Genomic DNA, 56,490 nt, shown 5'->3' with positions numbered 1-56,490 from the left:
CGCTCCGCCGAGCCGGAGCTGATCGAGGTGCAGACCTGGAACGCGCAGGCCAACGAGGCGATGTTGAAGGTCAACGCGGAGCTGGGCTACCGGCCCGACCGGGACTGGTGCGAATACAGCGTCGACGTCGCTGAGCTGGTGCACCGCCTCGACCCGCCGCGCTGAGGAATTCACGAAACTGTCCATTAGGGGATGGACGGTGGACAGTCGCGCGCCTTAACGTGCGTTGACCTCATCCACCCATCGTGGAGGCCCTATGCGCCCGCGCCGCTCAATCGCCGCGCTCGCGACCGCCACCGCCGCCGTGACCGTCACGGCGCTCGGCGTCGCACCCACAGCGGCCAGCGCCGCGCCCACCGACCTGTTCATCTCGGAGTACGTCGAGGGTTCGTCGAACAACAAGGCGATCGAGTTGTTCAACGGCACCGGTGCCGCCGTGGATCTGACGGCCGGCGGCTACCAGTTGCAGCTCTACTTCAACGGCTCCACCACGGCCACCACGATCGCCCTGACCGGCAGCGTGGCGGCCGGCGACGCGTTCGTGTTCGCCAGCGCCTCGGCCGGCGCCGCCATCCTCGCCCAGGCCGACCAGACCACCGGGGCGAGCCTCTTCAACGGTGACGACGCGATCGTGTTGCGCCGGGGCACCACAGTGCTCGACTCGATCGGCCAGGTGGGCGTCGACCCGGGCACCGAGTGGGGTGCCGGCGTCACCAGCACCGCTGACAACACCCTGCGCCGACTGCCGAGCGTGGTCGCCGGTGACACCGACCCGTCGGACGCGTTCGACCCTGCCACGCAGTGGGCCGGCTTCCCCGTCGACACGTTCGACGGGCTGGGCGCGCACACCGTGGACGGTGGCGGCCCGGTCGACGTGCCGGCCACGCTGACCTGTGGTGGGCCGCTGGTCACCGCCGCCGGCACGGCCGCGAGCCGCGAGGTGACCGCCGCCGACCCCGACGACACGATCGTCGACCTGGCGGTGAGCGCGATCAGCCCGAGCCCGACCGCCGGCTCGATCACCCGTACCGCGTTCACCCCGGCCGACGGGGTGGGCGGCACCGCCCGCGCCACGGTCGGCGTGAGCGCCGATCTCGCCGCCGGGGCGTACACCGTCACCCTCACCGCCACCGACGCGGGCGGCGGCACCGCCAGCTGCGCGCTGGCCGTGCAGGTGACCCGGGAGCTGACCGTCGGCGAGGTGCAGGGCCCGACCACCGACACCGAGTCCGGTCCGTCCGACCGGTCACCGCTCGCGCCGGCGAGCGGCAACGGCACGAGCAGCACGCTGTACGACGTACGCGGCGTGATCACCCAGTTGACCCTGGCCCGCACCTCGGCCGGGGCGGATCAGCACGGGTTCTTCCTGCAGAGCCGCGTTGGCGACACCGACGGCGACCCGACCAGTTCCGACGGGATCTTCGTGTTCATGGGCACGTTCACCTCGCTGATCGGCGGTTACGTGCCGACGGTCGGCGATGAGGTCGTGCTGCGGGCCCGGGTGTCGGAGTACTACAACTTCACCCAGCTCTCCGGCGCGTCGCTGGTCCGCCGGATCGGTGGCGGCCTGGACGTGGACACCGCGGTCGCGGTGACCGACGCGGTCCCGCCGGCCGTGCTGACCGACGCGCAGCGCTTCTGGGAGCGGCACGAGGGCTCCCGGATGCGGGTTCGCGCAGGCAGCGGCGCGGTGAGCGGCCGGGACGTCTTCTCCTCCACCGCCGACGCGGAGCTGTGGGTGGTCGACCGCGACGACCCGCTGCTGGACCGTGCCGACCCGTACTCGCGGCGGGTCTTCCGTGACTCGCACCCGCTGGACAACGACCCGACTCGCCGCTTCGACGACGGCAACGGCCAGCGGACGCTGCTCGGCAGCATGGGCGTGAAGGCCACCGCCGGGGACAGCGCCGCGCTGCTCCCGCCGGCGCACACCTTCGACACGCTGCGGGCGGACGCGGTGGGCGGGGTCTACTACTCGTTCGAGAAGTACGGCGTCCAGGTCGAGCAGGCGCAGTTCGCCGCCGGGGCGGACCCGTCGAAGAACAACCCGCCCAAGCCGGCGGACCGGTCGCAGGAGGTGGCCGTGGCCACCTACAACGTGGAGAACCTGTACGACTACCGCGACGACCCGTTCGACGGCTGCGACTTCGCCGGTAACTCCGGTTGCACCGGGGTCAGCCCGCCGTTCGACTACGTGCCGGCCAGCGAGGCCGAATACCGCGAGCAGCTGGCGGCGCTCGCCGACCAGATCGTCAAGGACCTGCACGCACCGGACCTGATCCTGGTGCAGGAGGCGGAGGACCAGGACATCTGCACGGTCTCCGGGGCTGCACTGAGCTGCGGCGACACCAACAACGCCGATGGCGCTCCGGACAGCATCCAGGAGTTGGCGCTCGCGGTGGCGGCTGCGGGCGGGCCCGCGTACGCCGCTGCTTATGACCGCACCGGCGCGGACGCCCGCGGTATCACCGCCGCCTTCCTGTACCGCACGGACCGGGTGTCGCTGGCGGCCGCGACGGCGAACGACCCGCTGCTGGGCTCGGCACCGACCGTCCAGTACCGGGCTGCGGGCCTGCCGTCCAACGCCGACGTGCAGAACCCGAAGGCTCTCAACGCGGTGTTGCCGGCGGATGTGGACACGTCGACCGGCAAGGACGGCAACAACGTCTTCACCCGTGCTCCGCAACTGGGCAAGTTCAACGTGGCCGCGGCACCCGGCTCGACCGAGCGGTTCACCCTGTACGCGCTCAGCAACCACTACTCCTCCGGCCCGGACGGCCGGGTCGGGCAGCGGCGGGAGCAGGCCCGCTACGGTGCGGCGATCGTCACCGCGATCGAGGCGGCCGACCAGTCCGCCCGGGTGGTCTACGGCGGGGACCTGAACGTCTTCCCCCGCCCGGACGATCCCATCGCGACGGGCAGTCAGCCCACACCGTCGGATCAGCTCGCCCCGCTCTACGAGGCAGGTCTGCACAACCTGTGGGACAACCTGGTCGCGGACGTGCCGGCGTCGGCCTACTCGTACAGTTTCGAGGGGCAGGCGCAGACGCTGGACCACCTGTTCGTCAACGACGCGTTCTACGGCGACCTGGTGCAGGTGCGGGCCGCGCACATCAACGCCGACTGGCCGGCGGAGTTCGCGGGTGACGGGTCACGGGGTTCCAGTGACCACGACCCGCAGGTGGCCCGGTTCCGGTCCCGCGCGTCGTTGACCGTGGCCGACGCGACGGTGGCGGAGGGCAACCAGGGCACCCGGCAGCTCACCTTCAGCGCCACCGTGTCCCGGCCGCTGTCCCAGTCGGTGCTGCTCTGCGCCGCCACGGTCGGCCTCACTGCGCAGGCGGGTTCGGACTTCGACCCGTACGCCGGATGCAAGGTGTTGGCGGCCGGGCAGACGTCGGTGGCGTTCCCGGTGACGGTGCGCGGTGACCGCAAACGGGAGGCGGACGAGAAGCTGACGCTGCTGGTGGCCGGCGTGCCCGGCCTGCGGCTGGCCGACCCGCTCGCGACCGGAACGATCACCAACGACGACTGAGGTTCGCCTCAACCGCGCTCGATCAAGGATGTAGTGGCCTCCTGCGAACAGGAGGCCACTACATCGTTGTTACAGCATGATCTTGCGCCTCTGATCGGGCGTGGTCAGAGCTCGCATAGACGGCTCACGTCCGGCACGCGCCGGACGTGAGCGGGGCCGCTCAGTAGCGCTGGCGGAGCAAGCCTGCGGCCTCGACGGCCCAGTAGGTGAGGATGACCTGCGCGCCGGCCCGCTTGATCGAGGTGAGCGTCTCCAGCATCACCCGCTCCCGGTCGATCCAGCCGTTCGCGGCGGCCGCCTCGACCATGGCGTACTCGCCGGAGACCTGGTAGGCGGCGACCGGGACGTCCACCGCGGCCCGCACCGCCGACACCACGTCGAGGTAGGGCAGCGCCGGCTTGACCATCACCAGGTCGGCACCCTCGGCGACGTCGAGCGCGACCTCGCGCAGCGACTCACGCAGATTGGCCGGGTCCTGCTGGTAGGTGCGCCGGTCGCCCTCCAGCGCCGACTCCACCGCCTCACGGAACGGGCCGTAGAAAGCGGAGGCGTACTTCACGGCGTACGCCAGCACGGAAACGTCCTGATACCCGGCAGCGTCGAGCGCCCGGCGTACCACGCCGACCTGGCCGTCCATCATCCCGGACGGCCCGACCATGCCGACCCCCGCGGCGGCCTGGGCCACCGCCATCTCGGCGTACGCCGCCAGGGTGCTGTCGTTGTCGACCTCGCCGTCGGGGGTGAGCAGCCCACAGTGCCCGTGCGAGGTGAACTCGTCGAGGCACAGGTCGCTCATCACGACCGTGGCATCGCCCACCTCGGCCACCACGTCCCGGATGGCGACGTTGAGGATGCCGTTCGGGTCGATGCCGCCGGAGCCGGTCGGGTCCCGCTGTTCCGGTACGCCGAAGAGCATGATCCCGCCGACACCGGCCTGGACCGCCTCGACCGCCGCCTTGCGCAGCGAGTCCCGGGAGTGCTGGAGCACCCCCGGGAGCGACGAGATGGCCCGGGGCTCGGTGAGCCCTTCCTTGACGAACATCGGCACGACCAGCTCGGCCGGGTCGACCCGGGTCTCGGACACCAGCCGGCGGACCGCCGGGGTGCGGCGCAGCCGGCGGGGCCGGATCTCGGGGTACGACATGGAAGGGCCTCCTCGAACGACTACCGGAAGCGCAGAGCGGTCGGGCCCTGCACCTTCGAGCCACGGCGCTGCTTCGCCGGCATGGCGGCCAGCTTCTCGCGCAGCTCGACGGCGTAGGCGGCGAGCGCCTCCACCAGGTCGGGCACCGAGGCGTGCGGCGGCTGGACGTCGACGCGCAGGCCGAACTCCGTCGCGGTCTCCGCCGTCTTGGGCCCAATGACGGCAACAACGGTCCGGGCGTGCGGCTTCCCGGCGATGCCGACCAGGTTGCGCACGGTGGACGACGAGGTGAAGAGCACCGCGTCGAACCCGCCCGACTTGATCGCGTCGCGGATCTCGGCGGGCGGCGGCGCGGCCCGCACCGTCCGGTACGCGGTCACGTCGTCGACCTCCCAGCCGCGCTCGGTGAGCCCGGCGGCGAGCGTCTCGGTGGCGATGTCGGCGCGCGGCAGCAGCACCCGGCCCACCGGGTCGAGGATCTCGTCGTGCGGCGAGAACTCGGCCAGCAGACCATCGGAGGACTGGTCCCCGGCGGGGATCAGCTCCGGCTGGATGCCGAACGCGCGGACCGCGTCCGCCGTGGCCTCACCGATGCAGGCGATCTTGACGCCGCCGAAGTGCCGGGCGTCGAGGCCGTGCTCGGCGAACTTCTCCCAGACCGCGCGGACCGCGTTCACCGACGTGAAGATCACCCAGGCGTACCGGCCGTCGACCAGGCCCTTGACCGCCCGCTCCATCTGCGCCGGGGTGCGCGGCGGCTCGACCGCGATGGTCGGCACCTCGCACGGGATCGCCCCGTACGCGCGCAGCCGGGCGCTCATCGCGCCGGCCTGCTCCTTGGTGCGGGGTACGAGCACCTTCCAGCCGTACAGCGGGCGGTTCTCCCACCAGCTCAGCTTGTCGCGCTGCCCCACCCCGACTCCGACGGTGAGCACCACCCGGCCGGTGAAGCCGAGCGCGGCGGCCACGAAGCTGTCCACGGTCGACGTGGTCGTGTACTGGGTCTCGCCGGTGCCGTCGCCGGTCACCCCGACGCCGGTGGTGCCGTCGACCCCGGCGGCGAGCAGCCCGTCCCGGACGGCAGCGAGGTCACCGGCGTCCACCGCGAGCGCGAGCGAGCCCCGACCGACCGCCGTGGCCAGCGCCTCGAAGTCCAGTGCGCTGACGTCCTCGACGTCGGCGGCCGTACGCACCCCCGGCAGCGGGACCCCGGCGTAGGTGGCCACACCCTCGGCCTGGCCGACGCCGGGCACCACCTCGAAGTGGGCGGCGGTGCGGGCCACCGCCTGCACCTCCTTGACCACCGAGTCGTGCCCGAACGGGTCGCCGGCGACCAAGTGCACCGCGTTCAGCCCGGAGCGGGCCGCGGAGATCAGCACCTTCGCCACGTCCCCCGGCGCGCCCTCGGCCGGGGTGAACTCGGCATCGTCGGAGGCCTCGGCGCGAACGACGGCGAGCAACGACTCCGGGACTCCCCGGTCGTAGATCACCTGGTCGGCGTCGACCAGGGCGTCGTGGGCCCGACGGGTCAGCAGGCCCGGGTCACCGGGGCCAGCCCCGACGAACGCGATACGGCCGACGGGCTTACGGGTGCGGGTCATTCTGTGCTCCCAAATTGCTGGGTCCCCGGGCCGGTGTGTCCTTCGTGGCCGAGGATCGAGTCGGCGCCGAGGTCGAGGAGTTCGGCGGCGAGTGCCTTACCGATCTCCGCCGCGTCGGCGGGCGTTCCGGTGCGGGACAGCCGGAGGTCACGAGTGCCGTCCGGGCTGATCACCGCCCCGCGCAGGTAGATCTCATCGCCGGTCTCGCCTTCGGCGAGTTCGGCATAGGCGGCGACGGGTGCGCTGCACCCGGCCTCCAGGGTTGCCAGAAACGCGCGTTCCGCGGTGACCGCGGCACGCGACGGTGCGTGGTCGAGCACCGCGAGCAGCTCGACCAGGTCCTGGTCGTCGACCCGGCACTCCACAGCCAGCGCACCCTGAGCGGGGGCGGGCAGCATCAGCATCGGGTCCAACGTCTCGGTGATCGCGTCGGTCCGGCCGATGCGGGCCAACCCCGCACGGGCCAGGACGATCGCGTCGAGGTTGGCGTCCGGACCGAGCACCCGCCCCAGGCGGGTGTCGATGTTGCCCCGGATCGGGGTGACCTCCAGTTGCAGGCCGAGGGCGTGCAGCTGGGCGATCCGGCGCAGCGCTCCGGTGCCCACGGTGGCCCCGGGCGGCAGCTCGGCGAGCGTCCGGCCGTCGCGGGCCACCAACGCGTCGCGCGGGTCCTGCCGGGCCGGCACCGCCGCGATGTGCAGACCGCCGGCGGCAGCCGTGGGCAGATCCTTGTACGAGTGCACCGCGAAGTCGATCGTTCCGGCGGTCAGCGCGTCGCGCAGGGCGGAGACGAACACGCCGACGCCCAGCCGGTGCACCGGCGCGCTGGAGCGGTCGCCTGCGGTGACCACCTCGACCAGCTCGACCGGGCGGCCGGTGGCGGCGGTCAGCGCCTCGGCGACCTGGCCGGACTGGGCCATCGCCAGGGCGCTGCCCCGGGTGCCGAGGCGCAGGGGGGCGGTCATCGCGCACCTCCGGTTGGTGGGGTCGGTTCGGCGGCGTCGGCTCCGGACACCGGGTCCGTGCCGGGGAACGCCATGCCGAGGTCGGGGGTCAGCACGTCCGGAACGGTGTCGACCGGCGAGGTCTGCGGCACCTCGAGGTCGAACAGTTCGCGCAGCAGTGCCGCGTACTGGTCGCCGCCGGGCTCCGCGGCCAACTGGCGGACCTTGACGGTGGGCTGGTGCAGCAGCCGCTGCACGACCCGGTGCACCGTGCGGGCCACCTCGGCCCGCAGGTCGTCGCCGAGGTCGGGGCGACGCTGGGCCAGCCGGCGCAGCTCGGCGCTGACCACGTCGTCGGCCCGGCCGCGCAGCGCGGCCACGGTGGGAGCCACGTCGGCACCGCGCAACCAGGTGAGGAAGCCCTCCACCTCGCCGAGCACGATGCGTTCGACGGCTGCGGCGTCGGCAGCCGCTGGACCGTCGGCGAGCAATGCCGCCATCCGGTCGATGTCGATCACCTCGACACCGGGCAGCTCGGCGACGCCCTCCTCGACGTCGCGCGGAACGGCCAGGTCGAGCAGGACCAGCGGGCCCCGGGCCGGGTCGCGTTCGGCCAGCGCCGCGGTGACCACCGCCCGGGTGAGGACCGGTTCGGTGGACGCGGTGGCGGCCACTACGATGTCCACTGTGGCGACGGTGTCGGCCAGTTCGGTCATCGGCGCGGCAGTCGCCCCGTACGACTCGGCGAGGCGGACGGCCCGGTCGGCACCCCGGTTGCTGACGGTGAGCGGCCCGGCGCCCAGCCGGGACAGCGTGGCCACCCCGAGCGAACCCATCGCGCCTGCCCCGACCACGAGGGCCGGGTGGCCGGCGAGGTCGCCGTCGAGGTGCCCGGCGGCCAGCTCCAGTGCGGCGGTGACGACGCTCTGGCCGGCCCGGTCGATGCCGGTCTCGGCGTGCGCCCGCTTGCCGACCCGCAGCGCCTGCTGCATGAGCTCGTGCAGCAGCCGGCCGGCCGAGTCGGCGCCGGTGGCCCAGTGGTAGGCGTCGCGCAGCTGGCCGAGGATCTGCGCCTCGCCCACCACCATCGAGTCCAGACCGGTGGCGACCCGGAAGACGTGGTCCACGGCAGCGGTGTCGTAGTGCACGTAGAGGTGGCTGGCGAGCGCCGTCGGCGAGCTGTCGGCCTGCTCGGCCAGTACGGCGCAGACGTCGCCGAGCCCACCGTGGAAACCGGACACGGCGGCGTAGACCTCCACCCGGTTGCAGGTGGAGACGATCACCGCCTCGGCCACGTACGGCTGGGCGACCAGGCGGTCGAGGGTGCGGGTCAGGTCGGCGGGGGGCACAGCCAGCTGCTCCAGCGTGGCGACCGGGGCGGTCCGGTAGGACGCGCCGACGACGAGCAGTTTCACGTGCCGATCGCCTCCTGGGTGTCGGTGGCCGCGAACCCGCCCGGCAGGGCGGTGAGAGCGGACCCGCCGGTGGCGGGCAACGCGGTCAGCGACGCCTTGCGGTGCTCGTGGAAGGACAAAATCTGCAGCTCGATGGCGAGGTCGACCTTGCGCACGTCGACCCCCTCCGGAACCGAGAGTACGCACGGCGCGAAGTTGAGGATGCTCGTCACGCCGACGGCGACCAGTTGGTCGGCGACCTGCTGGGCGGCGGCGGCCGGGGTGGCGATCACGCCGATCGCGAGGGATTCTTCCGCAGCGACCGTGGGCAGGTCGTCGACATGCCGGACCACCAGGCCGTTGATCTCCTCACCGACCCGGGAGGGATCGGCGTCGAGCAGTGCGGCGATCCGGAAGCCTCGGCTGGCGAAGCCGTCGTAGCCGGCCAGAGCGTGACCGAGATTACCCACGCCGACCAGGGCGACCGCCCGGCGTTGGGTGAGCCCGAGCACATACTCGATCTGCTCGATCAGCAGCGCGACGTCGTAGCCGACGCCCCGGGTGCCGTACGAGCCGAGGTGCGAGAGGTCCTTGCGAAGCTTGGCGGAGTTGACGCCGGCGGCGGCGGAGAGACCCTCGCTGGAGACCGTCTCGTGCCCGGTGTCGGCGAGGTTGTGCAGCGCGCGCAGGTACTCCGGGAGCCGAGCGACGGTCGCCTCGGGCAGATCCGGGAGCGCCGGTACGGCACCGGCGCGGCCGGGCGCGCCTGGGTGACGGTGCTGACTCATGAGACTCCGTGCGGTGCGATCCTCGGCCAACTCCGCTGGTCGGCCGTTTGTGGACTCCCGCTGGCGACCGAGATTGCCGGCTGTGCTAGCAGGGCGCGTCGGAGTCACAGCGTAGGCGCTTGTGAAGACGTGCACAAATCGCGATCTTGCCGCTGCGTGGCGCGACCTCACCAGCACCTCCATCCCACAAGATCGATTAAACGGCCTGGTCCACTGACCGCCCGGGCGATTATTGCTCAATCCCGACTTCTCTGACCAATCCCGCGCCGGCCCCGTCCCGGGGCCCTCCCGGCGGTGGTAGGGGCAGCACTACGCAGGAGAGGCGGGGCTTCTGGATGGGGACAACGAGCCCAGCTGCCTAGCCTTTGGGTATGACCGCCATTGCCGCCACCGGCGACCGACCGACGCTGGCACCGAGCATCCCCCGCCAGCTCTTCGTCGACTCCGGGTACGTGGTGCTCGGCCTGCCCCTGGCGCTGGCCAGCTTCGTCCTCCTCGTCGTCGGCCTCGCGGTCGGCATCGGCCTGGTGGTCACCGTGATCGGCCTACCGATCCTCAGCGGCACCCTGTACGCCGCCCGAGGGCTGGCCGACATCGAACGGCTGCGACTGCCCGCGGTGCTCCACCAGCCCCGGATCCGGCCGCACTACCGGCTGCCCGAGCCGGGCGCGAACGCCTGGCGGCGGATCTTCGTGCCGATCCGGGACGCCCAGTCCTGGCTCGACCTGGCGCACGGCATCCTGCGGCTGATCGCGGCGGTGGGCACCTTCGTGGTGACGCTGGCCTGGTGGGCCGCGGCGATCACCGGCTCGCTCTACTGGGCCTACGACTGGGCCCTGCCCCGGGCCGACGGCGAGGGTGACCAGGACCTGGCGCAACTGCTCGGCCTGGGCGACTCCACCACCGCCCGGATCGGCCTGTACACCGCGCTCGGAGTGTTCTTCCTGATCACCCTGCCGATCGTGGTGCGGGGCTGCGCACTGCTGCAGGCCAGCTTCGCCAAGGCCATGCTGACCGGGGTGGCCGAGATGCGCGACCGGATCACCGTGCTGGAGGAGCAGAAGCGGGCCGCCGTGTCCGCCGAGGCCTCCGCGCTACGCCGGTTGGAACGTGACATCCACGACGGCCCCCAGCAGCGCCTGGTCCGGCTGGCGATGGACCTCAGCCGAGCCCGGATGCAGCTCGTCTCGGATCCGGGCGCGGCCGGCCGGACCATCGACGAGGCGGTCGCCCAGACCCGGGACACGCTGGCCGAGCTGCGAGCCCTGTCCCGGGGCATCGCGCCGCCGATCCTGGTCGACCGGGGTCTGCCCAGCGCCTTGGCGGCGATCGCCGGCCGCGGGCTGATCCCGATCGAGCTCCAGGTGGACCCGCAGCTCGGCACCCCCGCCGGGCGGCTCGACCCGGCGGTGGAGAACACCGCGTACTTCGTGGTGTCCGAGGCGCTGACCAACGTCGCCAAGCACAGCCGGGCCACCGAGGCCACGGTGACCGTGGCCCGTCAGGGCACCCGCCTGCAGGTACAGGTCGGCGACGACGGGCAGGGCGGCGCGCACCTGGCGAAGGGGCACGGGCTGGCCGGCATCGCCGACCGGGTTCGGGCCGCCGGTGGCGAACTGATGGTGGTCAGCCCGACCGGCGGCCCCACCGAGATCCGCGCCGAGCTGCCCCTGTGAGCGCGAGATGCGGCGAGGGTCGGCCACCGCGCCGAGCCCGCACGACGGGCGGGACGTGGTAGACAACACAGCCATGCGCATCGTGATCGCCGACGACGCCGTCCTGCTCCGGGAGGGGCTGGTCCGGCTGCTGACCGAGAGCGGGCACCAGGTGGTGGCCGCTGTCGGGGACGGTGACGCCCTGGTCGAGGCGGTGGTCGAGCACCGGCCCGACGTGTCGATCGTCGACGTCCGGATGCCGCCGTCGCACACCGACGAGGGGCTGCGGGCTGCGGTGGAGGCACGCCGACTGGTTCCGCGTACCCCGATCCTGGTGCTCTCCCAGTACGTCGAGGTCTCGTACGCCGATGATCTGCTCGCCACCACCGGCGGCGCCGGCGGCGGCGGGATCGGTTACCTGCTCAAGGACCGGGTGGCCGCGATCGACGAGTTCCTGGACGCGTTGCGCCGGGTGGCGGGCGGCGGCACGGTGCTCGACCCGGAGGTGGTCGGTCAGCTCTTCGCAAGGCGTCGCCGCGACGACCCGCTGCGCGAGCTGACCCCCCGTGAGCGCGAGGTGCTCGCCCTGATGGCTGAGGGGCGCTCCAACACCGCCATCGCGCGCGCCCTCGTGGTCAGCGACGGCGCGGTCGAGAAGCACGTTCGCAACATCTTCACCAAGCTGACCCTGCCGCCGGACACCGAACAGCACCGGCGGGTGCTGGCCGTCCTCACCTACCTGCGGAACTGACCTCCCGGGCCAGGGCCACCGCGTCGGTGAGGGTGTCGGCCACCGGGTGACCGGAGGCCCGCAGCCGGGCCGGGTCGGTGAACCCGCCGGTGTAGAGCACGGCCCGACCGCCCACCGCGAGCGCCGCGTCCGCGTCGTCGATGGAGTCGCCGATCAGCACCACTGCGGTGCCGTCCACGCCCAGCTCGGTCAGGTGCAGCTTGAGCGACTCCGCCTTGCGGTCGCCGCCGACCGTGGCCCGCAGCCCGTCGACGCGGGTGAAGTGGCCGGTCAACCCGTACGTGTGCACGGTCGGGACCAGCTCCTCGTGGAACCACATGGACAGCAGGCTCTGGTTGCCCGGCCAGGCTGCCATCGCGGCGCGCGCGTCGGCGGCCAGCTCACAGGTGGTCAACCCGGTCCGGTACGCGTCGTGGAAGATCTTGTCCAGTCGGCCGAACTCGTCGTCGTCCACGGCCTGCCCGAGCACCTCGGCGTAGTACTCGGCGATCGGCCTGCGGAACCGCACCCGGTGCTCGTCCGGCGTGATCGTGGGCCCACCCAGGCTCGCGAACACGACGTTGGTGGCGGACACCACCAGGCTGAGGTCGTTGAGCAGGGTGCCGTTCCAGTCCCAGACGAGGTGCGGGGGCGCAGGGGTCATCAGAGCACCCTAGGCACCCGTCAGAGCTGCGGCGTGGTCAGGTCCCGCAGCAGCCGGTCCTCCTCGACCCGCCAGTAACCGTGCTCCTTGCCGTCGAGCATCACCACCGGCAGCCGGTCCCCGTACTCCCGCTCCAGCCCTTCGTCGCCGGTGACGTCCCACTCCACCCACTTGTCGCCGGTGACCGCGACCACCCGGTCGAGCGCCGCCTTGGCGTCGTCGCACAGGTGGCAACCGGGTCGGGTGATCAGCGCGAGTCGGGCGTCAGTGGCCATCGGTTACCTCCGTGCTGTCGGTCGGCGTCGCCGACCGGAGTTGGGTCTTGCGTACCTTGCCGATCGCCGAGTGCGGCAGGGCGTCGACGAACTCGACGGCGGTCGGGCACTTGAACCGGGCCAGGTTCCGCGCGCAGTGGGCGAGCAGCTCCTCGCCGGTCACCGGGCGGCCCTGCGCCGGCACCACGTACGCCCGCACAGTCTCGCCGGTCCGCGGGTGCGGCACACCCAGTACCGCCGACTCGGCCACCCCGGGGTGCCCGGCGAGCACCAGCTCGACCTCGTGCGGATAGACGTTGAACCCGTTGACGAGGATCAACTCGCCGAGCCGGTCGACCAGGAAGAGGTCGCCGTCCTCGTCGGCGTACGCGATGTCGCCGGTGCCCCACCAACCGTCGGCGTCCGGGCCGCCCCGACCATCGGGCCAGTACCCGGTGAAGAGGTTGGGGCCGCACACCACGATCTGCCCCGGGTCGGTGCCCAGCGCCACGTCGGAGATGTCCAGCTCATCCGGGTCGTCGTCGGGGACGGCCAGCCCGTCGCGCCACAGGTCCACCCCGTCCGCGTCGACCAGTCGTAGCCGCACCCCGGGCAGCGGCCGGCCGATCGAACCCGGCTTGGCCGCGCCGCCGACCAGGGTGGAGGTGAGCACCGGCGCGGTCTCGGTGAGGCCGTACCCGATGTGCACCTGATGCCCGGTGACCTCGGTGAAGCGCGCCGCGACCGCGGGTTCGAGCGGCGCCGCGCCACAGACCGCCACCCGCACCGACGCGGTCGCCGCGCGGGCCTCGGCCATACCGGCCCAGGTCAGGAACATCGACGGTACGCCGACCAGCACGCTGACCCGGTGCCGCGCGATCTCGTCCAGCCCCGCCGTCGGGCCCGGCTCGTCGAGCAGCACGCCGGTCGCGCCGTGGTGCACGACCGCGCCGAGCCCCGAGTTGAGCCCGTACGCGTGGAACAGCGGCAACGCGAGCAGAACGGTGTCCGTCGGCCCGACCACCGGCGGCTCGATCTCCGCGACCTGTTCGTGGTTGGCGAGCAGTGCCTGGTGCGAGAGCATCGCTCCCTTGGGTCGCCCCTCGGTGCCGGAGGTGTAGAGCAGTACGGCCAGATCGGCGCCGCCTCGTCGAGGGCGGGGTACCGGTCCGGGTGCCTCGGCGGTCGGGGGCGTGCCGTGCACGGAGGTGAGCGCGGGCAGTTCGGCGGCCACGTCGGCGACCAGGTCCCGAACACGGTCGGTGGCGACGAGCACCGACGCGCCGGAGTCGGCCAGCACGTGCCGGAGCTCCGGGGCGGTGAAGCCGGGGTTGACCGGCACGGTGACCAGCCCGGCGCGGAGGGCGCCGAGCCAGGCGATCACGAAGTCCGGTGTGTTGGGCAGTGCGATGGCAATGCGTGGGGGCGTGGCACCGGGGTCGGTGGACGGCGCGGCGGCGGACAGGCCGCGGGCGGCGGCGTCCACCGCGGCGTCCAGTTCGGACCAGCTGAGGGTGTGCCCATGCCAGTGCAGCGCGGGCCGGTCGGCGCGGTCGAGAGCCGCCCGGTGGACCCGGTCGGCGAGGTTCGGCGCGGGGATTTCCGAGACGTCCTGCACGGTGATCGAGTCTGGCACAGCGCACGGCGACGGGCCACGCCCGACGGTCGGGGCGGGCCCGGAGGCCGATCCACGCGACAGTCCCATGTACGGGACTGTCCGGTGTGCCATCGGCGATCCGATCAGGTCCTGTCGATGGGACGTGCGGCGGCGCTCGTGGGCAGTTCGGCCGACCCCGCCCGACCGGCCGGCGCGCCGGGTCAGCCGAACGGGCGGCATACCTCCGACCTGGGCATCCATCCTGGATCACCGTGCCGACGGAAAGTCAATCGCACACGACGGACAACCGGTCCGCCGCCGGTACGACGGAGCGGGAAATACTTCCGCCTTGTGTAACGGACTTGCCACGCGCGGGTGACGTTGGCCCTATCATCACTCGGGTCGGGTCACCCCATTTGCCGTGAGTCGACACCCCTCAGCCCGAGGAGGCCCCCGTGCCTGTGAGCGCATTGGACCAGCACCTCCAGGGGATTTGCCGCCTGTCGGCAATTCCCGCGATCGTCCTGCCCGACCGGTCACCCGGCCGGTCCGCCCCGACGAGACCCAGACCGGCCCGCCCGGCAACCGACGGGACGGGGGCAACACGGTGACCACCTTCGGTTACGCGGAACGCCCGGTCGGCCTGACCGGTCAGCCGGCCCGCTCCCACGTCAACGAGCGGCCAGCAGCTCGCGCCCCACTGGACGAGCAGCCCGGAGGCGTCGTGCGGGGTGACAGCGCGGCGCATCGGATCCGCAGCCGGCCACACCACAACGAGCCACCGCCGCGACCAGCGGTGCCCGGTGGAAACGCGAAGCCGGCCGGCGGCCGGGTGGCCGTACCGCCCCGACCCACCATGCCCGTGCAGGGTCGTCGGATAAGCGACACACCGGCGGTCATCACCGACCCGGCGGCGGGTGAGACAGCGGTGATCCCGGCGGTGCCGGCCACCACCGCCACCACCCCGACCGGTTTTCCGAGCCGCCCGGACCCGTCCGACCCGGCAACCGAGGTCTGGACCCTGATCGAGCGGGCCCAGGCCGGCGAGTCCGAGGCGTTCGGTCTGATCTACGACCGGTATGTGGACACCGTCTTCCGGTTCGTCTACTTCCGGGTCGGCAACCGGCAACTCGCCGAGGATCTCACCTCGGACACCTTCCTGCGCGCGCTCAAGCGGATCGGCAGCTTCACCTGGCAGGGCCGCGACCTCGGCGCCTGGCTGGTGACGATCGCCCGCAACCTGGTGGCCGACCACTTCAAGTCGGGCCGGTACCGGCTGGAGGTCACCACCGGCGACGTGCTCGACGCCGACCGGGAGGACCGGGGCCCGGAGGGCAGCCCGGAGGCCGCGGTGGTGGAGCACATCACCAATGTCGCGCTCCTCACCGCCGTGAAGCAGCTCAACCCGGAGCAGCAGGAGTGCATCGTGCTGCGCTTCCTCCAGGGCTTCTCGGTCGCCGAGACGGCCCGCGCGATGGGCAAGAACGAGGGAGCCATCAAGGCCCTCCAGTACCGCGCCGTCCGCGCCCTGGCCCGACTGCTGCCCGACGGCTTCCAGCCGTAGTTTGTTACGGCGGGGCCGACGGGCGTCGATCAACGTCCGCGCAGCTCAGAGTCGGTCCCGCCCGGTGATGACCATCACTTTCTGTAATTTCCGCTCCGCCCGGCCCGTAACCCGTGCCCGGCCCGCCGCGTTTCTCCGGGTGCGACCGGTGGATGTCCCGGCAGGCCCGGGTCACCGAGGTCCGACCGGCACGCCGGCGGCACCTCACCTCCGTGGTGTCACACTGCCGCCCGGTCGCTGGCAACGACGGCGGCCGACCGGCCGTGACCAGCGAGAGGAGGTGCCTGCGGTGGACAACACCCTCTTCTCCCGCCGGCGCGCGGAGCGCTTCGCGCAGCTTCTCGACGAGGCCAACGGCGCTCGGCGACACCACGTGCGATCCCGGGTGGACGGTCAACTCGCGTCGCTCGTCGCAGTGGGTCAGCGGCTCAGCGTCGACCCCCCGGCTGTCGAGGTGGACCAGGACTTCCGCACCGGTCTGCGGGCGATGCTGCTCGCGACGGCCGAGCGGGAAGGGCTGGGCAGCGCACCGGCGGCGGCCAGCGAACCGACCGCGACGACTACCCGTGGGCGGCTGCTGCCGGCGGTCACCGCCCGGCGGGCCCGAGCCCGGGGCGCGATCCTGGTCGGCATCGCCGCCGGGGCGATCGCCGTCTCCGGGATCTCCGCCGCCAGCGAGAACGCGGTGCCCGGTGACGCGCTGTACGGCATGAAGCGCTCCACCGAACGGGCACAGCTCGCCCTGGCCAGCTCGGACATCAGCCGAGGCCAGCTCTTCCTGGACTTCGCCCGGACCAGAGTTGGCGAAGCCGCCAAGCTGCGCGGCGACCGGATCGGCTACAGCGCGGTCCTCGACGACATGGACGCCGACAGCCGGCAGGGAGTTCGCCTGCTCACCTCGGCCGCTGTGCAACGGGCCGAGCCGGGCAGCCTGGACACCCTCAACACCTTCGTGTCGAGCCAGCGCCGGGCGGTAGGCGGCCTCCTCGACGGGAGCACCCGTGTCGATCGGGAACGGACCCACCGGTCGCTGCTGCTGCTGGACAGCATCCGGGAACGCTCGGACGAGCTGCGCGCGGCGATCGGCTGCGGCCTCCCGGCACCGACCGCCAGCGACGCCCTCGGCCCGGCCCCGAGCGCCTGCCCCGGCGCCCGCTGACCCGCGCCTCTATACCGCACGCCCGACCGGTCGCGCCACAGTTCGCTGTGTGCCCGGCCGGTCGACCGTCTGCGGCGGATACCCTCGCCAGGGAGCATCTGTCGTACCGGCGAGGAAGGGAATCGCGTGGCGCGTAGCCGTAAGGTGACGGTCAGCACCGACGCCGAGGGGCACACTGCGGGCTGGGCGGAGACCGACCTGGCCCCGGTCAGCGCACCCGACCCGACCGCCGCGGCGTTCTTCGACGTGGACAACACGATGATGCAGGGCGCGTCGATCTACTGGTTCGCCCGTGGGCTCGCCTCCCGGAACTACGTGACCACCAGCGACCTGGCCCGATTCGCGTGGCAGCAGCTCCGCTTCCGGGTGCTGGCCCGCGAGCACGCCGGTGACATGTCCCTGGCCAAGGAGGCGGCGCTGGCCTTCGTGCAGGGCTGGCGGGTCGACGAGGTCGAGCACCTCGCCGAGGAGATCTTCGACGAGTTGATGGCCCCCCGGATCTGGGCCGGCACCCACCAGCTCGCTCAGCGTCACCTGGACGCCGGTCAGCGGGTCTGGCTGGTCAGCGCCGCCCCGGTCGAGATCGGCCGGGTGATCGCCGCCCGGCTCGGCCTGACCGGCGCCATCGGCACGGTGGCCGAGGTGGCCGACGGGGCGTACACCGGGCGATTGGTGGGTGACCTGATGCACGGGCCGGCCAAGGCCGAGGCGGTCACCCAGCTCGCCGCGGTGGAAGGGCTCGACCTGACCCGCTGCGCGGCCTACAGCGACTCAGCGAACGACCTGCCGCTGCTCTGCGCGGTGGGCCGGGCGGTGGCCGTCAACCCGGACGGTCCTCTGTTGCGGCAGGCCCGCCGGCACGGCTGGGAGGTACGGGACTTCCGCACCGGCCGGCGAGCGGTCAAGATCGCCGTACCGTCGACCGCGGCGGCCGGGTTGGTGGCCGGCGCGGTCACCGCCGGCCTGGCCCTGCAGCGCCGCCGCCGCGCCGGCTGAGGCGTCCGAAGCGCGCTAAGGCCCGAACGGGTCGGGCCGTCGCTCCAGCAACGTGTGCAGGGTCTGCTGGATCGTCTCGCGCACCTGGTCAGCGAGGTTGAAGACCACCAGCGGGTCGTCCGCCGAGTCGGTCAGGTGGGCGGTGGGGATCGGCGGGCAGAACTCGATCAACCACTTGCTGGGCAGCGGCACCATGCCCAGCGGGCCGAGCAGGGGGAATGTCGGCGTGACCGGGAAATACGGCAGCTTGAGCAGCCGCGCCAGGGGCTTGAGGTCGGCGAGCATCGGGTAGATCTCCTCGCCACCGACGATGGCGACGGGCACGATCGGGGTGCCAGTGCGCAGCGCCGCCGAGACGAACCCGCCCCGCCCGAAACGTTGCAGTTTGTACCGGTCGGCGTAGAGCTTGCCGATGCCCTTGAAGCCCTCCGGGAACACCCCGACCAGATCGCCGTTGCCGAGCAGCCGCTCGGCGTCCGGGTTGCAGGCCACCGTGCCGCCGGTCTTGCGGGCCAGCTCGGAGACGACCGGCATCCGGAAGACCAGGTCGGCGCCGAGCAGCCGCAGGTAGCGGTGCGCGGGATGCTTGTCGTGCAGCGCCGCGGAGAGGATCAGGGCGTCCAGTGCCACCGTCCCGGAATGGTTGCCGACCACCAGGGCGGGCCCGTCCACGGGCACGTGCTCCACCCCGCTGACCTCGGTGCGGAACCAGTCCCGGTAGAGCAGCCGCAGCAGCGGGTGGAAGACCGCGTCGGTCAGCTCCGCGTCGAAGCCGAACTCGTCGACCTCGTAGTCACCGGAGAGCCGCCGGCGCAGGAACGCCAGCCCGTTCGCGACCTTGCTGTCCCAGTGGTCCCCGGGCCGGTCCGCCACCGCCGGCCCGGTGCCCCCGGGCAGCTCGGCGTCGACCTCGTTGGTCGGCGTCGGTGCTGCAGTCGGGGTCGGCGCGGCCTGCGCGGTCGGCCGATGTCCGTTGCGCCGCGCCGGCTCCGCGTCCGGCGCGGGCACCTGCTGGGGTACGTCGAAACGCCCGACCGACTGCGGGTCGCGTCCCTCCTCCGGACCGCTCATGATGACCGTTCCCGGACCGCTGAGCGGACCTGCCGGATGCCGTCCAGGACGAGTTGCTCGGCAGCGGCCAACTGATCGCGGGTGACCACCACCCCACCGTGGTGGGCGCGGATGAAGTCCTCGAACGCCTCGGCGGTCGACCGGGGCGTGAACCCGTACTCCTGCTCAAGCCGGCTGGTGTCGACCACCCGGCCGTGCACGAAGAGGTCGACCTGGTCCAGCCCGTAGCGGCCGAAGCCCATGGTGCGGGCCAGCGCAGCGGCCCCGGAGAGACCCGGCTCCAGCACCGGCACGGCCACCCGACCGGCCCGCCGGATCGCCTGGGACAGCGACAACACCCCGGGGCCGGCGACGTTGTACGTGCCGGGGTGGTCCTCCACGATCGACCGGTGCAGCACCTCCAACGCGTCGTCGAAGTGCAGGAACTGCAGACGGGGGTCGCGGCCGAAGACGGTCGGCACGAACGGCTGCGAGAAATAACGGGTCAACGTGGTGTCGGCGGTCGAGCCGATGAACGGGGCGAAGCGCAGCACCGTTGCGGTGACGTCGGACCGGCGACGCCGGAAGCCACGGACGTACCCCTCAAGGTCGAGGATGTCGCGGCCGAAACCGCCGCGCGGCACCTCGCGGGGCTCGGTCTCCTCGGTGAAGACCGCCGGATCCCGGAACGACACCCCGTACGCGGCGGTCGACGACCGGACCACGAGCTTGCGCAGCCGGGGGGCCCGCTGGCAGGCGGCGAGCATCTGCATGCTGCCGATGACGTTCTGGTCCTTCATCGCGGACCGGCCACCATGCTGCGGGTCGGGTGAGGTGACCAGCGCGAGGTGCACCACCGCGTCGACGTCCAGGTCGGCGAGGAGCCCACCGAGCGAACCGCTGTCGATGCGGAGTCGTTCGACCCGGTCCAGCAGGTCGGTGAACTCGGTGCCGGAATCCGGTGCGTCCACTCCGATGACCCGTTCGATGCGCGGGTCGGCGGCCAGTCGGGCCGCCACGTGGGCACCCAGGTAACGACCCACTCCGGTGACGACGACGACCCCCGGAGCACCTGAGGTGCCACCGGGGGTCATCTGACGCACCTACGCCGGCAGGATGGACCGAGCCGGGACGACCACGGCCTGATCACCTGAGCCTCCGGAGGTCGACAGTTTGGCAAGTGACGCCGAACGCCGGGCCGTGAGCCCGGCGACGATCACTTGCCGAGACGGCGACGCTGGACGCGGGTCTTGCGCAGCAGCTTGCGGTGCTTCTTCTTAGCCATGCGCTTACGGCGCTTCTTGACCACCGAGCCCATACGACAGCCTTTCGATACAACGTGCGGGGCGGACCGGATGACACCACGCAGGTGGCGACGGCGACCGCTTGCGGACAACGGACCGGACCAGTCTGGGCGGCGGGGCGCACCGGTGGGGTCTCGGTCGGGCTCCAGGGTAGCCGCAGGGCGTCAGCCGGACCAACGCGCCCCCGTCACGGCCGCCCGGGGTGCGCGACTGCGGAGCTCGGAAGCTCGCTCCCTACGCTCACCGATGCCGGTCAGCCGGCGATCGGAGGGCGAGGCGGTGACTCAGGCGGTCTCCTGAAAGGCACCCCGCAGGTATTCGTGCACCGCATGCTCGGGCACCCGGAATGACCGGCCGACCCGGACGGCGGTGAGCTCACCGCTGTGCACCAGGCGATAGACAGTCATCTTCGACACCCGCATGACCGTCGCCACCTCTGCGACGGTCAGGAACTTGACCTCCGACAGCCGTCCGTCGGACTGTGACCCGGCCATGGCTCACCGACCCATCCCATGCCCGGCGCGTGCCAACCCGACGGATGCTCCGGGCCGGGCCGGCGACGCGCGTGTTACCAGTACGGTAGCGGGGCGGTTGTGACCGGCGCGATCCCTTCCTGCAACTGATCATGTTTCGGTGGCCGGTTCACCCGATCCGCGCTCCCGGTTTCCGCCCGTCCGCGTTCGCTGTCCGGTTGGTCCGGCGCCGCTCATTCGGTGCGCAGCGCGACCACCGGGTCGAGACGGCCGGCGCGCTGCGCGGGGACCACCCCGAAGACGATGCCCACCACCGCCGACACACCGAAGGCCAGCGCCAACGACCACCAGGTGATCGCGGCCGGAATGGGCGACAGCGCGTCGACCAGCAGGGCGGTTCCCACACCCAGCGCCATTCCGGTCAGCCCGCCGATCGTGGTGAGCAGCACCGCTTCCAGCAGGAACTGCACGCCGATGTCGCGGGGACGTGCGCCCACGGCCTTGCGCAGCCCGATCTCCCGGGTCCGCTCCCGGACGCTGACCAGCATGATGTTGGAGACGCCGACGCCGCCGACGAGCAGCGAGATGCCGGCGATGGCCGCCAGCACGCCGGTGAGGACACCGAGGATGTCGCCGAGCACGCCGAGGATCTGCTGCTGGGTGACCGCGCTGAACTCGGTGTCCGGGTGACGGCGGTTCAGCTCGGCGACGATCCGTTCACCCAACTCGTCGATCCGCTCCCGGTCCGGCGCCTTGACCGCGATGCCGTCGACCCGCTGGGTGCCCCAGAGTCGTTGCGCGGCGGTCACCGGCACGTGCACCTCGTCGTCCCGGTCGACGCCGAGGCTCTGCCCGAGGGGCGCGAAGACGCCGATCACCCGGAACCGCACCCCGGCCAGCGCCACCTGCTGGCCGAGCGGGTCCCGGTCGGGAAAGAGCGCACGGGCGACCGAGTCGCCGAGCACCGCCACCCGTCGGCTGGTGTCCACGTCGGTGCCGGTGAGGCAGCGGCCCCGGGCCAGCGACCGCGTGAACACCGCCGGGGTCGTCTCCAGGACGCCCTGCACTGTGGTGAAGTCGGAACGCGCGCCGGCCCGCGCGGTCGCCCCGGAGGCGACGGTGACCGCCACCCGGTCGGGGTCACCGACCACCCGGGTGACGGCGTCCACGTCCTTGAGGGTCAGCGGCGAGACGACCGGCGCGTTGCCCACCTCGATCCGGCCCGGGACGACCAGCAGCAGGTTGGAGCCGAGGCCCTCGACCTGTTGCTCGACCTTCTGTTTGGTGCCGGTGCCGATGGCCACCAGCAGGACCACCGAGGCCACCCCGATGATCACCCCGAGCATGGTCAGCGCGCTGCGCAGCCGGTTGGCCCGGAGGGCGTCCAGCGCGACCCGCCACGCCTCGGCGACTCTCACGCCGTACCTCCGGGTTGGTCGACCTCGGGTTCGCCCGGGGCGACGTCGCGCGCGTCGGTGTCGAGCCGCTCGACCTCGGACGGAAGGCGCCCGGTGGCTCCGGTGGCGCCACCAGAGCCACCGGACGGGTGCCCCGGGCCGCTTCCGGACGCGGACCGGGGCTCCGCGCTGGGAGCGGAGACCAGTGTCGCAGGTCGACCGTGATCAACGGACAGCGGTCGATCATGGGCGGAGCGTGGGTCGGCGTTGGCCGCCACCGGCGGGTGTGGGCTCGCGGCACTGTCCGCCACGACCACCCCGTCGCGCATGGTGATCCGACGCTGGGCGCGGGCCGCCACCTCCTGGTCGTGGGTGACCATCACCAGCGCCACCCCGGACTCCGCGTTCAACTGCTCCAACAGCTCCAGCACGGCGGCGCCGGTGACGCTGTCCAGGTTGCCGGTTGGCTCGTCGGCCAGCAGCACAGTCGGCTCGGTGACCAGCGCGCGGGCGATCGCCACCCGCTGCTGCTCACCGCCGGACATCTGGTTGGGTCGGTGGTCCAGCCGGTGACCGAGGCCAACCCGGCCCAGCATCGCCGCCGCCCGCTCCCGCCGCTGCCGGGCCGACACCCCCCGGTAGACCAGGGGCAACGCCACGTTCTCCACCGCCGAGGTGCGCGGTAGCAGGTGGAACGCCTGGAAGACGAAGCCGATCGTCTCGTTGCGCAGGGTCGCCATCTCCGGCGGGGCGAGGGCATTGACGTCCCGCCCGCCGATCACCAGGCGGCCACCGGTGGGCCGGTCCAGCCCACCGAGGAGGTGCATCAGGGTGGACTTGCCCGAGCCGGACGGGCCGACCAGGGCCACGTAGTCCCCCGACTGCACGGTGAGCGACACCCCGCGCAGCGCCTGCACCGACACCCCGTCGAGCTGGTACGTCCGGGACACGTCCACCGCCTCGATGGCCGGGACCCGCCCCCCGTCGTGCGGACCTGAAACGGCAGGCTCGGTCACCGGACTTCCTGGCCGTCGCGGACCTGATCGGCACCGCGCACCACGATCCGGTCGCCGGGCTGCACGCCGTTGAGGATCTGCACCAGGTCGGCCCCCTGGACGCCCACTGTCACCGCCGCCCGGCCCGCCTTGCCGTCCCGGACCACCCAGACCACGTCCCGGCCGTCGACCGAGAACACCGCAGACGCGGGGACGGTCACCGCGTCGGCGGCCTCGCGTACCCGCAGGTGCACGACCGCGTTCATGCCGGGGCGGGGCGTCGGGGCCGGCTCGTCCTCGGCCAGCTTCCCGGCGCCCAGCGCGAGACGGACCCGATAGGTGACCCCGCCCTGCGCGGAACTGGTGGGCAGCACGTCGACCGAGCGGACGACCGCGTCGTAGCTGGCGCCGGTGACGGCGTCCAACTCGACAGTGGCGGTCACGCCGGCCTTGACCAGCAGCACGTCGGTCTCGTCCACCTCGGCGAGCAGGCCCAACTGCCCGGTGTCCACCACGGTCAGCACCGGCGTGCCGGCGGTGACCAGCCCGCCGACCACCACCGCGTCGTCCACGCCGGCCGGCGGCCCACCCTGACTGGGGGCCAGCACGGACGGGTCAAGACCAGCGCCACCGGCCTGCTCCAGCAGCCCGGCCAGACCGGCGTTCGCGCCACCGCCGGCCCGGGTGCCGCCCGGCTGCACCACCCCGGCGATCGGGGCGCGCAGGGTAAGCGCGTCGACGCTCGCCTTCGCCAGGTCGTACGCCTGCTGGGCCTGGAGCCGCTGCGCCGCGGAGAGCGCGCCGACGGCGGAGCTCAACCCGTTGATCCCGCGCTGCACCGCGCGGACCGCCTGGTCGGCGCTGCGCGCGGCGGCCGCGTACTGGCGTTGCGCGGACGTCACCTGGGTCAACAACGCGTCCCGCAATTGCGGGTCGGCGATCTTCTCGGCGGCTTTCCGTGCCGCGTCGAACGCCTCATCGGCCGCCTTGTCGGTGCCGCGCCGGCTGCTGGTCAGGCTGCCCGCTCCCACGCCTCGGCCGGCGCGCTTGGCGGCGGTCAGCGCCTCCTTCGCCTGCCGCAGCCGCTGCTGCGCGGAGGGCGAGTCGACCACGGCCAACACCTGACCGCGCTTGACCCGCTGTCCAGGCTGGACACGCAGGCTGGCCAGGGTGCCGTCGGCGGGAGCGGTAAGGGTGGCAGCGGCGCGAGCGGTCACCGTCGCGGGCGCGTCGATCACCTCGCTGACCGCATTGCGGGCCGCCGACGCCAACGCGAGGTCCGGGTCTTCGTCGCCACACGAGGCGGCGGTGGTGGCGGTGAGGACGACGACGGCGGTCAGGGCGATGAGCAGGCGGGGCCGCATGGTGCTGGCGGGCCGTGACGACTGAGGACGGCGCACCCATCGATGGTACGGCGCACCGCCCGCGAGCTGCGTCAGCCGGCGGTGGCCCGGACGTACGCCACGCACTCGTCGTGCAGCGTCGACCACTGTTCACCGAACGCCTTCTCGGAGGCCGCGTCGATGGTCCTGCCGTCGTGCACCACGGTCTTGAAGAAGGTGAGCAGCCGCAGCGGCCCGTACCGGTCGACGAGGTGCCGAACGGCCAGGTAGCCGATGCCGTAGCTGCCGGCGACCCGTTCGGCGGAGGCATCGTCGGCGGGGTTCACGCCCTCCAACTTGCCATCCCAGCCGCCCCGGACCATCTTGCGCACGTCGGCGATCCCCTCGTACCTGTCGACCGCCTGGCCGCCGGCACCGGCGAACTCGGCCAGCCCTTCGACCAACCACCAGGTGAGCTTGCCCGGGTAGCCGCGCTCCGGCAACGACGCCGCGTGGGTCAGCTCGTGGCGCAGCAGGTCGTCGGTGCCGCTGCTGGAGAGCCCTTCGGCGTTGAGCACAACCTCGTGATGCCCACCGCCCACGGTCACCGCGTAACCGCCTGTCCATTCTGGGCGTTCCCCGCCGTACCAGCGCTGCCACTCGGTGCGCCCGGCGTAGAAGATCCGGTATCGGTCCGGCGGTGATCCGGTCACCGCGTACCCGTCGGCGACCTTCGCCGCCGCCTCGGCCTGCGCGAGCAGGCCGGGCAGCTTGCCGCGCAGCGCCGGCGTGGTGGCGACGATGGTCCGCGCGCCGACGGCGACCGCCAGGTCGCTGATCTCCCACGGTCGGGTGCCGGTCTCCACCGACTTGGATTCCTCCATGGCGACCATCCGGGGCTGGTCACCGTTCTCCCGCCAGCGGGTGCCGATCAGCACCGGGCTGGGCCGGCAGTTCGGCGTGACGAAGCAGTACTGGAAGCGCACCAGCAGCCGCCACTCGCCGGGCTTGCCGATGATCGGCACGGGCAGGCCACTCGGCTCGGCCCGCCAGCCGGTCACCTTGAGCTCGCGTAGCGCGGCGAAGCGTCGGCGCAGGTCGTTGTGGGCAACGGGGTCGGCGACGGCGAGGAAACCGGCGCGGTCGCCGCCGAGGAGCGCCGCGGACTGCCGGTGGAGCTGCGCGGTGATCCGGTCTGACAACCCGCGCGCCACGGCGGTGGCCGGGTCGTCGGCCGCCGAGGCACCGACCCGGCTGACCGTGGGGCGCGCGCCTGACTCCCGGATCACTCCGACGACGAGCGCCGCCGGCAGGCCGCAGCCCAGCAGCAGGAAGACCACCACGAGCACCGTCCACAGCGGCCAGAGCCGCCGTGGTGCTGGCTGCTGCACCTCGTCAGTCACCCGCCGAAGGGTACGACCAATACCTGGACGCGGTGAGGCCGCCCCGGGCCGATCGGCCCGGCGACCCGATCACCGGCCGGTGCCCGGCCAGGAGCGGAACGAGATGTCCATGCTCGCGATCAACTGGTGGTACGAGCGGTCGACGTCGCGGGGCAGGCCGAAACCGCCCGCGGCTTCCAGGGTCACGAAGCCGTGCAGGGCGCTGCGCAGCGCACGGGTCGCGTCCACCGCGTCGTCACCGGTGAGCCCGTACCCACGGAGCACTGCGGTGACGGCACCGACGGCGCGTTCGCCCGCCTCGACGTGCTCCGGGTCGGCCGGGTCGGGCACCCGTTGCGTCGCCGGGTAGCGGCCCGGGTGCCGGTGGGCGTAGTCACGGTAGGCGCCCGCCATCGCCCGGAGCGCGTCGCCACCGGAGCGGCCGACGGCGGCGGTGGTCATCTCGGTGGCCAGCTCCGCGGTGGCCAGGGCGGAAAGCTTCTGGGCCAGCGCGTCCGCCCCCCGCACGTGCTTGTAGAGGCTGGGCAACGCGACCCCGAGCCGACTGGCGAGCGCGGCAAGGGTGAGCTGCTGAAAGCCGACCTCGTCAGCCAGCCGGGCCGCCTCCCGTACGACTGTCTGCTGGTTGAGGCCGACCCTAGGCACCGGCGCACACCGCCAGGAAACCGAGCAGCTCCTCGGCGGTGCGCTGCGGCTGGTCGGCGTGCGGGTAGTGGCCGGACTCCTCGATCATCCGGGCCTCGGCGGTGCCGAAGAGCCGCCGGGCGGCCCGTGCCTCGGCTCCCGGGTCGGGGAAGTCCGGGTCCTTGGACCCCATCAGCACCAACACCGGTTGCCGCACCTGTGGGGCGCGGGCGGTCCAGTGCGGCTCGGCCGGTGCGATCACACCGCGGGTCGCTGCCATCCGGCCGGGCTCGCGCAGGTTGGCGACCATCGAACGGCGGTAGGCCGCGTCGTCGGCGGGTCGGTGCACCGGGAACAGCGTGTTGTGGAACATCCCGAAGAGTCTGGGGCTGTGCAGCACGGACCACATCGCCATCCGCAGCAGCGGGCTGAGCTTCGGCTGACCGACGAACGCGCCGATCTGCACGATGCCGGTGACCAGCTCGGGCGCGTCGGTGGCGGCGAAGACCACCGCCGCCGCGGCGGACGAGCTGCCGACCAGGACGGCCGGGCCGGCGTCGAGGTCGCGGACCACGGCCAGCAGGTCCGCGCCGACCTCGGCCGGGGCGTACGTGGGCCAGCCGGCGCTGGACTCGCCGTGCCCCCGGACGTCGACCGAGGCGACCCGGTGACCGGCGGCCACCAGCAGGGGAACGAGGTGCCGGAAGCTCGCCCGGTTCTCGCCCATGCCGTGCGCGAGGACGACCAGCGGCCCCTCGCCCTGCGCCTCGTACGCGATGTGTCCGCCGTCCCGCCGCACCTGGTTAGTTGTCATAGCCTTAAAGCTAAGCTACTTAGCCAAGGTTGGCAAGCCGGAAACTCAGACGGGCCGGCGGTGACCCCGAGGGGTCGCCGCCGGCCCGTCGGCCGAACCGGGGGAACTACTTCTTGGAGATCAGGGCACGGCCGAAGAAGACCAGGTTGGCGGGGCGCTCGGCGAGCCGGCGCATCAGGTAGCCGTACCACTCGTCGCCGTACGGGACGTAGGTGCGCACGGTGTAGCCCTCGCCGGCCAGCCGGGCCTGCTCCTCGGGGCGGATGCCGTAGAGCATCTGGAACTCGAAGCGCTCCGGCCCCCGGTCGAACCACCGGGCGCGGTCCTCGCCGATGGCGATCATCCGGGGGTCGTGGGTGGCCAGCATCGGGTACCCGTCGCCGGACATCAGGATGTTCATGCAGCGGACGTAGGACCTGTCCACCTCACGGGCCGACTGGTACGCCACCGACTCCGGCTCCTTGTAGGCGCCCTTGCACAGCCGCACCCGCGACCCGGCCGAGGAGAGCTCCCGGCAGTCCGACTCGGTCCGGCGCAGGTACGCCTGGAGCACCGCGCCGGTCGACGGGAAATCCTTGCGCAGCCGGCTCAGCACCTCCAACGTCGAGTCGGTGGTGGTGTGGTCCTCCATGTCCAGGGTGACAGTGGTGCCCGCCGCGTCCGCCGCCGCGCAGATCGCCCGTGCGTTGTCGTACGCCAACTGCTCGTCGAACATCTGGCCGAGGGCGGAGAGCTTCACGCTCACCTCGGCGGCCGGGGTGAGCCCCGCGGCGGCGAGCATCTTCAGCAGTTTGAGGTATTCGTCCCGGGTGGCGGTGGCCTGCTCGGGGGTGACGGTGTCCTCACCGAGGTGGTCGAGGGTGACCGCGAGGCCGTCGTCGACGAGCCCGCGGGTCGCGCGCAAAGCGTCGTCGGTGGCGGCGCCGGCGACGAACCGGCGTACGACGTCCCGGGTGTACGGGGCGGTCGCGACGAGCCGCTCGACCTGGGATGACCGGGAGGCGGCGAGGATGACGGAACGGAGCATGTGCCGAGCGTAACGCCAGTGCCAGGGCCCGCGCCGAGGGGCGGCCGGGCCTCCTGGACCTGGGGGCGGGGCGGCGGCGGTGGCGTCGATCGGCTACAACGATGCCGTGGACCAACGCCCCCGCCGCCGACTCCGATCGGCCTCCGTGCAGCTCGGCGCGCTCACCGCCCTCGCGCTCGCTCTCTCCGCCTGCAACATGACCTCGGACGACGACGATGACGACGACTGTGCCCTCGGGCCGGTCGGCGGCGGCGACACCGTCGCGCTGGCGATGCGGGTCAGCGACCCGGCCTCCGGCCGCGCCGCCCCGGAGCCGACCACCGCGGCCCTGCCCGAACGCGGAGGGTTCGGCACCCACCTCGCCTCCTGCGGCGGCTGACGTGCGCCGCGAGACGATCACCCCGCGCCCCGACTGGGACGCCACCATCCGGTCACAGGGGCTGGTCTACGTCGACACCGAGCTGCCCGACGGCGGCATCATGTCCTACTGGGACGAGACCGCCGCGTACGCCTTCGACCTGGACGAGGTGCTGCGCCTGGAGGAGGCGACCGAGGAGCTGCACCGGATGTCGGTGGCCGCTGCCGAGCACGTGGTGACGCGGCGCCGCTACGCCGAGTTCGGCATCCCGGAGTGGGCGGCCGAGGCGGTGGCCCGGTCGCTGCGGGAGGCGCCACCGACCCTCTACGGGCGCTTCGACCTGGCGTACGACGGCAGCTGGCCCCCGAAGATGTTGGAGTACAACGCGGACACCCCCACCGCGCTGGTCGAGGCGAGCATCATCCAGTGGTACTGGCTGGAGCAGACCCGGCCGGACCTGGACCAGTGGAACAGCCTGCACGAGCGGCTGGTCGGCGCCTGGGCCAAGATCGGGGCCGGGCTGCACGACCCGCGGGTGCACGTGCTCTGGTCGAACGAGGAGGAGTCTGGCGAGGACCACATGACGGCCGGCTACCTCGCCGAGACCGCGCGACAGGCCGGCCTGAGCGTCGAGCTGCAGCCCATCCAGGAGATCGGCTGGGACGGCCGGCGCTTCGTCGACGCCGACGACCGCCCGGTCACCACCTGCTTCAAGCTCTACCCGTGGGAGTGGATGCTGGCCGAGCCGTACGGGCCGGCGGCCCTGGCTCCGGGCACCCCGACCACCTGGATCGAGCCGGCCTGGAAACTGCTGCTCTCCAACAAGGCGCTGCTCGCGGTCCTCTGGGAGTTGTACCCCGGCCACGAGTACCTGCTCCCGGCATACCTCGACTCGCCACGCGGCATGCCGGAGTACGTGGCCAAGCCACTGCTCGGCCGCGAGGGCGGCTCGGTACGCATCGTCACCGCCGATGAGGAGATCACCAACCCGGGGATCTACGGCGACGAGGGCTGGTGCTACCAGGAGTTCCGGGCATTGCCGCAGTTCGCCGGCAACCGGATGGTGCTGGGCAGCTGGATCGTCGACGGCGAATCGGCCGGCGTGGGGGTGCGGGAGAGCGCCAGTCTGATCACCGACGGCTACGCGCGGTTCCTACCGCACTACATCGACGCGCCACGCGCCCCGTGAGTCGTCTACCGTTGGGGGCGTGAACTTCGACGCGTACGCCCGGACCGGTGTTGACCTGGTCAACGCCCGCCTGGACGACCTCGACGACCTGCGTGCCCTCTTCACCGAGGACCACTCCTGGATGAGCGACGAGGTCGTGGAACGTGATGTGGCGATTTTCCGGCGGGCGCAGAAGCGACTGCGGGACGTCTTCGAGTACGGCACCTCGGGGCGCGACGCCCAGGCGGTGACCGAGCTGAACGCGCTGCTTGAGGCGTTCCCGGTGCAGCCGCGCATCTCCGGGCACGACTCCAGCGACTGGCACATGCACGTGACCAGCCGGGGCGCGTCGGTCAGCGCGGAATACCTGGCCGGCGCGGTCTGGGGGTTGTCGGTCTGGCTGTGCGAGTACGGCAGCGCCCGCTTCGGGGTCTGCGCCGACGAGCGCTGCGGCAACGTCTACCTGGACACGTCGTCCAACTGCTGCCGGCGGTTCTGCTCGGAGCGCTGCGCCACCCGCTCGCACGTAGCAGCGCACCGGGCCCGCAAGCGGGCGGCGGTCGGCGAGCAGGTCACGGTCGCCCCCCAGCCGACCGCCGGCGTCGACTCGCTCTCGCCGGTCAGCTGACGCCGCCGCCCCGTCGTGGGCGGCGGGTCAGGCGTCGACCGGCGACGACGCGGTCAGGTGCTGGCGGGCGAACTCCAACGCGGCGCGCAGGTCCGCCTCGCGCACCGCGCGGCTCTTCGCGCCCCGGGTGGCGACCTCCACCGCCACCGCCCCGGTGAAGCCCCGCCCGGCCAGTGAGGAGAGCAGCTCACCGCAGGGCTGGGTGCCGCGACCGGGCACCCGGTGCTCGTCGCGGCCCTCACCGGTGCCGTCACCGAGGTGCACGTGCGCCAGCCCGGCACCCATCCGGTCGGCCATCTCCAGCGGGTCGCTGTGCGAGGCCGCGCAGTGCGACAGGTCCAGCGTGTACGACGGGTAGCCGGCGTCGGTCGGATCCCAGCCGGGCACGTACGGGACGAACTGCCGGCCCGCCATCCGCACCGGGTACATGTTCTCCACGGCGAAGCGGAGCCCGGTGAACCGGTCCGCGACGCCTGCCAGGCCCTCGGCGAAGTTGCGCGCGTAGTCCCGCTGCCAGGTGAACGGTGGGTGCACCACGACGGTCGGTGCCCCCAGCGTCTCGGCCAGCTCGGCGGCCTTGCGCAGGCGCTCCCACGGGTCCGGGCTCCACACCCGCTGGGTGACCAGCAGGCAGGGCGCGTGCACCGAGAGGACCGGGACGCCGTAGTGCGTGGAGAGGCCGCGAAGCGCGCCCGCGTCCTGGCTGACCACGTCGGTCCAGACCATCACCTCGACGCCGTCGTAGCCGAGCGCCGCGGCCAGTTGGAACGCCGCCGCGGTCGGCTCGGGAAAGACCGACGAGCTGGACAGGAGCACGGGAACGCGGGAAGTCACATCAGCCAGCGTAGCCCGGCACCGCCGGGGGCATCGTGACGAGCGCCGGCAAATCGACCGAAAACGGTCGCCGGGTCAGATCGGTTCGAGTTGATCGAGTCGGCGGAGGATGACGCCCTCCCGCAACGCCCACGGGCAGATGTCCAGCGAGTCCAGATCCAGGCGGCGCATCACCGTCTCGGCGACCACGGCACCGGCCAGCAACTGGTGAGCCCGCCCCGCGCTGACCCCCTCCAGCTCCATCAACTGCGCCGGTGGGATGTGCCGGATGAAGCCGATGACCTGCCGCAGGCCGGCCCGGGTCAGGCTGCGTGGCACCCACAGCCCGGCACCGGACGGGGCCGCCCCGGCCAGCCGGGCCAGGGTCCGGAACGTCTTCGAGGTGGCCACCGCCCGACCCCAGCCCACCTCCGTCATCTGGCCGACGACCTTGTCCAGCCGGCCGTCCACGTACTCCCGGAGCTTGTCGACGGCCTCCGCCGACGGCGGGGCCGCGCTGGTCGGATCGACCCGTAGCCGCTCCCGGGTCAGTCGACCGGCCCCAAGCGGAAGAGAGACCGCGACGTCCGGGTCCTCGTCGATGCCGGCGGCGATCTCCAAGGAGCCACCACCGATGTCCAGCACCAGCAGCCGGCCCGCCGACCAACCGAACCACCGCCGTACGGCCAGGAACGTCATCCGCGCCTCGTCCGCCCCGGAGAGCACCGCCAGGCGTACGCCGGTCTCCTCGCGGACCCGGGCCAGCACCTCGGCCGCGTTGGTGGCATCGCGCACCGCGGACGTGGCGAACGCGATCAGGTCGTCGGCCGCCAACCCGGTGGCCGCCGCCTTGGCCATGCCCACGGCCTTGACCAGGCCGTCCGCGCCGGCCTCGGTCAGCGCGCCGTCGGGGCCGATCTGCTCGGCCAGCCGGAGCACCACCTTCTCGGAGTGCGCCGGCCACGGGTGGGCGCCGTGGTGCGCATCGACCACGAGGAGGTGCACCGTGTTGGATCCGACGTCGAGGACACCCAGTCGCATGGTGAAGACCCTAGGCGCAACACGTTTGCGCGGCTCACCGGCCTGCGGACGGGACCGCGCGTACGCTGGGCCGGGTGACGATGGAGCTCCGTGTGCTGGTGGACGACCCGGGTGACCCGCGCAGCCGCGAGGTGCCCCTGGACTTCCCTCGGGAGTGGATCGAGTTCACCGACCCGGCCGACGAGACGCACCTGATCCGCGCCGACCTGACCTGGTTGCTCTCCCGCTGGACCTGCATCTTCGGCAAGGGCTGCCACGGCATCATCGCCGGCCGGGCCGCGGACGGTTGCTGCTCGCACGGGGCGTTCTTCACCGACTCGGACGACGAGAAGCGGGTTCGCAACGCCGTCAAGCGACTCACCCCGTCGACCTGGCAGCACTTCCGGCGCGGGTTCAAGAACTGGACCGACGAGGACACCATCGACGGCAAGAGCCCGGCCCGCCGCACCGCCACCCAGGGCGCCGACGGTCCGTGTGTGTTCCTCAACGACGCCGACTTCGCCGGCGGTGGCGGTTGTGCGCTGCACGCGCAGGCGCTGCGCGACGGGGTGCACCCGTTGGAATACAAGCCGGACGTCTGTTGGCAGCTGCCGATCCGCCGGGATCAGGACTGGGTGAAGCGACCGGACAACAGCAAGGTGCTGGTCTCCACGCTGTCCGAGTTCGACCGGCGGGGCTGGGGAGCCGGCGGGCACGACCTGGACTGGTGGTGCACCTCCTCGACGGACGCGCACGTCGGCACCGAGCCGATGTACCTGTCGTACGGTCCGGAGTTGACCGCCCTGATCGGCGCTGCCGCCTACGAGCGGCTGGCCGAGCTGTGCGCGACCAGGACGAAGCAGGGCATGATCGCCCCGCACCCCGCCGACGAGGTCCAGCTTCCCTGATCTTGGCCGCAGACAAGCGTGTTCGGCGACGACGCCTACCCCGACCTGTGGACCAAGGCCGCGGCCCTGCTGCACTCACTGGTCAACAACCGCCCGTTCCTGGACGGCAACAAGCGGATCGGCTGGATCGTGGCGATCGCCTTCCTGATTCAGAATCGCGCCATCACCATCGCCCAACTGGACGAGACCGACCAGAACGTCGCGTACGACCTGGTCATCGGCGTGTCCGAGAGCCGGCTGACGGAAGTCGCCGAGATCGCCGCGGCGTTGCGCAAGTTGTTCTGACCTGGGCGCCGGTCAGCGCACTCCTCGCCGGCAGCCGCCTGAGCAGGCGGCGGGCATTAGTTGAAACGCCTTTGGAGCTGAATCGTTGGCGACATCGGCGGCTGACTCGTTTGCGACATCAGCTCCAAAGGCACCGCAGCACAGCCCAAAGGGGGCCCGCGTCGAGCGCAGACCCCCTTCGGGTACGCCGATCACGGCTCGAACTTGTAGCCCAGACCCCGGACGGTCACGATGAATCGCGGCGCGGACGGCTCCGGCTCGATCTTGGAGCGCAGCCGCTTGACGTGCACGTCGAGCGTCTTGGTGTCACCGACGTAGTCGGCACCCCAGACCCGGTCGATGAGCTGGCCGCGGGTGAGCACCCGGCCCGCGTTGCGCAGCAGCAGCTCCAGCAGTTCGAATTCCTTCAGCGGCAGCTGCACCGCCCCGCCGTCGACTGTCACCACGTGCCGTTCGATGTCCATCCGCACCGGCCCGGCGGCCAGCGTCGGCGCACCCGCCTCGGCCACTTCCGGGCTCTGCCGGCGCAGCACCGCCCGGATCCGGGCGACCAACTCCCGCGGCGAGTACGGCTTCGTCACGTAGTCGTCGGCGCCGATCTCCAGCCCGACGACCTTGTCGATCTCGCTGTCCCGGGCGGTGACCATGATGATCGGCACGGCAGAGCGTTGCCGCAACTGTCGGCAGACCTCGGTGCCCGACATCTCGGGCAACATCAGGTCGAGCAGCACGATGTCGGCGCCGGTCCGGTCGAACTCGGTGAGGGCGTCGGTGCCGGTCGCGGCGACCGAAACCTCAAAGCCCTCCTTACGGAGCATGTACGACAAGGCGTCGGAGAACGACTCCTCATCCTCGACCACGAGAACGCGGCTCAACGGGGATTTCCTTTCCATTTGCTGTCAGACCTGCCGTAGCCCAGTCGGATCGGGTTCGATCCCAACCGGCGGCAGTGTCGCCAGGAGGTCGTCCGGTGGGCTTGCGGGCAGCCGGAGGGTGAACGTCGATCCACCACCAAGAGTGCTCGACACTTCGACTCGCCCGCCATGGTTGCTCGCAATGTGTTTCACGATCGCCAGGCCGAGCCCGGTGCCGCCGGTGGCACGCGAGCGGGCCTGGTCGGCCCGGTAGAACCGCTCGAAGATCCGGTCCACGTCGGTGGGGGCGATACCGATGCCCTGGTCAGCGACGGCGACCTCGACGTGCTCGCCGTCGCCCCGGAGGGTGACCCGGACCGTGGTGTCCTCGCCCGAGTAGTTGATGGCGTTCTCCACCAGGTTCGCCACCGCTGTGGCGAGTTGGGCGTCGCTGCCGTAGGCGGTGAGACCACGCTCACCGTCAACAGCGACCGCGACACCCCGGGCGGAGGCTGTGGTGCGGGTCCGGTCGACCACCTCGGCGATCACCCAGTCCAGCGCGACCGGCTCGGGTGGTGGCTGCGGCTCGGCGCCCTGCAACCGGGTCAGCTCCAGCAACTCCTGCACCAGGCGACCCAGCCGGGTCGACTCGTGTTGGATCCGTTCGGCGAACCGGCGGGCGGCCACCAGGTCCTCGGAGAGGTCGGGGGCCGCGGCGTCGGCCGGCTCGGTCGCGTCCAGCAACGCCTCGGCGAGCAGTTGCAGGGCGCCGATCGGGGTCTTGAGCTCGTGGCTCACGTTGGCCACGAAGTCGCGTCGTACCCGGGTCAGCCGGTGCGACTCGGTCACGTCGACCGCCTCGACCGCGATGAAGCCGTTGCCGAGACCCATCGCCCGCAGGTGCACGCCGAGCGGGTTCTCCCCCGCGCTGTCGCGGCCGCGCGGCAGGTCCAGCTCGATCTCGCGCCGCACGCCGGTGCGGCGCACCTGGCCGGCAAGAGTACGGATCAGTGGGTGCGCGGCGATCGAGCCGGGGGTGCTGCCGGTACGCAGCAACCCCATCGCGCGGGCGGCCGGATTGATCAACACGGGAACGTCGTCGTTGTCCAGTACCACGACACCGGCCCGGAGCGAGTTGATCGTCCGGCGGCCGAGCCCGGCCTGCTGCTCGTCGGCTATCGCGGGCCTCCCCTTGCTCCAGCGGAAGCTGCCGCTCCCCGTCGACGTGGCGCGACCGTCCCGCCTCTGCAGGAACCGGGGCAGCAGGAAACCGGCGGCCATCCCGGCCACCAACGCCAGAGCCACCACGACCGCCACTGCCCACTCCACCCGGCGATCGTAGGGTCATTGTTAACCTGGCTACCACACAGACCGGGACGAACTACCCTCACTTACGGAAGTGTTCACCCCTACGTCTGGCGTCGTTCACCGTGGTTCATCCGGGGTCCGTCCGCGCGCCCTACCGTTGGCGTCGCACCTGCTCAATCCCCCTGCGCCGGCACCCGTCGGCGGCGACCGACCACAGGACGTGATGATGCGCGACGAGTTCCGGGCCGACCTCCAGATCGTCAGCCAACTGCTGGTGGACATGGCGGAGGGCGTCCGCGCCGCCATGCGCCAGGCCACCCGGGCCCTGCTCACCGCCGACCGGCAGGCCGCCGAGACGGTCATCGAGCGGGACGCCGAGATCGACGACCTCTACCGGCACGTCGAGGAGCGGGTCTGTGACCTGCTCGCCCGACAGGCGCCGGTCGCCTCCGACCTCCGGGCGATGATCACCGCGCTGCACGTGGCCGCTGATCTGGAGCGGATGGGCGACCTCGCCGAGCACGTGGCGAAGACCGCGCTGCGCCGGCACCCCTCCCCCGCCGTCCCGGCCGAGCTGCGGACGGTCTTCACCGAGATGTCCGAGATCGCCGACCGGATGGCCGTGAAGATCGGTTCGGTGCTGGCGAAGCCCGACGCCGACCTCGCGGGTGAGCTGGACCGCGACGACGACGCCATGGACGAGCTGCACAAGAACCTGTTCGCGGTGCTGCTCGGCGACGACTGGCCGTACGGGGTGGAGACGGCGATCGACGCCACCCTGCTGGGCCGCTTCTACGAGCGCTTCGCTGACCACGCGGTCAACGCCGGTGAGCACGTGATCTATCTGATCACCGGGGAGAACGCGCCCAGCAGCAACTGACAGACATGGAAAGGGGCCCCTCGTTCACCGCACTGTGGATGAACGAGGGGCCCCCTTTTGTGGCTCAGCGCCCCTGGTTGGCTACCGCCGCGGCGGCTGCCTTCGCAGCGGTCGGGTCGAGGTAGGTGCCGCCCAGGGTGAGCGGGCGCAGCTGCGGGTCGAGGTCGTAGCGCAGCGGGATGCCGGTCGGGATGTTCAGCTTCGCGATCGCCTCGTCGGAGATCTGGTCGAGGTGCTTGACGAGGGCGCGCAGCGAGTTGCCGTGCGCGGCCACCAGCACCGTCCGGCCGGCCAGGATGTCCGGGACGATCGAGTCGTACCAGTAGGGCAGCATCCGGTCGACAACGTCCTTGAGGCACTCGGTGCGCGGCATCAGCTCGGTCGGCAGCAGCGCGTACCGCGGGTCACCCACCTGCGACCACTCGTCGTTGTCGTCGATCGGCGGCGGTGGGGTGTCGTACGACCGGCGCCAGAGCATGAACTGCTCCTCGCCGTACTCGTCAAGGGTCTGCTTCTTGTTCTTGCCCTGCAGGGCGCCGTAGTGCCGCTCGTTGAGCCGCCACGACCGGCGCACGGCGATCCAGTGCCGGTCGGCGGCGTTGAGCGCCAGCTCGGCGGTGCGGATCGCACGGCGCATCACGCTGGTGTGCACGACGTCCGGCAGCAGGCTGTGCTCGCGCAGCAGCTCGCCGCCGCGCCGCGCCTCGCCCTCGCCCTTCTCGGTCAGGTCGACGTCCACCCAGCCGGTGAAGAGGTTCTTGGCATTCCAGTCGCTCTCACCGTGTCGCAGCAGGACCAGCGTCCCGACGGTGGGCCCTTCGCTCGCAGTCATGCGGATCATCCTGCCTCAACCGCTGCGGGGACACGCGGGCAGCCGTCGTGACGACCACCACGTGAAAAAGCTGATGACCAGCGGATCCGCCCACCACTAGGGTTGTAAGGCACGTCAGTCACATCGGTCATTACTTGCAAGCGGGGCGCCACATGCGGACGATGCGGAGTTGGTTCCGGGACACCACCGGCGGGCTACCGACCACCTTCTGGTACCTGTGGTCGGGCACCCTGATCAACCGACTCGGCTCGTTCGTCCTGGTCTTCCTCGCCATCTACCTGACCCAGGAACGTGGCTTCTCGGCCTCGCAGGCCGGCCTGGTGATCGGCCTCTGGGGCGTCGGCGGCGCGTTCGGCACGACAGCCGGCGGCACCCTCGCCGACCGGTGGGGCCGCCGACCCACGTTGCTGACCGCGCACGTGGGCGCGGCGGCCATGATGCTCGCGCTCGGGCTGGCCCGGGACCTCTGGGCGGTGGCGCTGGGCGCGCTGCTGCTCGGCATGTTCGCCGAGGCTGCCCGGCCCGCGTTCGGGGCGATGATGATCGACGTGGTGCCGGCGAAGGACCGGCTGCGCGCCTTCTCGCTCAACTACTGGGCGATCAACCTGGGCTTCGCCTGCGCCGCCGTCCTCGCCGGCCTCGCCGCACAGGCCGACTACCTGCTGCTGTTCGTGGTCGACGCCGCCACCATGCTGATCACCGCGCTGATCATCTTCACCAAGGTGCCGGAGACCCGACAGGCCGGACCCGCCGCCGCCGCGACGAAGGTCGCCCCGCGCGGTGCCCTGCGCACGATTCTCAGCGACCGGGTCTACCTCGGCTTCGTGGCACTCAACCTGTTCGCCGCGCTGGTGTTCCTCCAGCACATCTCGATGCTGCCGATCGCGATGGGCGACGACGGCCTGAGCCCGGCCACCTACGGCTCGGTGATCGCGCTCAACGGCATCCTCATCGTGGTCGGCCAACTCTTCGTACCCCGACTGATCCGGGGCCGCAGCCGCTCGCACGTGCTCGCACTGGCATCCGTGGTGATGGGCGTGGGGTTCGGACTGACCGCGTTCGCCGGCACCGCCTGGTTCTACGGGCTGACCGTGCTGATCTGGACGGTCGGCGAAATGCTGAACTCGCCCTCCAACTCCACCCTGATCGCCGAGCTCTCCCCGGCCGAGCTACGCGGTCGCTACCAGGGCGTGTTCTCCCTCTCATGGCAGATCGCCGGGGCCAGCGCGCCGATCCTCGGTGGCCTGGTGCGAGAGCATGCCGGCAATGACACGCTCTGGTACGGCTGCGCCGCGCTCGGCCTCCTGACCGCTGTCGCTCACCTGGTGTCGGGGCCGGCCCGGGAGCGGCGGGCAGTCGCGCTGCGCCGCTCCGGCGAGGCGCTGGCACCGGCCACCGCCCTCCGGGCACCGGAGCCCGTCGAGGCGTAACGACTGGCGCGACGGTGCGGGAGTTTCTACTGTGCAGTGGAAACAGTTAACACCCTGAACTGTCGGGAGGTCGGGTGCACGCCCTGCGGCGCTGGTGGCACGACACCGCGGGCGGGCTCCCCGCCACCTTCTGGTATCTCTGGGCCGGCCTATTGATCAACCGCGCCGGCGCGTTCGCCATGCTGTTCCTCTCGCTCTACCTCACCGACGTACGCGGCGCGAGCGAAGGTCTGGCCGGCACCGTGGTCGGCGCGTACGGGGCCGGTGGGGCGGCCGGCGTACTGCTCGGAGGGGTGCTCGCCGACCGGTGGGGACGCCGGGCCACCCTGCTCGCCGCGCACCTGGCCACTGTCGGCCTGATGGTGACGCTCGCCTTCACTCGACCCCTGCTGCTGATCGCGGTGCTCTCCGCGCTGATCGGCGTGGTGCACTCGATGCCCAGCCCGGCGTTCGTGGCGGCGATCGTCGACGTGGTGCCCGCCGAGCGCCGCTCGCGCGCGTTCAACCTTCAGTTCTGGGCGTTCAACCTGGGCATGGCGGTCGCCTCGCTGCTCGCCGGCATCCTGGCCGAGGCCAGCTTCACGGCGCTGTTCCTGGTCGACGCGGGCGCCACCCTGACCGCAGCCGCAGTGATCGGCTGGAAGGTGCCGGAAACCCTGCGGCTGGCCCGGCCAGCAGCCGACCTCCCGCCCGCCACCCGCACGGCGCCGAGATCCGTTCGGGCCCGACGACCGGGCCTGCACACCGCGCTCACCGACCGCACCTTCCTGATCTTCGTCGGGCTCACCTTCGTGCTGGCCGTACTCACCATGCAGACGTCGACGATCATGCCGCTGGCCATGCGCGCGGACGGGCTGGGCCCATCGGCGTACGGGCTGGTGGTGGCGCTCGGCGGCGCGCTGATCGTGGTCGGGCAACTGTTCGTGCCCCGGCTGATCGACCGGCACCGCAAGGACGTCGTGCTGGCCGCCTCCACGGCGCTGCTCGCGCTCGGCTTCGGGGCGCTCGCCATCGCCGACGAACTGGCCATCTACCTGGGTGCCGCAGTCGTCTGGACGGTCGGCTCGATGCTCGCCGCCCCACCCAACGCGCAGATCAACGCCGACCTGGCACCACCACAGCTACGAGCGCGCTACCAGTCGGTCTTCTACCTGACCTTCCCGGCCGCGGCGTTCGTCGCGCCCACCCTCGGCGGGGTGAGCCTCCAGCACCTCGGCGACCGGCACTGGCTGATCGTGGGTGGATTGGGAATGCTGGCCGCGCTCGGGCATCTGTTGGCCGGGCCACCTCGGGAAAGGCACGTCGCCGGACTGCGTGCGGCCACCCGGCAGGAGCCGACAACAATCGCAGACCGCGTGCCGACGGCGTAATTGGCGTTCCACGGCAAAGCGCCCACCACGACCCGAAGGTCATAGTGGGCGCCCGCCGGTGGGGCCGGCGGCGGCGGGCAACACTCACCCCCGTAAGCATCGCCCGCTCACGCCGCCGGTCCAAACAGGTGGGCACCGTCCCCCAACGGTTAATCCACCCGTCCCCTCGCGCCTCGTCTGGTGCGCGGATCTGATCGATCCGCCGCTCCCCCGAACGTTTCCAAACGTGGCGCGGTGCAATAAAGCTAGTTCGCCCGGATTCTGGATTCAACCCAGAACGGCTGTCTCGCCGGTCACAACTGGCGAGTATCCGCTGCTCCGGCCTCGTCCGTTGGCAACAGCGGCTTACCCGTCGCCCATTCCCGCAAACACCTCAACCGTCTTCCCGATCGGGTGACTCGGTCCGGAAGAAGTTGCTCTGCCGGCCGTCCCGCAACTGTTCCTGATAAATCAGGTTCAGCCTCCGCAGGTCAAAGGTGTAGAACCACTCGTCCCAGGTGATCTCGCGGATCCGGCTGCTTTCCCGGTATCCGGGAATGTTGAAGGTCAACACCCCCGCGCGGCCGTCCCGCTCGGTGCCGGCGATGGTCGCCGGCTTTGCGCCACGGTCCCGGGCCCAGCGCTTGATCACCTCGTGGTTCGCCGTGATCAGACTGCGCCCCGGCCGCTCCGGCCGGTCCATGGTCGACGAGATCACCTGCGAACTGCGGACCGACCGGCCGGTGCCCCGTCCGGTCCGGATCCCACCGGCCGTCGTCCCGCCACCGGTCGACCGCGTCACCGTGCGCTTGGCCGGCGCCGCCCGCTTCGCCGCCGCGCTCTTGGCCGGCGCCGCCGCGCTCTTGGCCGATGCCGCACGCTTCGCCGCCGGCCGGGCCGGTGCCTTCTTCGCCGGCGCCTTCCGCGCGGGCGCCGTACGCGCCGTCGCTGCCTTGCGGGCCGTCGTGCTCTTCCGCGCCGCCGCGGTCTTCCGCGCCGCCGCGGTCTTCCGCGCCGCCGCGGTCTTGCGAGCCGCCGCGGTCTTCCGGGCGGCGGTCGTCCTGCTCGCCGCCACGGTCTTGCGGGCGGCGGTCGCCGCTGTCGTCTTCTTCGCGGCCGTCGTCTTCTTCGCCGCCGTCGTCTTCTTCGCCGCCGCTGACTTCCGCGCGGCGGTCGCCTTCGTCGCGGCGGCCCGCTTCGCCGGCGCGCTCTTGTTCGCCGGCGCGGCCTTCGCGCGGCTCGCTGCCGGCCTGGCCGCCGACTTCTTGGTGGCGGCGGCACGACCCGCCGACGCCCGGGTGCCGGTGGCCCGGCCCGACGGGCCGGTGCTGCTCCGACCCGCGCCCGCCCGCATCGAGCGCACCAACTGTTTCACCAGGTCAGGCTTGCGCAGCGCGGAGATCCCGGAGACCCCGCGTTTGCGCAGTTGCCCGCGGATGTCGTCCACCCGCATCCGGGAGATCTCCGACTCGGAGACTCCGGGCGTACCCGGCGTCTGGTTGCCGGCCTGTCGCTTCGTCCTGGTCGCAGTCGCGCCGCGACCTGAGCTGTTCCGCTGAGCCATGGGACGCTCCGCTCCTTGGCACTCCGTCATCGGCGCGCGGGGGTCCCTTGCCGCACCGCGCGGTGCGGCATACCCGTCAGGAGCACTCCGAACCACTGTCGGTTCGCGATGATCGTGCTGCATCCAGGAAGTAGTGGCATCGCCGTGGCGGCGACACCACTACTTCCTGGTTCGAGCACGATCATGGGATGCGGCCCCGGGGCCCGGGCGCGGGGCGCGGGCGCGGCGCGGGGCGCGGGGCGCGGGGCGCAAGATCGCGGGGGCGGGGCGCGGGGCGCGGGGCGCGGGCCAGGCGCGGGGCGCGGGGCGCGGGGCGGGGTTAGGGGTTAGCGGGGGGTTCGGAGGGCGGCGGCTCGGCGGGCCCGGTCGACCGCTGCCGGGAGGGCCGCGATGAGGGCGTCGATGTCGGCCTGGGTGCTGGTGTGGCCCAGGGAGAAGCGCAGCGATGAGCGGGCGCGGTCGTCGTCGGCGCCCATCGCGAGCAGCACGTGCGAGGGCTGGGCCACGCCGGCCGAGCAGGCGGAGCCGGTCGAGCAGGCGATGCCCTGCGCGTCGAGCAGGAGCAGCAGGGCGTCGCCCTCACAGCCGGGGAAGGAGAAGTGCGCGTTGCCGGGCAGCCGGTCGGTCGGGTCACCGTTGTAGATCACCTCGGGCACCGCCCGGCGAACCCGTTCGATCAGGTCGTCGCGCAGCGCGGCCACCCGCGCCGCGTACTCCTGCTGGCCCTTGACGGCCGTCTCGACGGCGACCGCGAAGGCGACGATGCCGGCGGTGTCCAGGGTGCCGGAGCGGATGTCGCGTTCCTGGCCGCCGCCGTGCAGCAGCGGCGTGGCCGGCACGTCCCGGGCGAGCAGCAGCGCGCCCACCCCGGTCGGGCCGCCCAACTTGTGCCCGGTGACGGTCAGCGCGGCGACCCCGCTGGCGCCGAAGTCGACGGGCACCTGACCGACCGCCTGGATGGCGTCGGTGTGGAAGGGCACACCGTGTTCGGCGGCGACGGCGGCCAGCTCGGCCACCGGCTGGACGGTGCCCACCTCGTTGTTCGCCCACATCGTGGTGACCACGGCCACCTGGTCGGCGTGCGCGGCCAGCTCGGCGCGCAGGGCCTGCGGGTCGAGCCGACCGACGCCGTCCACCGGCAGCCATCCGACCTCGGCGCCCTCGTGCTGGGCCAGCCAGTCGACCGCGTCCAGCACCGCGTGGTGCTCGACGGCGCTGGAGACCACCCGGCGACGGTCGGGGCTGGCCCCCCGGCGGGCCCAGAAGATGCCCTTGACCGCGAGGTTGTCGCTCTCCGTGCCACCACCCGTGAAGATCACCTCGGAGGGCCGGGCGCCCAGCACCGCGGCCACCCGCTCGCGTGACTCTTCGACCCGGCGGCGGGCACGGCGGCCCGCCGCGTGCAGGGCGGACGCGTTGCCGACCTCGCGGGCGGTAGCGACGTACGCCTCCAGTGCCTCGTCGAGCATCGGAGTCGTCGCCGCGTGATCCAGGTAAGCCATCGCCGTTCAGCGTACGGCCGACACCTTGGGGACCGGATGCCGGAGGGGACCGCACGCACGGGCCGGGGTGGAACTCCACCCCGGCCCGATGCGCGCGGACCTGGTCAGGCAGGCACTGCGGTGACGACGATGTTGTCGCGGTACTTGCGGGCCTTGGCGTCGAACGGCCCACCACAGGTGATCAGGGTCAGCCGCGGCTTGCCGTCGCGGGCGAAGTACCGGTCCAGTGGGATCTTCGTCTTGGCGTACTCCTCCCGGGCGACGACCCGGTAGCGCCGGGCCTCGCCATCGCTGCCGGTCGCTGTCAACGTGTCGCCCTGGTCCAGCTCACGCAGCCGGAAGAAGGCCCCCTTGCCCTGCTTGGCGCTGTCCACGTGACCGGCGACGACCACCGAGCCGGCCTCCGCCTCCAGTCCTGGGCCGTAGCGGTACCAGCCGACCTGGTCGACGCTCGGAGGCACCTCGAACTCGTTGGTCCGCGCGTTGATGCCGACCGCGTCGACGGTGGCGGTGACGCCGATCGCCGGGATCACCAGCCGTACCGGCGGGATGATCTTCGGACCGGCGGGCAGCTCACCGGCGGTCACCGGCACCGCGGGGGCGCCCGGGGCGGTCGGTGGGGCGCTGGCCAGCGTGCTCGCCTCCTCGGCGCCCACGGTCCCGGCCGGCTGGGCGGCGCACGCCACCAGGGCGGCGACGGTGAGCGCGGCAACGCCGGCGGCCAGGGCCGCCAGCGCGCCGCGATTGCGCACCGTCACCTGCGGCCGACCCGTGCGGTCGCCAACCGCACCCCACCACCGAGCAGCAGGAGTACGCCGGCACCGGTGAGCACGTACCACCAGGTGTCCACGCCGGTGCCGGCCTGGCCACCGTCACCGCTGGGCACGCCGCCCGGGGCGGAGTGCAGACCGGTGATGGTCTGGGCCACCACGTCGAGGGTCTTGCCCTCGGCGGAGCCGATCGCGTAGACGATCGTGGCGGTGCCCTCCTTGAGGTCGAGGTCCGCCGGGCCGATGGCCACGGTGTCGGTGCCGGCCAGCACCACGTCCGCCTTCACGTTGCCCGCGTCGACGTCGCCCTTGGCCTCGTTCGGGTTGGTGAGGTCCTCGAAGACCGGGGTGCCACCGGCGCGGACGTCGACCGCCGGGGCGGCGGCCGTGTGCCGGACGATCAGCCGGGCCTTGCCGGCGTCGACCTTCGAGACGTCGTTCACGAACGGGGTGATCTTCGGCTGGCCTGCGGCGTCGAGGTGGGCCGCGATGCTGATGTTCGCACCGCCCGGCACCGCGGCGTCGTCGACGGTGAGGATCGCGCTGCCGATCGGCTCACCCGGCTTGGTGAGCGCGATGTCGTAGGCGCCCTCCTCCAGGTTCAGCGGGCCGGCGACGTCGCCGGGCTTGAAGTTGTCCAGCGTCTTCTTGCCGTTGACGTAGACGTCGACCGGGGTGTCCGGGATGCCGTGCACGACGGAGACCTTCGACGTGGCGGCGTACGCGGGGCCGGCGGTGAACGCGCCGACACCGGCGAAGGCCAGCGCGGCGACCGCGCCGCCCGCGGCGACCCGACGGAAGTTCGAGAGCTGCATGTCTGCCTCCTGGTAGTTGGTGCTGATTCGTCAGGCCTGGCTTGCAGAACGGGTTACGCCGGCTCTCGGACAGGTGGATGCGCGCCGGAGGCACTTTTCTTTTTCGCCCCCGCCTGCGTCCAGAACGGGGTCGGGGGACGAAGAGCTGGTGAGATGACATCGATCAGGGAAGTGGGGCGGGGACTGTGGCAGCTACAGTCGGGCATGCCCCATCGAAGGCGAGCCGCCCGATGACGGCGCTCCGAGCGGAACCGGACCCTCCGGTGGGCGACCTCGACCGCAGGTTCCGCGCCGGCGATGACGTGGCGCTCCGCGAGGCGTACGACCGCTACGGTCGTGCCGTGCTCCACCTGGCCACGTCCATGCTGGCGAACCGCAGCGACGCCGAGGACGTCACCCAGGCGACGTTCGTCGCAGCCTGGCTGGGTCGCGACACGTTCGACCCGGCCAAGGGGTCGCTGATCGGTTGGCTTCTCGGCATCGGCCGGTGGCTTCTCGGCATCGGCCGGCGGAAGGTCATCGACAGGATGCGCGCGTCGGCGCGGGAGACCCGGGTGGTGGAGACGGTCCGACAGCTGCCCGAGCCGGCGCAGACCGGCCCGGACCCGGATCGCGTGGTGGACCGGTTGGTGATCGCCGACGAGTTGGCCCGTCTACCGGACGACCAGCGACGGATGCTGGAGTTGGCCTTCTACGACGACCTGACACACCAGCAGATAGCCACGGTGACCGGCGTGCCGTTGGGCACCGTGAAGAGTCACATCCGACGCGGCATGGCGAGCTTGAAACGCAGATGGGAGGTGGACGGTGCAGCACCTGGAGCACGACCGGCTGGTATTTCTGGCGCTCGGTGAGAGCGAGGCGGACAACGGGGAGCGCACCCACCTCGGCACCTGCGCGAACTGCCGTACGGAGCTGGCGACCCTTGAGCGGGTGGCGGGGCTCGGCGCCGAGACGCAGAGCCTCAACGCCCTGCCCGATCCGCCGGAGCACCTCTGGCAGGGCATCGAAGCCCAGGTCAGAGCCGCGGAAGCCGGGCCGTCGCCGACCGAGACCCGTCGGGTGCCCGCGCAGGCCAGCACCGTGCCGGCCGAGCAGGCCCCGGGCGCGGCGACCGGGCCGACGGTCACCCGACTGGACCCGGCGCGGCGGTCCCGCCGGGGTCGCGGCTGGTCTCGTTGGGCCGCCACCGCGGTGACCGCGGCTGCCGCCGCGGCGGTCGGCGTGCTGGGCACCGTCTCGGTGCTCCGACCGGACGACCGGACGCCCACCCCGACACCGGCGGTGGTGGCGAGCGCGCCGCTGGCGGCGTACGGGGCGACTCCTCCGGCGGCCACGGGTGACGCCCGGGTTCTCCAGGACGGCCAACTACATCTGCATGTGGCGAATCTCCCGAGCGTCCCGGGGTACTACGAGGTCTGGCTCATCGATCCGACGACGATGGAGATGTTCTCGGTCGGCACCCTGGGGGGCGGCCCGGACGCCCTGCTGCCTCTGCCCCCGAATGTCGACCTCAAGCGCTACTCGGTTGTCGACGTCTCCGCCGAGCGGTACGACAACAACACCCGCCACTCCGGCGACAGCCTGTTGAGGGGCACTCTGACGGGCTGATCGGCGGGCCGGATCAGCTCCCCGGCTCGCCGATCAGCTCCCCACACGGCGGTGGCCGCCCGTTCTCACGGGCGGCCACTGCTGTTGTTGCTCGGTTACTTGCGCTTGCGGATCTCCTCGGCGGCCTGCGGGACGACCTTGAACAGGTCGCCCACCACCCCGAAGTCGGCCAGCTCGAAGATCGGCGCCTCGCCGTCCTTGTTGACGGCGACGATGGTCTTCGAGGTCTGCATGCCGGCCCGGTGCTGGATGGCACCGGAGATGCCGAGGGCGACGTAGAGCTGCGGGGAGACCGTCTTGCCGGTCTGGCCCACCTGGAACTGGTGCGGGTAGAAGCCGGAGTCGACGGCCGCCCGGGACGCGCCGACCGCGCCGCCCAGCAGGTCGGCCAACTCCTCGACCAGCTTGAAGTTGTCGGCGTTGCCGACCCCCCGGCCGCCGGAGACGACCACACCGGCCTCGGTCAGCTCGGGGCGGGAGCCCTTCTGCTCGGCGACCCGCTCGACGACCTTGGCCAGCTTGTCGGTGTCGGTGACCGACACGGTGAGCTGCTCGATCGCCGGGGTGGCCGCCGCCGGGCTCGGGGTGACCGAGTTGGGCCGGACGGTGACCAGGGGCAGGCCCTTGGTGACCTTGGACTTGACGATGGCGGAGCCCGCGAAGGCGATCTGCGTCGCGGTGCCGTCGGCATCCAGGCCGACCACGTCGGTCAGGATGCCGTTGTCGAGCTTGACGGCGAGCCGGGCGGCGATCTCCTTGCCCTCCTGGGCCGACGCCAGCAGCACAGCGGCCGGCTGCACGCGCTTGACCAACTCGGCCAGCACTGTCGCCTTGGGGGCCACCAGGTAACCGTCGATCTCGTCACCCTCGGCGGCGTAGATCTTTTCCGCGCCGTACTCGCCCAACTTGCCGCTCAGCGCCTCGGCGGCGCCGGTGCCGCCGAGCACCACGGCGCTCGGGGTGCCCAGCTCACGCGCGAGGGTGAGCATTTCCAGGGTGACCTTCTTGACGCCGAATTCCTTGGTGGCTTCGACGACGACGAGAACCTCGGACATGTCAGTGCCCCCCTCTCACACGAACTTCTCGGTGGCGAGGAACTCGACCAGCTTGACGCCGCCCTCGCCCTCATCATTGATCTTGGCGCCGCCGGAGCGCGGGGGGCGCTTGGTGTGTTCGACGACGGCGCTGGTGGCACCGTCGAAGCCCACCTCGTCCGCCGCGACGCCGAGGTCGGTCAGCGAGAGCGTCTGCACCGGCTTCTTCTTCGCGGCCATGATCCCCTTGAAGGAGGGGTAGCGCGGCTCGTTGATCGTGTCCCAGACGGAGACCACGGCCGGGGTGGAGGCGGTGACCACCTCGTAGCCCTCCTCGGTCTGCCGCTCGACGGTCAGCGTCGCGCCGTCGACGGTGAGCTTGCGGGCACCGGTCAGCGCCGCGACACCCAGCCGCTCGGCGATCATGTGCGGCATGACCTGGACCCGGCCGTCGGTGGACTCGGCACCGCAGATGACCAGGTCGGCGCCGAGCTGACCGAGCGCGGCGGCGAGCACCTTCGAGGTGGCGACGGCGCACGAGCCGTGCAGGGCGTCGTCCAGCACGTGCACGGCCTTGTCCGGGCCCATGGAGAGCGCCTTGCGGATCGACTCGGTCGCCCGGTCCGGACCCATGGTCAGGATGGTGACCTCGCCACCGTGCGCCTCCTTGATCTTCAGCGCCTCCTCGATGGCGTACTCGTCCATCTCGTTGATCACGTTGTTCGCCGAACCGCGGTCGACGGTGTTGTCGTCATTGCGCAGGTTGCGGTCCGCGCCCGAATCAGGCACCTGCTTGACGAGTACGACGATGTTCATCGCGCTTCGACGACCCTCCTGTGTGGTGGTGCGATTCGCTCGCCCGGTCTGGGGCGCAGCGTCGCGCGTCGGCCGACGCCAGGTCAACCGAGGGCGGTTGTGCAGTTGCCCACGGCGCAATGTTACCTGCCAGTAGGTTGCGGCCTCGCAGCACTCAGGGTGACACAGCTCACCGGCGAGCCGGCGATCAGGCCGGCTCGGTCAACGCGACCCGAATCTGGTCGATGGCCGCCGCCTCGCCGGGCGCCACCCCGTCGTGCGCCCGGGCCACCTGGTCCGCCGCGGCCAACACCAGATCGCGGTACGCGTCCACCTCCTGCGGGGACTTCTCGCGCAGGATCCGCACCGCCCGACCCAGCGCCGGCAGCACCACCGACTCGATCTCCAGCTGCGAATCCCGAGGAAGTCGGGGCAGCGGTCCGGTGGTCAGCGCCTCCTTGACCGTGCCACTGGCATCGGCCAGCGCGCCGGACGCGGCGATGCTCTCCCGGATCACTCCCAGGACTCCCGGGTCGGCGTTGGAGACCAGGAAGACAGCGCCGAAGGCACCGGTCTTGAGGGTCAGCCGCTCCTCGTCCGTCAACCGCTGCTCCATGATCACGGAGTGTAGACGTACGGGGTGGTGGTGGTGACCGGGACGAGGCCGAGCCGCTGGAGGATGGGCCGGCTGTCCTCGGAACAGTCGACCTGCATCAGCGTCCGGCCCCGCTGTTCGGCCAGCCGCGCCCGGTAGTTGACCAGCGCCCGGTAGATGCCCTTGCGCCGCCACTGCGGCAGGGTCGAGCCACCCCACAGCGTGGCGAAGCCGGTGTTCGCCGGGAACCGCACCCAGCCGGCGCTCACCACCGTTTCGTCCGCCTCAGCCACCACCACGGTAATCGAGTTCGGGTCGGCGTCGATCTCCTTGGCCAGCCCCCACACCAGGTGCGAGCGGTCCGCCTGCCAGACCTCCTCCTCCATCGCGGCGATCCGCTCCAGATCCTCCCGGGCGGTCACCTCACGCAGGCGTACCCCCTCGGAGGCGACCGGCAGCGCGGCGGCCAGCGGCGCGACCGGGCCGACCACGACGGTCTCCCGGTCCTCCGGCACGAAGCCGGCGGCGCGCAGGCGGTCCGCCAGGTCCGCCGGTTCGTCGTGTTCGTTGAGTTTCCACTCCGCCGACTCGCCCCGCTCACGGCACAACCGCACCTGCCGGGCGATCAGCTCGTCCAGCGCGTCACCGGTCAACCCGCCCAGATCGCGGTAGGTGATGAAGCCACCGGCGTCGAGCCCCGAGATCCGAACCAACGGCCCGTCCCGCTCCACCGTCACCCCCGCCGGGAGCGGGTCGGGGATCTCCGGGCGGAGCTGGTTGTCGTAGGCGTCGCGCAGGGTCATCACGTCGAGATCAGTCACCGGCTCAGGTTAGGCGGGAGGGGAAGCGAATAATCGGCACCGTGTGGAAGACGATCAGGCGGTGGTTCGACCCGGCGGAGCTGCGCTCGGTCGGTGAACCGCCGGACTACCGCTTCTCCCTGGCCAACGAACGCACCTTCCTCGCCTGGCTTCGCACCGGGTTGGCGTTGGTCGGCGGCGGGTTGGCCGCCGCCCAGTTCCTGCCACCCCTGCCGATGAGCCACCTACGGGAGGTGATCGCGGTGGCGTTGCTGCTGCTCGGGGCGGCGGTCGCGATCCGCGCGGTGGACCACTGGGCGCGTACCGAGCGGGCCATCCGGCTCGGTCAGGAGCTGCCCGCGTCCCGGTTCCCCGCCATCCTGGCGCTCGCCGTCGGCGTCGGCGCGTTGCTGCTGGTGGTCGCCGTCCTGATGCGGGCGGTCGGCGGACGGTGAGCACCGGACGCGACCCCGGGCTGCAAGCGGAGCGGACCCGGCTGGCCTGGCGGCGCACCCTGCTCACGGTGACCGTGGTGACCGTGCTCGCCGTCCGGCTGGCCTCGACGGGCGACCCGACCGACGCGCTGATCGCCGGCGGGACCGTGCTGGTGTGGGGCGCCCTGCTGGTGCTCTGCTGGCCCCGCGGCACCGGCACCGGTCCGGCCCGCACCGGCGGCCGCACGCTGCCCCTGGTCACGGTGGGCACTGTGGTGCTCGCGTTACTGGGAGTGCTGCTGGTGTCGCGCGGACTGTGGTGACGGGATTCGGTGCGCCATGATGGGTGCATGGCCCGGCTTGGCGTACTCCTCTTCCTGGTGCAGATCGTCCTCGCGGTCTGCGCGCTGATCAGCTGTCTCTCCGCCGAGGAGGGCCAGATCCGCGCCCTGCCCCGGATCGCCTGGGTGCTGATCATCTTGTTCTTCCCGCTGGTCGGCTCGATCGCCTGGTTCGTCGCCGGCCGGGTGACCGACCCCGGCGCCCGCAAGGGCTGGCCGGGCGGCGCCGGCGGCGCGGAGCGGCAGCGCCCCCGGCCGGTGGCCCCCGACGACGATCCGGAGTTCCTGCGCTCCGTGCAGGAACGCGCCCAGCAGCAGGACCAGGAGCTCTTCCGCCGCTGGGAGGAAGACCTGCGGCGGCGCGAGGACGACCTGCGCCGCCGCGACGGTGAGCCGCCGCGTGAGGGTGACCGACCGGAGGTGTGACCGCGACGCCGCCGCCGGCGCAGAGGCGACGGCGGCGGCGGGTGCGACTCAGGCCAGGTTCGACGACCGGGGGTACGCGTCAGTCGGGTCGGTGAGCACGTTCACCAGGTACGGCACTCCGGAGTCGAACGCCCGCTGGAGCGCCGGGCCCAGGTCGGCTGCCTTGGCGACCGTCTCCCCCGCTCCCCCGAGCGCGCTGACCACCGTGTCGTAGCGCAGCTCCGGCTGGAGGTCGGCGGCCACGTCGTAGCCGTACATGGCCCGCATCGGGTGCTTCTCCAACCCCCAGATGCCGTTGTTGCCGACGACGATCACCACCGGCAGCTTCTGGCGGACCAGCGACTCGACGTCCATCAGCGAGAAGCCGGCCGCACCGTCGCCCATCAGCACGCAGATCTGCCGGTCCGGGTGACTGACCCGGGCCCCCATCGCGTAACCCATGCCGGTGCCCAGGCAGCCGTACGGGCCCGGGTCCAGCCAGGTGCCGGGCTGGGCCGGCTCCAGGTACCGCCCGGCGTACGACACGAAGTCACCGCCGTCGCCGATGGTGATCGCGTCCGGGGCCAGCACCCGACGCAGCTCGCCGTAGATCCGGGCCGGGCGGATCGGGTCGGTCTCGGCGGCCATCTCGGCGGCGTCCCGAGCCTTCGCCGCGTCCTCGGCGACGCGCAGGTCGGCGATCCAGTCGGAGTGATCAGCCCGGTCACCGGAGTGGTCGGCCAGCGCGGAGAGGATCAGGCGCAGGTCGCCGGCGGGGGCGGCGGCCGGCTGCACGTGCGTCGCCCGCTGGCTGGGGGCGTCGACGATGTGCACCACCTTGGCGTCACCGAAGTCACCGAAGCTGAGCCGGAAGTCCAGCGGGGTGCCCACCACCACGACCACGTCGGCGCCGGAGAGCGCGGCCCGGCGGGCCTTGGCGAACGCGAGCGGGTGTTCCGGCGGGAGCGAGCCGCGACCCATGCCGTTGGTGAAGACCGGCACCTGCAACGCCTCGGCCGCCTCGCGCAGGGCGGCGACGGCGTCGCCCGCGTACACGTCGGAGCCGGCGATGATGACCGGCCGCTGCGCCCCCGCGATGAGCAGCGCGGCGCGGCCGACCTCCTCCGGGTCCGGCGCGATCGGGTCGACACCCGTCACGCTGGGCAGTTCGGCCTCGGCGACCGAGAAGACCGTCTCCAGCGGAAAGTCGAGGAAGGCCGGGCCGCGGTGCGGGGTGAGCGCGGCGTGCAGCGCCGCACCGACCGCACGCGGGATGTCGTCGGTGCTGAACACCGTCTCGGCGTGCTTGGTGACCGGGGCGACCAGCGGCAGGTGGTCCATCTCCTGCAGGCTGCCCGACCCCCAGCGGAACGCGGGCGCGCGGCCACCGAGCACCAGCACCGGCGAGGCGTTGAAGAACGCGCTGGTCATGCCGGAGATGCCGTTGGTGACGCCGGGTCCGGCGGTGAGCACGGCGAGGCCGGGGCGGCGCTGGAGCTTAGCCACCGCCTCGGCGGCGAAGACCGCGGACTGCTCGTGCCGGACGTCGTAGATCGGGAACTCGGTCTTGTACGCGGCGTCGTAGAGCGGGAAGACGTGCCCACCGGACAGCGTGAACATCTCCCGTACGCCGTGCGCGCGTAGTGCCGCGAGCGCCAACTCGCCGCCGTGACCCTCGATCCGCTCCGTCATGTCGCTCCCATCGTCCGTGGCCGGGATCACAGGTTACCGGCCAGTCACCTATCGCCCCGACCGTGGCCCCGGCTGGCGGAAGCCGTCCAGCTCAGCGCCACCGAAACGGCCGCGCCCGCCTGGTGGGGTCCTCCACCAGGCGGGCGCGGTCGGTCAGCGCTGAGGTGTCAGCGCGTCTTCAGCACCACCGCCACCGGCTCGGTCCGGTACGGGGTGTCGGTCTCGAACGCCAGCCGCGCCGCGTACTCGCCGTTTCCGGCGATGGCGGGGACGGCTGCCGACACCCGGACCGTGACGGTCCGACCCGCCGGGATGGTCAGCTCGGTCTTGTTCGCCGAGAGCCACGACACGTCGGTGCCTCGGATGCAGGAATCGCCACCGGGCAGCCGGTACACGGATGTGGAGAGGTCGCCCTCAATGTCCAGACCGCCGACCTGGAACGTGCCGCAGGCCGCGCCGCCCCGCGCCCCGGCGTGGGGCAGGTCCGGCAGCCTCGACCAGAGCCCGGTCGCCGGGTCGAACTCGCGCACCTGAGCCGAGCTGGCGCTCCCGTAGATGCCGCCCATGATCCGTAGCTTGCCGTTGACGCTCGCGGCCGTCATGCCGTAGCCCGACACCGGCAGGCTGGTCACCGGCACCCAGGTGTTCGACTCAGGGAAGTAGCGGTACGCCGCCGCAATCGCGTCCCGCAGGGCCGGCAGGTAGCCACCCGCGCAGATCAGCCCGTCGCCGGTCGCACCGCAGGCATGGAAGGCCGCCGCCTGCGGGTAGTCGGCCAGCGGGGTCCACCGGTCGACGTCGGGGTCGTAGCGGTACACCCGCTTCGAGGGCGGGTTGCACCCGTCATCACCGCAGCCGGCGACCACGTACAGCTTGCCGTTGAGCGACACCGCCGCGCCGTTGTACGCCCCCTTGGGCAGATCCGCCCGGCGTGACCAGCGGTTGGTCATCGGATCGTAGGCGAACGTGGTGGTGGCCATCTCACCCAACGAGCCCAGGCCGCCGGCCACGTACAGCTTGCCGTCGACGAAGCCACCCACCGCGGCGGTGCGCGGCTCGGGCAGGTCGGCGATCCGCTTCCAGGCCCGGGCCTGCGGATCGAAGACCCACCCCTCCCGCAGGGTGTACTCGTAGCTGGAGCCGCCCACCGAATACACGGTGCCGTCGTTGTCGGCGACCACGTTGTCGGCCGCCGGCATCGGCAGGTCAGGCATGCTCACCCACGCGCTGCCGTCCGCCACCTGCTGCGACGGCGACTGGGCCGAACGCGCGGCGACGAGCTTCTCGTCGCTGGTGTAACCGCGGTCCTGCTCGACCAGCCGGACCGTCATCGGCCGCTCACCGTCGTTGGTGAGCCGGACCTCGTGGGTGGCGGAACGACCCGGTTTGACGGAGAACGACAGCTCCGACTCGTCGACGGTCAGCCGTCCGCTCTTCAGCAGCCAGTCCCGTTGCACGACCCGGTCGGCCCTGACCTTCAACTTCCCCGTGGCGTCGGCGTACCGCAGACCGGTCACGGTCATCGGCACCTGACCGTCGCCCGCCGCGAACAGCCAGTAGAAGCCGTCGTCGAGGGCCGAGTCGTCGGGAGTGTCCACACTGGTGGCCTTCGCCGCCAGGTCGGCGCCGGCCGAGACCGTGGCACCGGTGAGCGCCCCACCCGTGTTGTCGTCCCGGATCTGTCCGGCGATGATCCCGCCCGGCACGGCGGCACACGTCCGCTTACCGACGAAGGCGTTGTCCAGCTGCCACCAGTAGGAGTAACGGCCCTCGTAGCGGAACCGCGCCTGCACACCGGACTTCCCCGCCGCCTGCGGGACCGGGATCTCCAGGTGCCCGCGTACCGGAACGTCCGGGAAGCGGTACGCCTCCTTCCAACTCGCCCCGTTGTCCAGGCTGAACTCCACGAACCCCTTCTGCACGCCGTAGTTGGAAGAGCCGAAGTCGGTGTCGAAACCGATCACCGGGTTGGTGATGCCGCGCAGGTCCATCGACGACGTGACCAGAGCCGAGTTGATGTCGCCCAACTGCACCCAGGTGTTGACGGAGGCGAACTCGCCCGTGCCGCCGGTCAGGTTGCCCTGCTTCCCGAGGTCGTCGAAGCGCCAGGTCTGGCCCGCTCCGGACTCGTCGGTGACCCGCCAGCCGTCCTTCGGCCCACCGGCCCAGCCGGTGAAGTCGGTGCTGACACCCTGGTAGTTCCAGGCGTACCCGGGCGCCGCGCAGGTCGAGGCGTCGATCGCGAGCTTCACGTTCTTCCGGATGTCGCTCGCCCCACCGTTCGACTCGGGGCCGACGGTGGCGGACACCGTGCTCGTCACGTACCCGGGCATGTCGACCGGGGACACGTGCAGGGTGTAGGAGCCGACCGGCAGCTCGACGTCGTACCGACCGGTGTACGGGTCGGTGAAGACCGCGCCGCCCGGGTAGCCGTCGATGGAGACCTTCGAGTAGATCGGCCAGCCATGCCCGGAGGCGTCGGTGACGACACCGGTGACCCGCCGGGTCTCGACCGCGGTCATCGTGAGGTTCCGGGTCACGTTCGTTCCGGCGGCGACGGTGACCCTGGCCGGCTTCGGTGCCTGGTAGCCAAACTCGCTGGCCACCACGTCGTACGTGCCCGCCGGGGCGAACAGGCGGTAGTGGCCCTGCTCGTCGGTCACCGCGTCGTAGGTCGCGCCGTTCGAGTCCGTGGCGGTGACGGGGACGCCGGCGAGCGGGCCCTCCGGCTTGCCGTACGAGTTCTTGCCGCTGCGCACCGTTCCGCTGACCTCCCCGGCCACGCCGAGGGTGAGCGCGGAGACCCCGTTGGGGCTACCCAGACCGGTGGGCCCGTCCCAGCCGGGACCGGCGTTGCACCGCAGGTCGCCGCAGTAACCGTTGGAGCCCTGGGTGATGTCGAAGAGACCGGCGGCGTTCTCCTTACGGTAGGGGTAGGTCACCGGGTACGTGCCGGGCACCGGGTCGCCGGCCAGCGCGTACATCGCCGCGACCAGCGGGGCGGCCAGTGACGTTCCGCCCCACTGCGCCCAGCCGTCCTGGCCGAGGGTGTTGTAGACGGCCAGGCCGGACTCCGGCGCGGCAGTGGCGGAGATGTCGGCGCTGGCACGCTTGTCACCGCAGCGCGTGTCGATGCCGGCCTGGTATGCGGGCTTCGCCTCGTAGAGGGAACAGCCGCTGCCCGCCGCCGTCCACGCGGTCTCCGACCAGCCGCGGGGGGATGAGGGGTCGCGGGTCAGCTGGGTGCCGCCGACCGACACCACGTTCGGGTGGGTGGCCGGGTAGCTCTGCACGTTGCCGATGTCACCGCTGGCGACCGTGATCACGACGCCCGGGTGGTCGTAGTGGGCCTGGAAGTAGCCCTGGTAGTACTTCTCGCCGGGAACGCCGTACGAGTTGGAGATGGCGACCGCGCCGAGTCGGGCCGCGGTGTCGACGGCGCGGCCGAGGTTCTCCCCACCGTTGTCGTCGGCCTGCACGAGGAGGATGTCGCACTTCGGGCAGGCCGACGAGACGGCATCCAGGTCCAGAGCGGCCTCGATCGACCAACCCTCGTCCTCGACCGGGTAGTTCGTCCCGCCGTACTGGTCGACCTTCCGGAAGCAGCCGTTCGCGGTGGTGCAGGGCGGCAGCCCGTAGTGGGCGCGGAACACCGCGAGGTCGGCTTCGGCGGCGGCGTACCCGAAGGCGCCGACGATGGCGACGGTCTGTCCGGCGCCGCCCGAGGGCAGCTTGTAGGCGGACTTGATGTCGTCCGGCCCCAGGGCGCCTGCCGGCGGGGACGTGGTCTTCTGGCTGCGCTGGCTGTCCTGGCTGGAGAGTCCGACGGCGAAGCAGCGGGCCCACGGGCCGTCCTGGCCGGCCT

Annotated in this window: 54 protein-coding genes (2 of these 54 running past the window's edge); 20 read left to right on the top strand and 34 right to left on the bottom strand. The window is 72.0% G+C overall.

Features of this window, described 5'->3' with window-relative positions; all coding sequences use genetic code 11:
* Positions 1 to 165 carry the end of a GNAT family N-acetyltransferase gene (locus tag V6U86_RS04005; RefSeq protein ID WP_334498633.1) on the top strand. 852 nt of this gene lie to the left of the window's left edge, so only the last 165 of its 1,017 coding nucleotides appear in the window; its start codon lies off the left edge, out of view; it ends in the stop codon at positions 163 to 165.
* Positions 166 to 256: 91 nt separating this feature from the next.
* Positions 257 to 3,535, top strand: a complete 3,279-nt coding sequence (locus V6U86_RS04000) for a lamin tail domain-containing protein (RefSeq protein WP_334498502.1) — start codon at positions 257 to 259, stop codon at positions 3,533 to 3,535.
* Between the two features lie 160 nt (positions 3,536 to 3,695).
* Here the strand turns inward: V6U86_RS04000 and hemB are convergent, their stop codons facing one another.
* Genes hemB through V6U86_RS03975 form a run of 5 tightly spaced genes read right to left on the bottom strand, consistent with a single transcriptional unit; the run spans position 3,696 to position 9,406 of the window.
* On the bottom strand, positions 3,696 to 4,679 hold the full coding sequence (gene hemB / locus V6U86_RS03995; protein ID WP_334498500.1) for a porphobilinogen synthase: 984 nt from the start codon (positions 4,677 to 4,679) through the stop codon (positions 3,696 to 3,698).
* 20 nt (positions 4,680 to 4,699) lie between these two features.
* On the bottom strand, positions 4,700 to 6,280 hold the full coding sequence (locus tag V6U86_RS03990; RefSeq protein WP_334498498.1) for a uroporphyrinogen-III synthase: 1,581 nt from the start codon (positions 6,278 to 6,280) through the stop codon (positions 4,700 to 4,702).
* Positions 6,277 to 7,245, bottom strand: a complete 969-nt coding sequence (hemC, locus tag V6U86_RS03985; RefSeq protein ID WP_334498496.1) for a hydroxymethylbilane synthase — start codon at positions 7,243 to 7,245, stop codon at positions 6,277 to 6,279. The genes V6U86_RS03990 and hemC overlap by 4 nt, the downstream gene beginning before the upstream one ends.
* Positions 7,242 to 8,639, bottom strand: coding sequence for a glutamyl-tRNA reductase (locus tag V6U86_RS03980; RefSeq protein ID WP_334498495.1), 1,398 nt, complete (start codon positions 8,637 to 8,639; stop codon positions 7,242 to 7,244). Before V6U86_RS03980 ends, hemC begins: the two co-directional genes overlap by 4 nt.
* Positions 8,636 to 9,406, bottom strand: coding sequence for a redox-sensing transcriptional repressor Rex (locus V6U86_RS03975; protein WP_030329747.1), 771 nt, complete (start codon positions 9,404 to 9,406; stop codon positions 8,636 to 8,638). The genes V6U86_RS03980 and V6U86_RS03975 overlap by 4 nt, the downstream gene beginning before the upstream one ends.
* A 371-nt stretch (positions 9,407 to 9,777) precedes the next feature.
* Between V6U86_RS03975 and V6U86_RS03970 the strand changes: the two genes are divergently transcribed.
* Positions 9,778 to 11,082 (top strand): sensor histidine kinase, encoded by a 1,305-nt coding sequence (locus tag V6U86_RS03970; protein ID WP_334498490.1) that lies wholly within the window; start codon positions 9,778 to 9,780, stop codon positions 11,080 to 11,082.
* A 73-nt stretch (positions 11,083 to 11,155) separates the two neighbouring features.
* Positions 11,156 to 11,812: a response regulator gene (locus V6U86_RS03965; protein WP_130404929.1), complete on the top strand. Its 657-nt coding sequence runs from the start codon at positions 11,156 to 11,158 to the stop codon at positions 11,810 to 11,812.
* Here the strand turns inward: V6U86_RS03965 and V6U86_RS03960 are convergent.
* Genes V6U86_RS03960 through V6U86_RS03950 form a run of 3 tightly spaced genes read right to left on the bottom strand, consistent with a single transcriptional unit; the run spans position 11,793 to position 14,327 of the window.
* Positions 11,793 to 12,455 (bottom strand): HAD family hydrolase, encoded by a 663-nt coding sequence (locus V6U86_RS03960; protein WP_334498484.1) that lies wholly within the window; start codon positions 12,453 to 12,455, stop codon positions 11,793 to 11,795. The two genes, V6U86_RS03965 and V6U86_RS03960, sit on opposite strands and share 20 nt — an antisense overlap.
* Positions 12,456 to 12,475: 20 nt before the next feature.
* Entirely contained in the window at positions 12,476 to 12,730 is a 255-nt protein-coding gene (locus V6U86_RS03955) for a glutaredoxin family protein (RefSeq protein ID WP_030329740.1), read from the bottom strand.
* Positions 12,720 to 14,327 carry an AMP-binding protein gene (locus tag V6U86_RS03950; RefSeq protein WP_334498480.1) on the bottom strand — a complete coding sequence of 536 codons (1,608 nt, stop codon included), beginning with the start codon at positions 14,325 to 14,327 and terminating at the stop codon, positions 12,720 to 12,722. Before V6U86_RS03950 ends, V6U86_RS03955 begins: the two co-directional genes overlap by 11 nt.
* Before the next feature lie 586 nt (positions 14,328 to 14,913).
* Here V6U86_RS03950 and V6U86_RS03945 point away from each other — a divergent pair.
* From V6U86_RS03945 to V6U86_RS03935, 3 genes are all read left to right on the top strand, one after another.
* Entirely contained in the window at positions 14,914 to 15,870 is a 957-nt protein-coding gene (locus V6U86_RS03945; RefSeq protein ID WP_334498479.1) for an ECF subfamily RNA polymerase sigma factor, BldN family, read from the top strand.
* Between the two features lie 289 nt (positions 15,871 to 16,159).
* Positions 16,160 to 17,029 (top strand): DUF5667 domain-containing protein, encoded by an 870-nt coding sequence (locus V6U86_RS03940; RefSeq protein WP_334498477.1) that lies wholly within the window; start codon positions 16,160 to 16,162, stop codon positions 17,027 to 17,029.
* 126 nt (positions 17,030 to 17,155) lie between these two features.
* Positions 17,156 to 18,025: an HAD family hydrolase gene (locus V6U86_RS03935; RefSeq protein ID WP_334498475.1), complete on the top strand. Its 870-nt coding sequence runs from the start codon at positions 17,156 to 17,158 to the stop codon at positions 18,023 to 18,025.
* A gap of 15 nt (positions 18,026 to 18,040) precedes the next feature.
* Here the strand turns inward: V6U86_RS03935 and V6U86_RS03930 are convergent, their stop codons facing one another.
* The 11 genes from V6U86_RS03930 to V6U86_RS03880 all read right to left on the bottom strand — a co-directional run bounded on the left by V6U86_RS03930 (position 18,041) and on the right by V6U86_RS03880 (position 28,434).
* Positions 18,041 to 19,096 (bottom strand): lysophospholipid acyltransferase family protein, encoded by a 1,056-nt coding sequence (locus tag V6U86_RS03930; protein ID WP_334498474.1) that lies wholly within the window; start codon positions 19,094 to 19,096, stop codon positions 18,041 to 18,043.
* Positions 19,093 to 20,169, bottom strand: a complete 1,077-nt coding sequence (locus V6U86_RS03925) for an NAD-dependent epimerase/dehydratase family protein (protein ID WP_334498472.1) — start codon at positions 20,167 to 20,169, stop codon at positions 19,093 to 19,095. The genes V6U86_RS03930 and V6U86_RS03925 overlap by 4 nt, the downstream gene beginning before the upstream one ends.
* 122 nt (positions 20,170 to 20,291) lie before the next feature.
* Positions 20,292 to 20,393, bottom strand: a complete 102-nt coding sequence (locus V6U86_RS03920) for a 30S ribosomal protein bS22 (protein ID WP_007465623.1) — start codon at positions 20,391 to 20,393, stop codon at positions 20,292 to 20,294.
* A 270-nt stretch (positions 20,394 to 20,663) separates the two neighbouring features.
* Positions 20,664 to 20,873, bottom strand: coding sequence for a helix-turn-helix domain-containing protein (locus V6U86_RS03915; protein ID WP_007465625.1), 210 nt, complete (start codon positions 20,871 to 20,873; stop codon positions 20,664 to 20,666).
* A gap of 212 nt (positions 20,874 to 21,085) precedes the next feature.
* Positions 21,086 to 22,270 carry an ABC transporter permease gene (locus tag V6U86_RS03910; RefSeq protein WP_334498465.1) on the bottom strand — a complete coding sequence of 395 codons (1,185 nt, stop codon included), beginning with the start codon at positions 22,268 to 22,270 and terminating at the stop codon, positions 21,086 to 21,088.
* Entirely contained in the window at positions 22,267 to 23,265 is a 999-nt protein-coding gene (locus V6U86_RS03905; RefSeq protein ID WP_334498463.1) for an ABC transporter ATP-binding protein, read from the bottom strand. Before V6U86_RS03905 ends, V6U86_RS03910 begins: the two co-directional genes overlap by 4 nt.
* Entirely contained in the window at positions 23,262 to 24,608 is a 1,347-nt protein-coding gene (locus tag V6U86_RS03900) for an efflux RND transporter periplasmic adaptor subunit (RefSeq protein WP_334498632.1), read from the bottom strand. Before V6U86_RS03900 ends, V6U86_RS03905 begins: the two co-directional genes overlap by 4 nt.
* A 71-nt stretch (positions 24,609 to 24,679) precedes the next feature.
* Complete coding sequence (locus V6U86_RS03895) at positions 24,680 to 25,969, bottom strand: hypothetical protein (protein WP_334498461.1); 1,290 nt, start codon at positions 25,967 to 25,969, stop codon at positions 24,680 to 24,682.
* Between the two features lie 69 nt (positions 25,970 to 26,038).
* The gene (locus tag V6U86_RS03890; RefSeq protein ID WP_334498459.1) at positions 26,039 to 26,614 is read right to left on the bottom strand and encodes a TetR/AcrR family transcriptional regulator; all 576 of its coding nucleotides are present in this window, start codon (positions 26,612 to 26,614) and stop codon (positions 26,039 to 26,041) included.
* Positions 26,607 to 27,407 carry an alpha/beta fold hydrolase gene (locus tag V6U86_RS03885; protein WP_334498457.1) on the bottom strand — a complete coding sequence of 267 codons (801 nt, stop codon included), beginning with the start codon at positions 27,405 to 27,407 and terminating at the stop codon, positions 26,607 to 26,609. Before V6U86_RS03885 ends, V6U86_RS03890 begins: the two co-directional genes overlap by 8 nt.
* A 106-nt stretch (positions 27,408 to 27,513) precedes the next feature.
* Complete coding sequence (locus tag V6U86_RS03880) at positions 27,514 to 28,434, bottom strand: proline dehydrogenase family protein (RefSeq protein WP_334498455.1); 921 nt, start codon at positions 28,432 to 28,434, stop codon at positions 27,514 to 27,516.
* 106 nt (positions 28,435 to 28,540) lie between these two features.
* Between V6U86_RS03880 and V6U86_RS03875 the strand changes: the two genes are divergently transcribed.
* The 3 genes from V6U86_RS03875 to V6U86_RS03865 are packed head-to-tail and all read left to right on the top strand — an operon-like array spanning position 28,541 to position 30,588.
* A complete protein-coding gene (locus V6U86_RS03875) occupies positions 28,541 to 28,813 on the top strand; it encodes a hypothetical protein (RefSeq protein ID WP_334498453.1) in 273 nt (90 codons plus the stop codon).
* Position 28,814: 1 nt separating this feature from the next.
* Positions 28,815 to 29,981: a glutathionylspermidine synthase family protein gene (locus V6U86_RS03870; protein WP_334498450.1), complete on the top strand. Its 1,167-nt coding sequence runs from the start codon at positions 28,815 to 28,817 to the stop codon at positions 29,979 to 29,981.
* Positions 29,982 to 30,000: 19 nt separating this feature from the next.
* Entirely contained in the window at positions 30,001 to 30,588 is a 588-nt protein-coding gene (locus tag V6U86_RS03865; protein WP_334498448.1) for a CGNR zinc finger domain-containing protein, read from the top strand.
* A 27-nt stretch (positions 30,589 to 30,615) separates the two neighbouring features.
* On the opposite strand, the gene V6U86_RS03860 is transcribed toward V6U86_RS03865, so the two are convergent.
* Both V6U86_RS03860 and V6U86_RS03855 read right to left on the bottom strand, forming a co-directional pair.
* Positions 30,616 to 31,422 carry a sugar phosphate isomerase/epimerase family protein gene (locus V6U86_RS03860; protein WP_334498446.1) on the bottom strand — a complete coding sequence of 269 codons (807 nt, stop codon included), beginning with the start codon at positions 31,420 to 31,422 and terminating at the stop codon, positions 30,616 to 30,618.
* A 75-nt stretch (positions 31,423 to 31,497) separates the two neighbouring features.
* Positions 31,498 to 32,442 (bottom strand): Ppx/GppA phosphatase family protein, encoded by a 945-nt coding sequence (locus V6U86_RS03855; protein ID WP_334498444.1) that lies wholly within the window; start codon positions 32,440 to 32,442, stop codon positions 31,498 to 31,500.
* 80 nt (positions 32,443 to 32,522) lie between these two features.
* Here V6U86_RS03855 and V6U86_RS03850 point away from each other — a divergent pair, with 80 nt between their 5' ends.
* Together V6U86_RS03850 and V6U86_RS03845 are read left to right on the top strand one after the other, a co-directional pair.
* Positions 32,523 to 33,329 (top strand): hypothetical protein, encoded by an 807-nt coding sequence (locus V6U86_RS03850; protein ID WP_334498630.1) that lies wholly within the window; start codon positions 32,523 to 32,525, stop codon positions 33,327 to 33,329.
* Positions 33,330 to 33,347: 18 nt separating this feature from the next.
* Entirely contained in the window at positions 33,348 to 33,614 is a 267-nt protein-coding gene (locus V6U86_RS03845) for a type II toxin-antitoxin system death-on-curing family toxin (protein WP_334498442.1), read from the top strand.
* Between the two features lie 191 nt (positions 33,615 to 33,805).
* Here the strand turns inward: V6U86_RS03845 and V6U86_RS03840 are convergent, their stop codons facing one another.
* Together V6U86_RS03840 and V6U86_RS03835 are read right to left on the bottom strand one after the other, a co-directional pair.
* On the bottom strand, positions 33,806 to 34,489 hold the full coding sequence (locus V6U86_RS03840; protein WP_030329696.1) for a response regulator transcription factor: 684 nt from the start codon (positions 34,487 to 34,489) through the stop codon (positions 33,806 to 33,808).
* Positions 34,490 to 34,513: 24 nt separating this feature from the next.
* Positions 34,514 to 35,797 (bottom strand): sensor histidine kinase, encoded by a 1,284-nt coding sequence (locus V6U86_RS03835; protein ID WP_334498439.1) that lies wholly within the window; start codon positions 35,795 to 35,797, stop codon positions 34,514 to 34,516.
* 205 nt (positions 35,798 to 36,002) lie between these two features.
* On the opposite strand from V6U86_RS03835, the gene phoU reads away from it, so the two are divergent.
* Positions 36,003 to 36,656, top strand: a complete 654-nt coding sequence (phoU, locus tag V6U86_RS03830; RefSeq protein ID WP_334498437.1) for a phosphate signaling complex protein PhoU — start codon at positions 36,003 to 36,005, stop codon at positions 36,654 to 36,656.
* A 64-nt stretch (positions 36,657 to 36,720) separates the two neighbouring features.
* Here phoU and V6U86_RS03825 read toward each other — a convergent pair whose 3' ends face one another.
* Positions 36,721 to 37,488, bottom strand: coding sequence for a phosphoglyceromutase (locus V6U86_RS03825; protein WP_124773790.1), 768 nt, complete (start codon positions 37,486 to 37,488; stop codon positions 36,721 to 36,723).
* A 152-nt stretch (positions 37,489 to 37,640) separates the two neighbouring features.
* On the opposite strand from V6U86_RS03825, the gene V6U86_RS03820 reads away from it, so the two are divergent.
* Positions 37,641 to 38,918, top strand: a complete 1,278-nt coding sequence (locus V6U86_RS03820) for an MDR family MFS transporter (protein WP_334498434.1) — start codon at positions 37,641 to 37,643, stop codon at positions 38,916 to 38,918.
* 74 nt (positions 38,919 to 38,992) lie between these two features.
* On the top strand, positions 38,993 to 40,288 hold the full coding sequence (locus tag V6U86_RS03815) for an MFS transporter (RefSeq protein ID WP_334498432.1): 1,296 nt from the start codon (positions 38,993 to 38,995) through the stop codon (positions 40,286 to 40,288).
* A gap of 373 nt (positions 40,289 to 40,661) precedes the next feature.
* On the opposite strand, the gene V6U86_RS03810 is transcribed toward V6U86_RS03815, so the two are convergent.
* The 4 genes from V6U86_RS03810 to V6U86_RS03795 all read right to left on the bottom strand — a co-directional run bounded on the left by V6U86_RS03810 (position 40,662) and on the right by V6U86_RS03795 (position 44,918).
* Positions 40,662 to 41,621, bottom strand: a complete 960-nt coding sequence (locus tag V6U86_RS03810) for a hypothetical protein (protein WP_442934876.1) — start codon at positions 41,619 to 41,621, stop codon at positions 40,662 to 40,664.
* 536 nt (positions 41,622 to 42,157) lie between these two features.
* On the bottom strand, positions 42,158 to 43,333 hold the full coding sequence (locus tag V6U86_RS03805; protein WP_334498429.1) for a cysteine desulfurase family protein: 1,176 nt from the start codon (positions 43,331 to 43,333) through the stop codon (positions 42,158 to 42,160).
* Between the two features lie 104 nt (positions 43,334 to 43,437).
* Positions 43,438 to 44,091 (bottom strand): class F sortase, encoded by a 654-nt coding sequence (locus V6U86_RS03800; RefSeq protein ID WP_334498428.1) that lies wholly within the window; start codon positions 44,089 to 44,091, stop codon positions 43,438 to 43,440.
* On the bottom strand, positions 44,088 to 44,918 hold the full coding sequence (locus V6U86_RS03795; protein WP_334498426.1) for a DUF4397 domain-containing protein: 831 nt from the start codon (positions 44,916 to 44,918) through the stop codon (positions 44,088 to 44,090). The genes V6U86_RS03800 and V6U86_RS03795 overlap by 4 nt, the downstream gene beginning before the upstream one ends.
* 230 nt (positions 44,919 to 45,148) lie before the next feature.
* Here V6U86_RS03795 and V6U86_RS03790 point away from each other — a divergent pair, with 230 nt between their 5' ends.
* Positions 45,149 to 45,772, top strand: coding sequence for an RNA polymerase sigma factor (locus tag V6U86_RS03790; RefSeq protein WP_334498425.1), 624 nt, complete (start codon positions 45,149 to 45,151; stop codon positions 45,770 to 45,772).
* Complete coding sequence (locus V6U86_RS03785) at positions 45,726 to 46,529, top strand: anti-sigma factor (protein WP_334498423.1); 804 nt, start codon at positions 45,726 to 45,728, stop codon at positions 46,527 to 46,529. Before V6U86_RS03790 ends, V6U86_RS03785 begins: the two co-directional genes overlap by 47 nt.
* 95 nt (positions 46,530 to 46,624) lie before the next feature.
* On the opposite strand, the gene V6U86_RS03780 is transcribed toward V6U86_RS03785, so the two are convergent.
* From V6U86_RS03780 to V6U86_RS03765, 4 genes are all read right to left on the bottom strand, one after another.
* Positions 46,625 to 47,584 (bottom strand): electron transfer flavoprotein subunit alpha/FixB family protein, encoded by a 960-nt coding sequence (locus V6U86_RS03780; protein WP_334498421.1) that lies wholly within the window; start codon positions 47,582 to 47,584, stop codon positions 46,625 to 46,627.
* Positions 47,585 to 47,599: 15 nt separating this feature from the next.
* Entirely contained in the window at positions 47,600 to 48,379 is a 780-nt protein-coding gene (locus V6U86_RS03775; RefSeq protein ID WP_334498419.1) for an electron transfer flavoprotein subunit beta/FixA family protein, read from the bottom strand.
* Between the two features lie 187 nt (positions 48,380 to 48,566).
* On the bottom strand, positions 48,567 to 48,980 hold the full coding sequence (locus V6U86_RS03770; RefSeq protein WP_334498417.1) for a hypothetical protein: 414 nt from the start codon (positions 48,978 to 48,980) through the stop codon (positions 48,567 to 48,569).
* A complete protein-coding gene (locus tag V6U86_RS03765; RefSeq protein ID WP_334498415.1) occupies positions 48,977 to 49,774 on the bottom strand; it encodes a GNAT family N-acetyltransferase in 798 nt (265 codons plus the stop codon). Before V6U86_RS03765 ends, V6U86_RS03770 begins: the two co-directional genes overlap by 4 nt.
* 41 nt (positions 49,775 to 49,815) lie before the next feature.
* Here V6U86_RS03765 and V6U86_RS03760 point away from each other — a divergent pair, with 41 nt between their 5' ends.
* The 3 genes from V6U86_RS03760 to V6U86_RS03750 are packed head-to-tail and all read left to right on the top strand — an operon-like array spanning position 49,816 to position 50,954.
* The gene (locus V6U86_RS03760) at positions 49,816 to 50,208 is read left to right on the top strand and encodes a YidH family protein (RefSeq protein WP_334498413.1); all 393 of its coding nucleotides are present in this window, start codon (positions 49,816 to 49,818) and stop codon (positions 50,206 to 50,208) included.
* Complete coding sequence (locus V6U86_RS03755; RefSeq protein ID WP_334498412.1) at positions 50,205 to 50,510, top strand: DUF202 domain-containing protein; 306 nt, start codon at positions 50,205 to 50,207, stop codon at positions 50,508 to 50,510. The genes V6U86_RS03760 and V6U86_RS03755 overlap by 4 nt, the downstream gene beginning before the upstream one ends.
* 27 nt (positions 50,511 to 50,537) lie before the next feature.
* Positions 50,538 to 50,954, top strand: a complete 417-nt coding sequence (locus V6U86_RS03750; RefSeq protein ID WP_334498410.1) for a PLD nuclease N-terminal domain-containing protein — start codon at positions 50,538 to 50,540, stop codon at positions 50,952 to 50,954.
* 48 nt (positions 50,955 to 51,002) lie between these two features.
* Here V6U86_RS03750 and V6U86_RS03745 read toward each other — a convergent pair whose 3' ends face one another.
* Together V6U86_RS03745 and V6U86_RS03740 are read right to left on the bottom strand one after the other, a co-directional pair.
* Positions 51,003 to 52,625: an acetolactate synthase gene (locus V6U86_RS03745; RefSeq protein ID WP_334498407.1), complete on the bottom strand. Its 1,623-nt coding sequence runs from the start codon at positions 52,623 to 52,625 to the stop codon at positions 51,003 to 51,005.
* A 167-nt stretch (positions 52,626 to 52,792) separates the two neighbouring features.
* On the bottom strand, positions 52,793 to 56,490 hold the 3' portion of the coding sequence (locus V6U86_RS03740; protein ID WP_334498405.1) for a kelch repeat-containing protein. It continues 199 nt past the right edge of the window; the window shows 3,698 of its 3,897 coding nt (coding positions 200–3,897); the start codon falls outside the window, past its right edge; it ends in the stop codon at positions 52,793 to 52,795.

The organism is Micromonospora sp. CPCC 205558 (genome assembly GCF_036902955.1).
Classification (GTDB): domain Bacteria; phylum Actinomycetota; class Actinomycetes; order Mycobacteriales; family Micromonosporaceae; genus Micromonospora.
This window is presented reverse-complemented; position numbering and strand designations above follow the sequence as displayed.

What these genes read in the sequence shown, in the direction of transcription:
- V6U86_RS04000 (WP_334498502.1), top strand. Translation starts at nt 257, where the DNA reads ATGCGCCCGCGCCGCTCAATCGCCGCGCTCGCGACCGCCACCGCCGCC.
- V6U86_RS03990 (WP_334498498.1), bottom strand. Translation starts at nt 6,280, where the DNA reads ATGACCCGCACCCGTAAGCCCGTCGGCCGTATCGCGTTCGTCGGGGCT.
- V6U86_RS03925 (WP_334498472.1), bottom strand. Translation starts at nt 20,169, where the DNA reads ATGACCCCCGGTGGCACCTCAGGTGCTCCGGGGGTCGTCGTCGTCACC.
- hemC (WP_334498496.1), bottom strand. Translation starts at nt 7,245, where the DNA reads ATGACCGCCCCCCTGCGCCTCGGCACCCGGGGCAGCGCCCTGGCGATG.
- V6U86_RS03960 (WP_334498484.1), bottom strand. Translation starts at nt 12,455, where the DNA reads ATGACCCCTGCGCCCCCGCACCTCGTCTGGGACTGGAACGGCACCCTG.
- V6U86_RS03825 (WP_124773790.1), bottom strand. Translation starts at nt 37,488, where the DNA reads ATGACTGCGAGCGAAGGGCCCACCGTCGGGACGCTGGTCCTGCTGCGA.
- V6U86_RS03930 (WP_334498474.1), bottom strand. Translation starts at nt 19,096, where the DNA reads ATGAGCGGTCCGGAGGAGGGACGCGACCCGCAGTCGGTCGGGCGTTTC.
- V6U86_RS03745 (WP_334498407.1), bottom strand. Translation starts at nt 52,625, where the DNA reads ATGACGGAGCGGATCGAGGGTCACGGCGGCGAGTTGGCGCTCGCGGCA.
- V6U86_RS03805 (WP_334498429.1), bottom strand. Translation starts at nt 43,333, where the DNA reads ATGGCTTACCTGGATCACGCGGCGACGACTCCGATGCTCGACGAGGCA.
- V6U86_RS03790 (WP_334498425.1), top strand. Translation starts at nt 45,149, where the DNA reads ATGACGGCGCTCCGAGCGGAACCGGACCCTCCGGTGGGCGACCTCGAC.
- V6U86_RS03795 (WP_334498426.1), bottom strand. Translation starts at nt 44,918, where the DNA reads ATGCAGCTCTCGAACTTCCGTCGGGTCGCCGCGGGCGGCGCGGTCGCC.
- V6U86_RS03920 (WP_007465623.1), bottom strand. Translation starts at nt 20,393, where the DNA reads ATGGGCTCGGTGGTCAAGAAGCGCCGTAAGCGCATGGCTAAGAAGAAG.
- V6U86_RS03965 (WP_130404929.1), top strand. Translation starts at nt 11,156, where the DNA reads ATGCGCATCGTGATCGCCGACGACGCCGTCCTGCTCCGGGAGGGGCTG.
- V6U86_RS03855 (WP_334498444.1), bottom strand. Translation starts at nt 32,442, where the DNA reads ATGCGACTGGGTGTCCTCGACGTCGGATCCAACACGGTGCACCTCCTC.
- V6U86_RS03885 (WP_334498457.1), bottom strand. Translation starts at nt 27,407, where the DNA reads ATGACAACTAACCAGGTGCGGCGGGACGGCGGACACATCGCGTACGAG.
- phoU (WP_334498437.1), top strand. Translation starts at nt 36,003, where the DNA reads ATGCGCGACGAGTTCCGGGCCGACCTCCAGATCGTCAGCCAACTGCTG.
- V6U86_RS03915 (WP_007465625.1), bottom strand. Translation starts at nt 20,873, where the DNA reads ATGGCCGGGTCACAGTCCGACGGACGGCTGTCGGAGGTCAAGTTCCTG.
- V6U86_RS03900 (WP_334498632.1), bottom strand. Translation starts at nt 24,608, where the DNA reads ATGCGGCCCCGCCTGCTCATCGCCCTGACCGCCGTCGTCGTCCTCACC.
- V6U86_RS03780 (WP_334498421.1), bottom strand. Translation starts at nt 47,584, where the DNA reads ATGTCCGAGGTTCTCGTCGTCGTCGAAGCCACCAAGGAATTCGGCGTC.
- V6U86_RS03970 (WP_334498490.1), top strand. Translation starts at nt 9,778, where the DNA reads ATGACCGCCATTGCCGCCACCGGCGACCGACCGACGCTGGCACCGAGC.
- V6U86_RS03810 (WP_442934876.1), bottom strand. Translation starts at nt 41,621, where the DNA reads ATGCGGGCGGGCGCGGGTCGGAGCAGCACCGGCCCGTCGGGCCGGGCC.
- V6U86_RS03975 (WP_030329747.1), bottom strand. Translation starts at nt 9,406, where the DNA reads ATGAGTCAGCACCGTCACCCAGGCGCGCCCGGCCGCGCCGGTGCCGTA.
- V6U86_RS03955 (WP_030329740.1), bottom strand. Translation starts at nt 12,730, where the DNA reads ATGGCCACTGACGCCCGACTCGCGCTGATCACCCGACCCGGTTGCCAC.
- V6U86_RS03850 (WP_334498630.1), top strand. Translation starts at nt 32,523, where the DNA reads ATGGAGCTCCGTGTGCTGGTGGACGACCCGGGTGACCCGCGCAGCCGC.
- V6U86_RS03880 (WP_334498455.1), bottom strand. Translation starts at nt 28,434, where the DNA reads ATGCTCCGTTCCGTCATCCTCGCCGCCTCCCGGTCATCCCAGGTCGAG.
- V6U86_RS03750 (WP_334498410.1), top strand. Translation starts at nt 50,538, where the DNA reads ATGGCCCGGCTTGGCGTACTCCTCTTCCTGGTGCAGATCGTCCTCGCG.
- V6U86_RS03775 (WP_334498419.1), bottom strand. Translation starts at nt 48,379, where the DNA reads ATGAACATCGTCGTACTCGTCAAGCAGGTGCCTGATTCGGGCGCGGAC.
- hemB (WP_334498500.1), bottom strand. Translation starts at nt 4,679, where the DNA reads ATGTCGTACCCCGAGATCCGGCCCCGCCGGCTGCGCCGCACCCCGGCG.
- V6U86_RS03820 (WP_334498434.1), top strand. Translation starts at nt 37,641, where the DNA reads ATGCGGACGATGCGGAGTTGGTTCCGGGACACCACCGGCGGGCTACCG.